The sequence below is a fragment of the Thermoplasmata archaeon genome, assembly GCA_036395115.1.
In the GTDB taxonomy this organism is placed as follows: Archaea; Thermoplasmatota; Thermoplasmata; order RBG-16-68-12; family RBG-16-68-12; genus RBG-16-68-12.
On record DASWDU010000037.1, the window covers coordinates 1 to 57,671 of the forward strand.

A 57,671-nucleotide genomic window follows, 5' to 3' on the forward strand; every position below is an offset into this window, starting at 1 on the left:
AGTGCTTGTGCAATTATGGGTGACGATCCCGGTCAGAGCATAGGTCTGTGTTCCTTCCACCTCGAAGTTCACCACGCTCGTTTCGTCATCAGTCAGTTGCAGCGCACGAACCTGTGAGACCATGAACCGTCCCTGCAGAAGTTCTTTCAGCAGGGGGGATTCCAAGTATTCGTTCAACCGCGCGAGGGTTTGACAGGTTATCCCCCGCGTCGAGTCTTCGTACCTCGTTGAATATTGCATTTTCTTCCAAAGCCGATAGGCTGAGACACCGAGGTTCTGTCTTACAGTCTTGAGATACGGTCCTAGGCCATAGTAGGTTTTCGGCTTGTTACCAAGGTTCAACGATCCTGCATCCTTGGCTTTGATGGACAACTCCGCAACGAGTCGGAACAATCTGGCCTTGTCATCGCTGTACGCAATACTGATGCAGAAACCGTCTGCATGCATCCCGGTGGCTTTCCAGAGTTTCGGTTTGAATCCCATCGCAAGCATCGTGAAGAGGAGATATTCCCTGTTGATGGGGTTGAAGGTCTCGAACTGTATCTGCTCAAGCCTGCCATTCCTGACTGCCAAACACCCATCCCCATCGAGATAGGTAGCGAGAAAGGCGGCAGTGACATGCTCTTCGAGCGGAAGACTCCGCCAGAGATTCGACAGGAGATCAATCAGCGGCTTGGACGGGGCGTGCAAGACCATGGTAGGTCGTTTGCTCTCGAAGGACTGTCTGCTCGTGGGCTGGGCCGCGGTACGCAGCGAGCCACCGTACACTTTCGAAAGGAACGAGTGGACTCGCAGGAGCTTTCGCGTGTCCGAGTTAAAAAAGCGGAGATGTCGATCCCCATCGGACTTCTGAAATCCAAGCAGATAACCCAGCCCGGAATCCACCCAAGGTGGAAACGTGTACTTGGTCTGGGTGGTGCTGAACTCAGTCAGCTTGAGCAGATCTTCATCGCCCAGGATCGGCCTGAGCTCAGCCAGCCTGGTGACCTTTTGTTTGGGATACTTTCTTGGAAGCTCGTAGCCTAACGCCGCAACAGCGGAGTTCTTCACGAACAGATTTGGATAACGAAGCAACGTATGGGTGGCAACCTTTTTTCCCTCCACCTTGCCTACTGCGACCAAGGCGTCCCCGACTTTCAGCTCGCTTGCTGCCTTCCACGTGAAACCATTGGCGCCCAAGCATAGTATCGGATGATTTGGCGTGACTCTGAGCAATCCAAACTCGTGCTTCACCCGGACAAGCCGGGTGGCCGTCCGGGCGAATGTCTTCTTGACTGGTCGGAAGACTGTGCTATACGATTCGGGATCATATGAGAGAACCTCGTCCCCGACCGCTACTTCCTTTGCGGCCTTTACGCCGTGAGAGGTAACTATGGGTTCATCGTGAGGTATGCAAACGAGCCCTTTGATTTCCCGGCCTTTGAAGCCCGCCTCGACCCGCTCCCGCTCCTCTCGCGGCAGGGAACCGTGGTGGACCGCGACGTCTTGGCGGACCATCGACAGGCGGGAGCCGAGGAGCTCGGCGAGAGGACGGGCGTTCACGAAGACGAGCGTCGAGCGGCTCTCGTCGAGGGAGTCGTCGATCGCGGAGAGCCCCGCCGCAGCCTCCGGGGTGATGTAGAAGTCGCGAGCGGTCTCGAAATCCTTGTCGATGGGACGAGGCCATTCGACTCGGTACTCGTATCGCTTCTCGAGAGGTGCGAGGAGGATTTCGAGGGGTTTCTCGCCGCCGAAGAGCGAGGCTATCGCGTCCGGGTGGCCTACGGTGGCGGAAAGGCCGATTCGCTGGAAATCCCGCTCCGCGATTCGACGGAGTCGCTGGAGGCCGACCGAGAGCTGGATCCCCCGTCGGTCCTCCGCAAATTGATGGACCTCATCGACGACGACGTACCGCACCGCCTTCAGGTGACGTTGCATCAATTTCCCGGAGAGGATTGCCTGGAGGGTCTCCGGGGTGGTGATGAGGATGTCAGGTGGATTGGCGGCTTGCTTTCGGCGCTCGGAGGTGGGCGTGTCCCCGTGCCTCACGGCCGCGGTGAGGTGCGTGGAAGCGACGAGGCGCTGGATGCGGTCAATCAGATTCCGATTAAGAGCGCGCAGAGGCGTGACGTAGAGGGCCCGGACGCCGCTTCGATCCGTAGCCCCAAGTGCCTCGAGAATCGGGAACAGGGCGGCCTCTGTCTTGCCAGACCCGGTCGGTGCGACAATGAGAAGGTGCGAACCCGCTCGAATCTCCGATAGCGCCCGTGCCTGCATCTCGTTCATTTTCGAGATCTCGGCGCGATGGAGCAATTGGGTAAGCCCTGTGCCTCCTGCCTTGCCCTGACTCTTCGGGTCCAATAACGCCAGTGACCGAATTCGGACGATAAAAACCGTTCGGAGGGTTGCGCGAACCTACAGGTCCACTCTGGCGCCCCCTGGGGGGTAATGTTCGAAACGGAGCCTACGAAACGTCTACGAAGGATTGGAGTGACTGGTCTGCGAAGCTGGGATTATCGGCTAAATTGCGACTCGATGAGAGTACGTGTCTCCTGATCGGGCCCGTCTGTCTTCCAGATTGTCACTGCATACTGCTTGCCGTCAGTCCCGACGAGACGCAGGTCTATCCAGGACTCGCGTCGATCGAAGCTCCTCTTTTTCACGACGTTGAAATCCCGGGGGCGAATTTCACAGTACTGCCGTGCACCAAGGGACTTTAGCTTCTTGAGCCGAACTTCCTTTGCGGCGGCAGTCGGAACGCCTAAGGGTGTCAGCTCGCCCTTAAGTTCTCTCCAAGGGTCGATGTCGCGGACCAGCACGATTCTCTTGTTTGTCACGAAGAGCTTGCTTGAGGCTCGCCCTGCGAATCCCATGAAGACGAATTTCGGGAGGAACCTCCGCCACGGAGACAGAACGTTCATATCCCATCCGGTCACCGCTTTCAGGATCTCTTCGTTGGTTTCCGTAATGAGCCCGCCCGTATCGGAGTATGTCCTCCTCAGACCGTCTAGGTCGCCTGCGCGGACAGGCCGATACGCCTGATCGTCTAATCCCATTTCAAGGCACCAAGAGAATTGTTGGGTCCGGAGGATCAAGTGAGTTATCAAACCTTGCTGTATCGGCCAGAAAATTCAGAAGTTGGATCAATGCATCCTCTGCGATGTCCGATGGTATCTCGCTGCCGAACACATATTCGAAAAGGAACGTAATCGTGCTGCCGGGCGTGCTTACTATCTTCAGAGCGAGGGGGTCAGGCATAATACCAAGGAGAGCCTCGGCCCCAACAGTTATCGTCAGGCCGAGCTGCCAACCAAGCATCGCAGCGGCTCCATACAGAGGGACGACCGCGATGATCGTGTCGACGACAATGGTCCCCGCACTTTCGTAGTGTGAGAGCCTCTTGATTGGGTTGTCGGTTTGACTGGCCTGGAAGACTTCGTAAGACGCCAAGATCCCACCGACAGCGATTGCTGCGGCAACGCCCAACCTAATCCTGAGGCCCGTCTTGAAGATTTGACCCCTGAAGAGTCCTTCAACAAGCACCTCGTCGGACTTCAATACGCCGAATACCGCGGTTGCGCCAGCGAGGACGTAAACCGTTCCCTTGACGACATCCCCATCCCGGAAAGCCAAGATGGCCTGGCTTCCGAATATCACGAGAGTCGCTCCAACCGCCGCCCCTCGCATTGCCGACCGAAGCTGCGTGTACTTCACGCCCGTCAGCAGGCGCGAGTCGTCTAAGTTGTCGACGATCTCGCCGCGAACCTCCTTCTCAAGGACACGGACCTCCGTGAGTTCGACGCTAGGGATCTCAGGGTGCGGCACTCGCAGCTTCACCGTTACCGCAGCCGTTTCCCCGACCACGTAGTACGGCTGGTCCGTCTCGAGGTTCGTCAGCTTCGTGACCGTGAACGTGGATCGGCCGAAGGACATCTCCTCCCGCGCGCCCGAGGGGACGTTCAGCACCGGGAACAGCATGTTCGCCGTGAGCTGGCTCGTGATGGAGATGCCCTGCCGGATCATCTTGAATACTTTGAGGGCGATGCCGAAGCCGTCCACGGAGTTTCGGACCCACGCGTCTTCGGGGGCCCACGTGATCGTGTCTTGAAAGGATGCGATCTCCTCGGGGGAGTCCCCGAGCAGGTAGATGGCATCGGCGGAAGCCGGGGCCTCTGAATCGAAGGGATCGCCCATCCGGTAGACGTACACGGAGAACGGGTCGAACGAATAGAACCCGGTGACAAGGCCTTCGGTCGAATCGGGCAACGCGGCTTCGAGCGCCTCCATGTCCGTCGAGAGACGTGCGACGACGTACTCCGCCGATTCCTGGACTCGAACGAGGGTGGCCGCGACCGTCACGTCCGTGACGTTCAGCGCGGCTTTCGTGACGGAGAATCCGTCACTCGTGAGCCACACCGGAGTGAGGACGAGCGTGGCCGCCGGCACGCCTCCGACCTGGGTTGTGTTCTCCTCCGTCGCGACCTCCCGGGGGATCCGGAGTTGAAACTCGTACGCGTGGTCGTCGATCGCGGCGCCCACGGCGAGGTTCTGGTAGAACGGAGGCGCCGCGAGGAAGTCAGTCCCCCGGAAGAGGGAGTAGACGAAGGCCGGCACGGTCGTCCCGTCCGCCGTCTCGGTCCCGCGGTCTGCTTCCGGCCGAATCGAGAACTGCACGATGACGCCTTGCGGCTTTCCGAGGCGGATCGGGACATCCATGGAGGCGTGGTAGATTCGCTCGCCCGCATCGTCGCGGACCGGCACCTCCGCGACGTTCACGAAGTCCACGTCCGACGCATGGCTGTCTTCGATGTACTTGAACCGGTACTGACGCGGGCTCCAGACGTCGCAGTCGCCATAGTTGATCGCCCAGGTGCCCCAGCTGTCCTGCCCGAGGTCTTCCGCCTTCCTCGCGGTGAAATTTGTCTCGCCGCCTTCGGCGAGGACGTGGTTGATCGTCGAGAGGACGTCCTCGATCGACTCGTTGCTGCTCCGCGTCGCGTCGTCCGTGTGATCCGACAGGTATACGCAGTCGTCCGCGTCGATGTTGTACGTCCAGATCGTCGCGGAGAGGCCGTGCACGCCAAGCGCGTGGAACCGCTGCGTGAACCGGACGAGGCCGGGTTCGAACGCGCCCCTCCATGGCGGACTCCAGAGTTCCGTCGGCGAGAGGTCGAGTCCGTCGACCACTCCGTCGCCGTCGGTATCGGAGAGGAGGGGATTCGTAGGCCTCCGGTTCAATCCCTCAAGTTCGTCGAAGTCGGAGAGGCCGTCCCGGTCCGTATCGGAATCCGTGGGGTCCGTGAGGAATCCGTATCTCGCTCGCCCGTCCCACTCTTCGTCGTCTCGCAGGCCGTCGCCGTCCGTGTCGGGTGCGATCGGAGATGTGACGAGGGACCGCTCGACCGGGACGCCGTCGATCTCCGTGCGGAACGGCCGCGGGGTCACCTCCTGGTAGTCGGTCAGCGTGTCCACGTCCGTGTCCGAGAGAGTCGGATCGGTCCCGTAAGTCAGGCGCTCCGGACCATCGAGGAGACCATCGACGTCCGTGTCGGGATCGATCGGATCCGTCGGCCTCATGCCCTCGCCCGGGAGCAGCTCGAAGCCGTCCATGAGTCCATCGTCATCCGTGTCGAAATCGAGCGGGTCCGTGCGGATGATCCGATCGTACGCGGCGCCGTCGACGACGAAGCGCAGCGTGCGCGAAGCGATCTCCTCGCCGTCCGCCAGGAAGTCCCCGTCGGTGTCCGGGAGGACGGGGATCGTATGGGTCGTTGAACGTTCCACGGCATCGGAAATCCCGTCACGATCCGTGTCTTTCGACCCCGGGGAGGTCCGGAACGCGAGGAGAATTGATGCGCTCGCGATTCGGCCACTCTCCGCGCCGTGGTTGCGCAGAACGACCTGCCACGACCGGACGCTGGACAGATCCCCTGCGATGAGGTCGGAGCCGACGAGCCCGTCGGATTCGGCGAGGATTCGGGGCCGAAGGAGATCGAGGACGAGATGGACCCCGGTGTCCGTGCGGCTCACCGCGGGACGCCACGGCACCCGGAACGCTTCGGAGATTTCGAGGACGCCCCCTCTGGACAAAGGTACGGTCCGGCGGGAGGGATCGACGGTGAGGGCGGGCAGATCGCCCTGTGCGGTACCGCCCTCCACCCGGCACGCGGGCGAGCAAGGCGGCAGGGAAGCGGCCTCCCTGTTGCTCACGGTCGCCGTCACGGTCTTGAGGGCCTCGTTGCCCGCGCGGTCTCTCGCCCGGACTTCGAACGTGTGGACGCCGTTCGCCAGATCGAGCGTATCGTACACGAACGTATACGGCTCCGCGTCCCGCTCATCGACCGGCGTGCCGTCAATCGAGAACGAGACGGCGGCGAGCCCCTGGTCGTCAGACACGGCCGCCTCGATCACGACGAGGCCGCTCAGCGTCTCGCCGGCCGTCGGCCTAAGCAGCGAGAGCTCCGGAGTCGTCCGGTCGACGAATACCGTGATTTCCCGGGAGAAGCGAGCGACGAACTCCCCGCCCTCATGGGCCTGCGCGATCACGTAGAGGCGGTGCGCCCCTTCAGCCCAGTCGTCGGAGTTCCACGGCAGCGCGAAGGAGCCCGTCGAGTCCCCTTGGGTGCCGTTGACCCAGATATCGTCCACCTGGAACTGGATGAGCGGATCGGGCCGCCACGCCTTCCCGCGGACCTCGACCGCCCCCCGGACGGCAGCCCCGTCGGACGGCACGAGGATCGCCGCGCCGCGGGCGTGGAACCCAGGATCCCAGAGCAGCTGCGCCCTCGGACCGTCGTCGCCGAGGAACGCGAGGCCCACGGACAGATCATTCGACTGGGGATAGTCGATCTGCAAGTCGAGCGCGGCGGATGCAAACACGCCCGCCGCGGGCGGCGCCTCGATGTCGATCGTCGAATTCATCGGACCAAATTCGACGGACCCGAGGCCGGGCGAAACGCGCGCGGCGTAGACCGTCGCCTCTTCCTCGAGGTCCCCAAGGCCGTCTCCATCGCTGTCTTGCGAGCCCGTGTCGATCAGGAAATCATCAAAGTAGAGGGAGTACCAGGCCCCCGTAAGCCCCGCGGCGCAGAGGAAGCCGACGGAGACCTTCACGAATTCCGCGGACGTCCAGGGCGCTGAGGGGAAGTCCGCGATCGGGCTGCGGCGGACGTCGGTCCATGCCGCCAGTCCGACAGGCGGCGAAAGGACCACATCCGAAACGGTCGGTGCACATCGACCCGCGTTCCGACTCGCATGGTAGGCGGTGATGTACCGCACGCTCCCGAGCGGTCGGTAGCTGCCATCGAGGAAATCCAAAGCGACGCCCGCGGCGTACGCGTCCCAGGGGGACGCCACGAGGTCCTGGAGTCGGTCGTACAGAACGGACAGTCGCAGCTCCGTAATCGGCGCGTTGCGAATCGGGAAGATCGCGTATCCGTACGCGGAACCGAAGTCGCGGACGGTCCATCCGCGAATCTCGACGTGAAAGGAGCGGCTCCCAGACCTCGCGAAGCTCGAGGAATAGCCCGCGGACGCCCGGTCGCCGAGGTGGAAGTGGGTGAAGGGCAGCCAGGTGTCGTCCTCGAAGTCGTCGATGAGCGCCGAAGCCGGCGCGGAGCCGACGAGCATGATGCCGACGAAGCCGATCGCTGCGACGAATCTCCAAGAGCCGCGCACGGTCCTACCTCCGAGGCACAAGGACCGCGGCCCCTACGCCCCTCCGCGGCGGGCATCGCGCCCCCTACTATTTGGAGGCACATGTCAAATCCGGCCGTGCGCCCCGGGATGAGAGGTTGGGCGTCCCAGTACGTTACGGCGCGCGGAATCCGGACCATTCTCAAAAGGAATATCGATATGCGCAAGGGATATAACGGCGTAATACTTCGGGTCCAAAAACGAGGGGAATCCGATGACGTACGCGCATCCCGAAGTCTTGGTCGACTCGAGTTGGGTCAAGGGAAACCTGGGGAGCGAGAACCTCCGGATCGCCGAGGTCGACTACGATCCGACGGCGAACTACAACCTCGGGCACATCCCGGGGTCCGTGCTCATCGACTGGAAGAGAGACATCAACGATCCCGTGCGACGGGACATCGTTTCGAAGGAGGACCTCGAGGTGCTCTTCGGCCGTCTCGGGATCTCGAACGACCACCGGCTCGTCCTGTACGGCGACTTCAACAACTGGTTCGCCGCGTTCGCGTTCTGGGTCTTCAAGTATTACGGCGTTGAGAACGTCGTCCTCCTGAACGGCGGCCGGAAGAAGTGGATCGAGGAAGATCTGCCCCTCACGAAGGACGTGCCCTCGGTTCCCACGACCACCTTCGCCGCGAAGGAGCCGGACGAGGACCTGCGCGCCTACCTGCATTACGTCCGGCAGACGTTCCGCGACAAGGACAAGGTCCTCGTCGACGTCCGATCGCCGAAAGAATTCACGGGCGAGATCCTCGCGCCGCCGGAATATCCGACGGAGCACGCGCAGCGCGGCGGGCACATCCCCGGGGCGAAGAACATTCCGTGGGGCCAGGCCGTGAACGAGGACGGGACGTTCAAGACGCCGGAGGAGCTGAAGGCCCTCTACGAGCCGAAAGGCGTGACGCCGGACAAGGAAGTCATCGCGTACTGCCGCATCGGCGAGCGGTCGTCCCACACGTGGTTCGTCCTGAAGTACCTCCTCGGCTACCCGAACGTCCGGAACTACGACGGCTCGTGGACGGAGTGGGGGAACCTCGTGCGGACGCCGATCGAGAAGCCGTGAGATTCGAAAACCGCCGCGCGCGTCCTCGAAGAACGCGATACGAACTGCGGCGGCCTCGAAACCGCCGGCGCTCTAGCCATACGTCGCGTGCAGTCCGGAAGTAACCTCTTGGGGTTCCGCTTAAATATTCGCCTCCAGATGTACTCCGTCGGGGGATCGGAGCTTGGTTTCTGCTAGCCGCTTGCGAGTCGAGGTCTACCGCGACATCCTCCGCTCGATCCACCAGCTCCGGCGCGCGGCCCAGGGGACGAGTGCCTCGCGCGTCGGTCAGCGGGCGAACGTGCCGAACGATCGCATCAAGCACCGCCTCACCGAACTAGCGGCGCGCGGCCTCCTCGACGCGCACGGATCCCTCACGGAGAAGGGCTACGAATATCTGGCCGATTACACGAAACACGTGGAACCGTTCCTCCGGAAATACAGGCTCGACGCAAACGAATGACCAGAGTGTCGCCTCGCGCGGCCGCTTCCGAGGCCTTCGGCGAGGGGGACGCACCGTCCGGACGCTGCGTCCGGACCTACTGTCCGTACCGTGGGTCCCGAACCGCTTTCTCCTCGCGGGTCGATGCGCTCCGCGGCCTACGGAGGAATACTCGTGCACCCCCGAGCGTTCGCGGCGATCACCACTGCCGTCCTGATGTTAGTTTCGGTCAACGCGCTCTCGAAGCAGGCGACTGCCTCGGAGGTGCCGCTGGCAATGGTCGAGCCGCCGATGACGTACGGCCCGGGGTACGCGATCACGAACCTCCCGGACGGCTCCGTGCGGTTCGAATACCTGCCGACGTTCCAGCGCTGGGATGGGGCGTGGCGACCCACGAGCGCCCTCGACCGAGCCTTGGGCGAGTGGCCGTTCCTAGTCGAAGAGAGCTTGACGGACTTCCGGATCACCCGCCTCGGCCAGAGCTTCCGGCAGGTCAAGATGCCCCTCGCGACGTACGAAATCCTCTTGGACGGCGTGAAGGAGACGTTCCCGATCATCCTCATCCCTCCTGAGCCCCTCCTCTCCGTCGTCTTCGAATCGAACTACTCCGTCGAGGTCGACGGCCTCGCGATTCGGCTCCGGGATTCCAGCGGGGCCATCGCCTGGACGACGGCGCAGTTCCACGCGTGGGATTCGGCGGACCCGCCTCGGACGTGGGACCAGCCGATTACGTCCCTTTCTTACTCGACCGGCGTGGTGAGCCTCACCCTCAACGCGACGATGCTCGCGGAGGCCGCCTACCCGATCTTCGTCGACCCGACGTGGGTCACGAGCGCGTCGACGGGGTGGGCGAGCATTTCGACGCGGGACAACGTGACGGAGGACTACGGCGACCACAACTTCCGACTCGGCTGGTTCGCGGACAACTTCAACGACAACACGAAAGACAGCGTTTGGCTCACGGACACCGGCTCGTCGTGGGAGACAGGCGGGGCCGCACAGCTGAACCTTTCGACCCGGATCCGGGCGTCCTCAAGCCGATGGGACACGAAGTTCCAAGGGAAAGTCACGATCACGAGCTCCTTCGCGAGCTTCCAGACCGCGCGGATGCTGTTTCGATGGCAAGACTCGCTCAACTATCACGCTTTGGAGATCGACCAGTTGAACGACATCATGGCTCTGAAGAGGGTGACCGCGGGAGCCGCGACCACGATTTGGTCCACCTCCAAGACGATCGCTCCCGGCGTGCCCTATCTCATCAAGATCGACGCCTTCGGGGGCGCCTTCACCGTCGTATGGGATGGCGCGGTCCTGTGGTCCGGGACGGACCCCGGTTCGCCGAACCCGGGCCCTACGGCGAACGTGGGGCTCGAGACGACAGGGGCCCCGATCACCGTCGACGACGTCCGAGCATGGGCTGCAGCCCTCGGGAGCGTGGAGACGGTCGTCCGAAACGCGGGCGCCAACGGGGCCGTCTCGATGCGAACGGCGCACACGGACTCCCTATTCGACCTCGTCGACCTGCAGGTCCGCTCCTCGCCCGACAACGTCGTCTGGGGCGACCCGCAGTTCGTGAAGGCGGGCGCCAAGTCCGCGACGCTCGACGCCGACGCGTACAACATCCAGGACGACGATCGGAAACCGTACTACCGGAGTGACGTCGTCCTCCGGAGCACGGACGACCTCTCGCCCGCGCTTTCCGAGGTCGCCACGGTCGAGGCGGCCGTCCAGACCGCGTCGTCGGACAATTCCCAGCTCCTCGGGTACGAGCCGTGGCAGTACTACGTCGGCGGCATGGTCAACGTGGTCAACGGGAATCTCCTGCTGCAGGCCACGGACCTGCGGCTCCCTGCGAAGGGATGGAGCCTCGTGTTCACCCGATCATACAACAGCCTCAGCGGCTCGTCCGGACCGCTCGGGCTCGGATGGACGCACTCGTACAACGCTAACTTGGCGTTCCCAGGCGGGGGCGATGTAAACTTCAACGACGGCGACGGATCGACCCACTTCTTCAAGAACTTGGGCGGAGGCCGATTCGGTTCGCCGAGGGGCCTGAGCGGGACGAAGCTCATCCAGAACGGCGACCTGACGTACGCGATGTCCTCGAAGGACGGGACGAAGTGGACGTTCTCCTCGGCGGGCAAGGTGGCCGTGATGGACGATCGGAACGGGAACTCGCTCACGATGACGTACGACGGCAACGGCCGCCTGACGAAGATCGCCGACGAGTCCGGCGTCTTCCTCCTGTTGGCATACGATGCGAACGGCCGGATCATCAAGGTCGGTGACCAAAACGGCACGGTCAGCCAGCAGAGCCCGACGGCCCACACCGGCTCCTGGTCGAACGGCCAGAACGGATTCAGTTCGAACAACTTGTACGCGACCTCCAGCACAGACGGGGCGACGCACCGTTACTCGTCGTACGGTTTCTCGGGGTCAGGGAGCGCGTGGATCACGAAAGTCGAGGCGTGCGTCGAGGCCAAGACAGCCGGAGACGACGATCTCGGCGTGAAGGTCAGCACGGACGCCGGCGTCACGTGGAGCGCGGAGCAAGTCGTGAACCTCCCGACCGCTGATACGTTCACCTGCCTCGACTTCACGTCCCATCGGTCGTCCTGGACGTGGACCGACCTGTCGAACACGAACTTCCGCATCGAGATCCGGTACGTCAAGGTCGGCGGGACCGCGTCGACGGACTCCCTCGACTGGATCCCCGTCAAAGTCACGACGGCGAACCGATTTGTATCGTACGCCTACGACGGTTCGGGCAACCTCGCAAGCGTGACGGATCCGCTAGGTCAATCCGAGCTGTTCCTCTATACCGCCAAGCTCGACAGATTCGTGGATCGGGCTAACAAGAGCCTGCGGTTCGTCCGCGACGGCAGCTCGAAGACCACGGAAGTTTGGACCGGACTGTACAACCGGACGACATCCTCCATCCAGTGGGAGTTCCGGCAGTACCTGATCGCCTACGGCACGTGGCAGACCCGTCAGGCGACGGTGACGGACGCATCGGGCAACGTCACGACGATTACGTACGACCGGCTCGCGGGGCGCCCGACCCTGATCGACGGACCCCTCGCCGCCTCGGGGACCGGATGTTCTTGTTGCGGCTCGAGCGGAAACGAGAAGTGGACGATCCAATGGAACGGGGAGAACAACTGGGTCTACAAGCTGGACGGCCGAGCGAGCCGCACGAAAGCCACCTGGGACGGGCGAGCGAATCCCGTACGGCAGACGGACACCCAGGAGAAGTACACGGAGAACACGTGGCAGAACCGCGACAACGGCACCGTCTTCGATTCACTCGTAATGAAGCAACGGAACCGACGTGGGTTCACGACCTCCAACGCTTTCGACTGGGAGGGCAACCCTACCAAGACGACGGACGCGCTGGGGAATTTCACGCAGTCTGTCTACGACGCCTCCGGATTCGTGACGAAGACGACGGACAGGCGCAACTTCAACACGACATACACGTACGACGTCCACGGGTGGCGGCTCAACACGACTGATGCTCTCGGCCACGTCACGAAGACCGAATACGACACCGTGGGCCGGGTCGTCAAGACCACGACGGCCTTGGGCTTCGTGAGCCGCAAGGCGTACAACGCGAACGACTGGGTTGTCATCGAGACGAATCCGTTGGGCTTCACGACGAAATTCCAGTACAACGCGCGAGGGGACCGCACGGCCGTGGTGGACGCAAACGGGAACCAGACAACGTCCGTTGTCAACGTCACCTGGGGGAAGGTCCAGAAGAATTTCGAGGCGACGGGCGATGTGACGGAGAACACGTACGACAAGCTCGGTCGCCTCGGGCAGGTGAAGGATCCAGACGGCAAACTGTGGACGTACGAATACGACAAGTTCAATCGGAAGACGAAAGAGAAGGACCCGTTCCTGCACCTCACCCAACGGGTATACGACGCCGCGGGAAACGTCGTCACGCGCATCGATGGAAACGCAAAGTACACGAACTCGACGTATGACACCTTGAACCGCCTGACCCAGGTCAGCTACCAAGACGGGAACACGTTGACGTACGCGTACGACGCGAACGGGAACCGCATGACCGAGACCGGCTACGGCTTCACGCGGACGTCCGAGTACGATGCTCTCGACCGTCTCACGAAGATGACGTTCAACTTCGGCTCCTTCTTAAAGATCGTCCAATACACGTACGACCAGAACGGCAACCGGAAGACGATGGTCTATCCGGACGGCTTCACGGTCACGTACGTCTGGGACGCCGACAACCGGCTTGCGAACATCCAAATTACGGGGCAAACGTGGACGTTCACGTACGACGCGGACCACCGCCGCACGTCGGCGACGCATCCGAACGGACTCCAGTTGAACGCGACGTACGACAACGCGGGACGCCTCACGGCGATCCGATCGAAGGACGCTGGGTCGACCGTCGAGGGATTCACGTACACGTACGACAAAGTCGCAAACCGGAAGACGCAGGGACAAGAAGCGAACAGCACGAGTCTATCCTTCGCATACGACAAGGAGTACGAGCTCAATACGACGACATACGAGGCCGGATCGAAGGCGTACTACCAGTACGACGCGAACGACAACCGCCTGTTCCGGAACGAGACGGGGAAGCAGACGAAGTACTTCTACGGCGTGGATTCATCGATCTCCCGGCGGGAGGAGTACGCGGGCGGGAGCCTGCGCGTCACGAACAACTACACGTACGACTCGAACGGCAACCGCGTCCAGAACGTCAAGGCCGTGATCGGGCAAGGCACGACGACGTACAACTACCAGTACGACCTCGAGAACCGACTCGTCAAGGTCCTCTCGGGGAACACAGAGATTACGTCGTACGCGTACTTCTCCGACGGCTCCCGAATCCGGCGAACGGCCTCAGGCGTGGCGACGTACTTCCTTTACGACTTCCGGGACTTCAACGGCTACAACGACATCATCGCGGAGTACGACACCTCCGGGAACATGGTCGCCCGCTACGTCCACGGCCCCGGCGACGACGAGCCCTTGGCGATGTCCCGTGGCGGCTCGTGGTACTACTACCACATCGACGGCCTCGGCAGCGTGACGATGCTCACCCGCGCCGACAAGACGGTCGCGAACCGTTATGTGTACGACGATTTCGGAGGCTTCCGGTCGCGAACCGAGGCGGTCGCGAACCCGTACACTTATACGGGGCGGGAGTACGACTCCGCCGTCGACCTGATCTTCTACCGGGCGAGGTACTACGACCCACTCACTGGGCGGTTCCTGACGAGGGACCCAGCGGGGATCGTGGACGGGGCGAACGTGTACGTGTACACGGGGAACAATCCAGTGAATCGCGTCGACCCAAGCGGCTTGTGCGGCTTCTGGGATATTGGCTGCGTCATCCGTGAAAACTTTTGCATGATCAGCTGCTCGTTCCTGCTCGGGCTGGGCGTCGCCGCTGTTGCAGCCGCCGGGGCAGCGAAGGCATGCTACGGGAACATATACTGCATTTTCGGCATAACGGCCCTCGCGGGGTTCTTCGCTGCTCCCGCGATTGGCGCGGCTTGCGCAGCTTTGTGCCACGCTCCGATAGGCGTCGGATTGCTAACGGGCTTGGTAACCTGGGCGTTCATCATGGCCTGCGTTCCTGCGCTGTGGTGGGACCCTCTAGCACTTGCGATCTGCATTGGTCTGGAACTCTTGATTGGAGCGGTCTATGCCGCAATGCTTGCCAATCTTGCTCCTTACGGGGTCTATCCCTGACACGGCATCTCGATCAGAGCCCGGCGCAACAGGTCGAAGCGGCAAGCGCACTAAAGTGTCCAAGCATCGGCAATGCCCAGATGTTCCCGTCTTTGGTGTGATTCCCGATGACAGATGGCGGCGCGAATCGTTCCAGCATCGGATTCCGCTTGTCCAGACGCATGTGGCGGTCATACGCGCCGCTCACCGTAGTCGCTGCAGCCATCTGCTTCTCGTACTTCGTCCTGCCCTCTCCACGAAGTGAGACGTGGGAAATCTTGTTCGTCGCGCTACGCTTCGGTGCAATTGGCTTCTTCTCCGTCACGCTTGGTTTGTTGGTATTAGGGCTTCGAGTGCGCAAGGTTTCGGTCGACGCGAAAAGTGTGCACTGGGAAGGCCGGTTCGGGGGAATGTTGGACTTGCAATGGGCTGACGTGGGGCGACTCGAATTCGCCGAGCTGCCGAAAGGTCCTCTTGCTCTTCTCACTAGGAGTCCACATATCATCATGATCGGTGTGTTCGGAAAGGCGGGAACGCTCAAGGTGTCGATGAGGCCGCGGGCGGATTTTGGTCGGGTGGATGGAGAGTCGCTCGAGTCTGCCGTGTTCTCCCAGGCACGCGAACATGGAGTTGAAGTGAAAAGAGTGGATTACCGAGATGTTAGACGCTGGAGAGGGTCTAACGAGTAGAAGTGCTGGGCCGATGAGTTGCTAGCGCAGTTTTGCAACGTCCACGACCAAGACGTACGGGCTAGAAGCTTACGGAAGAAAACGATTCTTATTCGGCCTCGTGTCACCTCTTCTTCTTGGCGTACACATCACGGTCGCGGCTATCTTCTGTGGTGCAACCTCAACGTTCTTGGCATTCCCCTCGCACTGAGTATGGACAGCGGCTGTACTTTGCCTTCAGGGCACACGCGAAGAAGCCGTTGAAGCGGAAACCGTGATGAGCGGCGTTCCGCGCACGGTGAACTCCATCAGGAGAAACGCGTGACGCCGAAAACAGAGTGGTCATCGTCTACTGCCACAGCGGTCGTCGCACACGTGGTTCGTCCTGAAGTACCTCCTCGGCTACCCGAACGTCCGGAACTACGACGGCTCCTGGACGGAGTGGGGGAACCTCGTGCGGACGCCAATCGAGAAGCCGTGAGACCCGTCTCTCGGGACCAGCCTGCCCCCATCGGCCGCAGCTTTCACAGGGCGCTCAAGAGCGACTTGACCTCAGCTGTGCCCAGAATCCGGGACCGCGATAACAACCGAGGTTCAGAGAAGTCTTTCGTGTTGAAGGTCCAGATGCCTTCGTTGTCCACGGCGAGGGCGAGCGCGACGACAGGGACGTCATCGGGATCGCGAATCAGACCTGCGGCCTCGTCTTCCTTTTCCTTGTACGCGGACCTCGGGACGACGCTGACGAATTCGTCGGTGAGGAGATCGAGAGCCTCCTTAACGAGGGTCTCCGGAACTTTCTTGCGGTTCCAATCGTCCCGGTTCTCCCACACCTCGCGGACGCACGCCTCCGCAGTCATGAAGACGCCGGGACGGCGGAGAATCAGCTCCCGCACGATGCCACGCTGTATCAGGGCCGCAACGATCACGTTCGTGTCGACGATGATGTTCAACGGCGAGCCTTCTTGGACCGCCACTCCCGGACCATGTCGACGATGTCATCTTCCCGGACGCCCTCGACGGTCAGGCGATCGAGAAGTCCTGCCGCCCGCTTCCGCTTCGCGTCTTCGAGGGCCTTCCGGATTTGCGCCCGGAACCACTCGTTCCTCGTCTTGAATCCCTCGGTCGAGAGGATTCGATCTAGGGCTTGGAGGAGTTCCCTCTCAACGCGGAACAGGACTTGTGTTTCGGCCACGAAAATAGATATCTAGATGATATCATTTAAGCTTTGCGTTTTGCACTCCCACGATGGGGATGTTCCAAGTGGGAGGCGATCTCAACGTCCTCCACGAGCCGAAAGGCGTGACGCCGGACAGAGAAGTCATCGCCTACTGCCGGATCGGCGAGCGCTCCTCGCACACGTGGTTCGTCCTGAAGCACCTCCTCGGCTACCCGGACGTCCGGAACTACGACGGCTCCTGGACGGAGTGGGGGAACCTCGTCGGACGCCGATCGAGAAGTCGTGATCGGTCGGCCAGGCCTGAAAGCCATCCATCGCCTTCGGGTGACCGAACCGGGGAGCCACTAATGCCCTGGTTTCCGCGCCGCCACGACGACGCTCTCCGCCCCGAACGTCTTCGTGATTCGCTTTGTGCTCTCGGAGGACGACCGAGAGAAATAATCGAGTCGCTTCAGGATCCGTACGTCGTGGAACCCTGCCGACCCGATCGTTTCTAGGTACTCCGGCTCCACGGCAGCGCCCCCGATGCAGTCCGCCCAGAGTTGCGGGTTCAGTCCACAGACGTCGCCAACGTCCGACTGCACGACGATGTCCGCAAGTTGCAGGCGCCCGCCGGGTTTCAGGACGCGGTAGATCTCGCGGAACGCGGAGGACTTGTCCGGCACGAGGTTCAGCACCCCGTTGCTCGTCACGACGTCCACGCTGCCATCCGGGAGCGGGATGCGCGTCGCGTCCCCCTCCAGGATTCGGACGTTCTTCACTCCCATCCGCTCGATGTTCGACTGCGCCTTGGCGATCATCGCGGGAGTGATGTCGAGGCCGTACACGTTCCCGGATGACCCGACCTTCAAGGAGGCGAACAGGATGTCCGTCCCGGAGCCAGATCCGATGTCAAGCACGGTGTCGCCTGGCCGCATCGACTCCGCCAGGTGTGGGTACCCCACGCCGGCGAAGGACTCCGTGGCGGTCGGCGGCAGCTTCCGAAGGTTTCCTCCGGATAGCCGAGATACCGGAGCGCGTCGAGGCCCAGCGGAAAGTGGTATGCTTTGTCCGGCCGCGTCGCGACCTCCGTATATAGAGATTGCACAGCCTCCGTGACAATCGGCTTGAGGTCCGACAGACTCTCGACCTGGACCTCGGGAGGCACGTGGGAGACCCTCACGAGCTCCATCGGGAGCTTCTCTACCTTCTTGTCGGCCCAGCGCCAGGCGGCGATCCCGTCGAAGGCATGCGCGGTCAGCAAACCCGCCGCCGCTAGGGTCTCTAGTCGATGTCGCGCGTCCTCGTCGGGAATCCGGAAAACTTCCGCAATCTCGTGAGCGGGGGTGAGGGCCCGGTGATGCTCCACATAGTCCAGGATGTCCGCCGGGCTCCGCTTCGGGAGGCCCGGCGCGAGGTCATCGATGATTGTCTCGAACGGCTTGGCGGTGAAGACCTCGCCTTCGATGACTTGCCGCCCATCGCGGTTCCGGACGAGGAGGGAGAGGAAGTTCACACCGCTCCGGTGCATCTCGTCCCGGTCCACGTCAAGGGCCTTTGCGACCGCCTCGGAGTGGGAATCTTTCCTCACCCGGCGCCCATCCAGGCCAATCTCCTCCGCGAGGCGAATGATCTCGTCGTCGGTTGCGGCTCGGCATTCGAGCCCGAAGGCTTCCATCATGCGACGCAGATATCGAGGCGCGAGTTCCTCGGACTGAAGCTGGGCAGCCTTGAAGGCACGGCATGCGGGATACGAACTCGTCGCACCCGTCCGAAAGTAGTAGTCCGGCCGGATGGGCATCTTCGTCAGCTCGATCGACTCGTGAATCCATTCCACCGTCGAGCGTTGGTCCACATCGTACTCCTCCATCCATCCCTGGAGGCTCTCGAACTGGCCGCCCATCTTGTACGTGACCTTCAGGTTCTCCCCGTAGACCTCCTTCAGTCGGTGGAGGACCGGCTCGAGGCCCCACGACCACCAGCACCACGGATCCGCGAAATGAACGATCTCGACGGGCGATTCCGTTTTCAACTCCTCAACCCCCGCCGAGTGATTCGTGAAGGGTCACGGCGATGCGGGCATGGCGCCGGACCGCCAAAGGTACGCGGAGGAGGCAAACATCCACACCAGCAGGAGGAAGAACCAGCCGATCCCCGCGGCAAGCGTCGCAAGCGAGAAGGGCAGGCCGAAGACCACGAATCCAAGGATGGCGGACAGGATGGCAACGTAGGCGAGCCAGTTCGGAAACCGCCCGCTGTTCCGACTTAGGACACCGAACAGCAGCACCCCGGTCGACAGCGCGATGAGGCCGAGGATCAGGAGGCCGTTCGTCAGGCCCAGAACCGCCTCGGCGGTGACGGCGGCGGCATCCCGACGGGCGCCGGTGTTCTGCGCGTAAATGTCTGCGAGGGTCCGAAGCCCTGCGACTTGGGCGAACAAGGACGCGGCCGTCACTGCAAAGCCGATGACGAGGAACGCAACGGCCGCATTCGCGAACAGCCGGTTCTGGTTCTCGAGGACATCCCGAAGCGTCAAGAAGAACGGGACGGCGAAGAACAGGACGAGGGAGAACACGACGAGGGTGGCCACCGCCGTCGGGCTATAGCTGGAGAATGATTGGAGGGTTTGCTCTCCCGTCATCGTGAACTGCGCCTGAGAAACGGAGAATGCCGCGAAGAACAATACGCCGGACACAAATCCGCAGAACGCCCCGATCCGGTCGTTCCCCCACTTCGCCCGAACGCCGACACTCGCCACGCACGTCCCCCTCTGAGGTCCCGATCTTGATGTCCTGACATTAAAGTTCCGGTCTGATGGGATGACCAGGCACGTAGGCCTCCGCGGGCCGCCGTCGGGCGCGGTTCGAGATGATTGAGGAGACGTCGGCGATCACGCGTCTATTCAACCAATCGTAGGGCCTGTGCCGGTGGAAGCCGCGCAGCCCCCCGGGATGGCGGCACCGTGGCGAGAAGCCCGGCGAGGTAAGCGACGGCGGCGAAGGTGATCAGGTCGCTCCACGGGACCACGAACGGGGTTTCCGGGCCCGTGGGGAACCGCTGGAGCATGAAGTACGCGAACGCGATTCCGAGGAGCATGCCGACCCCGATGCCGAGGAGCGAGACGAAGGAGGTCTCGATCAAAAGATACTTGAAAATCATGGACCGTCGAAAGCCGATCGCGCGCAATGTGCCGATTTCGTTCTTCCGCTCGGCGACGTTTCGCATCGTGACGACCCCGAGTCCTGCGAGCCCGACGACCAGGCCGAGGGCGAGGAACGATTCCAAGATTCGGATGAAGGACAGGTTGACCTGCAGGATTTCTTCAATGAACTCCCGGAACACCGTCGCGTCCATCCCGTAGGCTGTGAAGTCCCGCTCGAGGAGACGATTCACCTCGTCTGGCGATTCGCCGGAAGACACTTTGAACAGGAAACCGAGTGGCGCCTGCGCCGAGAAAGCCTCCGAGGCCACCGCGTCGCTCACGAACATTCCAGTGACGAGGAATTCTCTCAGGACGCCAGCGACCGTGAACGACCGGCATGGACCCGCGGCGTTCACAATGTCGAGGCGATCGCCCGCTACCGGACCGAGGTCTTGGATCCCGCCATCGAAGATGGCCAGGCACGGATCCGCCGCGAGCGCCTCCCAAGCCTCTCTCGGCGTCTCGAATCGTGGCAGGAGGCTGAAGAACGGAAACGCGTTCTGGGCCGCGAAAGCCTCTCGAACGCCGAAGACGGGATAACTCACAAGTTTCCCTGTCGGGAGGGCGATGACCGCGATGGAACCGTTGAAAGCACTATAGTATGCGATCTTTGACGCTGCCGGTGCGGCACGAAAGTCCGCATCGAAGTTCGCCCCGGGCCTCGGAATGTTTGCTCGCGCCACGATGTCGTATCCTCCCGATTGATCCACGATGGCCTGCTCGACGTTCCCTATGAAGAGGGTCGAGAACATCGAAACGAGAGTGATGATGAAGACCACGAGGGCGAAAGTTGCCAGGGTGAGCCCCGTGCGGCCCTTGCGCGCCAGCGGGTACGACACCGCCGTCTTCACGACCGGGCGGAGCGAGCTCCGGCCGCTCGCGAGCCTGGTCAAGCCGGCCAACAGGAAGCGGCTGTTGAGCACGATTACGACGATCGTTGACATCACGAGTAGCGTGCCGGCGGCGACGAAGCCGACATAGGCGCCCCAGTCGTCCGCGGAACCTTGGAGCCACCACGGGCGGACGGTCCAGACACAGACGGCCAGGGCCGCGAAGGTATACGCAGCGCGCGCGCCCACGACCCGCTGGATGAGCCCCGCCGCGCCGTAGGCGAGCAACGACGGCCCGAGCACGGATAGCACCGGGACTTGGGATCGACTCGCCTGCCACGTTGCAACGATTCCGAGGCTTAGGGAGACGGCCGCAAGCAGCCATTGGAGCCGCGTGCCGCGCCGAGCAAGGGGCTCGGGAATGTCTCGGATAGCTCGCACGATGTTGAGCCGGCTCACGCGCCACGAGGCAAGGGCGATTACGATCATCGTGATCAAGAATCCGAGGGAGAACGCGATGACGAGACTCGAAACCTCAAAGGCGAAGACCGGTTCGAGCTCGACACCGGTGCCTCCCCGGAAGAGAGGGGCCAGTCCGAAGAGGCCCATCACGGCGATGAAGAGACCTGCGACGGTCCCGATTGCGCTCGCAGCTAACGCATAAAGCGTCCCTTCGAAGACGAACGTCTCGGTCAAATGGGACCTGCGCATGCCGACGGCGCGGGAGATGCCCATTTCGCCTTTGCGCTCCTCCGCGAGGACGATGAAGATGTTCATGATCAGCAAGACGCCCGAGATCGACGTGAACGTTCCCAAGAGCCCGAAGATCTGGACGACAAAATCGACGTTCGTCTCCCCTTCCTCGATGGCCCGTTGCTTCACTGGGACGATGGTCTGTCCGGGTGGAAGCCACGGTTGGAGCTCCGATATGGCCTCGTCCGTGAAGGCCGAGGAATCGGCCGCTCCGCCCGAATTCGAGACGAAGATTGCGTTGATCTGCCCGGGCGTGTCTAGGAGAGCTTGGGCGTCCGGAAGGCGCACGAACAGATTCGGCTGAACAAATAGCCCCCCCTTCCCAACGTCGTCAACAACGATGTGGACGTTCACGGTCGCGGTGCCGAAGGCGGTGTCGACCTTCAGGGCATCTCCGACGCGGGCGTCGAGTCGATCCGCGAGCTTCGCGTTCAGGGCCGCTTCGCCCGAGAGGATGTCCGTGGCCGCATACGGTCGCCCTCCCACCGAAAAGACGTCGAAGTCACGGATGGGGTCGAAAGCAACGAAGTCCGCTGCGGGCTCGACGTAGCCGGTTGCTTGGTCGGAGATCGCTGCGGGAAGGAGGATCCGAGGCGCGATTCCCTCCACATGCGGCATTTCGCCGAGGCGTCCTTCGACACCAGCGTACACGGACTCATTGAAGAAGGCACCGCCAAGGCCCGGAAAACGCTGGCTGAGATACGTCCCGGAGCCGCCGGGCACCCAAGCGATTTCGTCGACAAGACCCAGCCCGCGAATCGCGAGCTCCCGGAAGGTGGCACGGAAGCTGTCGCCCATCACGAGGGTTCCGGAGATAATCGATGTGGCGATAAACAAACCTGCCACCGCGAGCGCCACCTGGCCCTTCCGTCGGAGGAAGTTTCGAACGCCGATGCGCAGGAGGATTCGACGCCGGAAACCGAGGAGAAGTAAGGCGCCGATGACGACGAGTACGGCCGTCAAGTACGGCGTGAAGTCGATCATTTCAGCCCCCCATCCGCAGTTCGCGCTCGATCCGTCCGTTGCGCATGTGCACGATCCGCCCGGTCGCCCGGCTCACCTCGGGATCGTGGGTGACGATGAGGAATGTGCGGCCCATTTCTCGGTTCAATCGCCGGAGCAAGGCGACGACGTCGGCGCTCGTGTCGCTGTCCAAGTTCCCCGTCGGTTCGTCGGCGAACACGATGTCCGGATCGTTCACCAAGGCTCGAGCGATCGCCACCCGCTGCTGCTGCCCCCCCGACATCTCCATCGGCCGCTTGTCCGCCTCGCCGGTCAGACCGACGGCCTCCAAGGCCCGGAGAGCCCGTTCTCGCGCATCCGCCGGATTCCGTCCAAGGACGAGCAGCGGCAGCTCGACATTCTCGACCGCGGAGAGGACCGGGAGGAGGTTGTACGACTGGAAGACGAACCCAATCCGATTCGCGCGAAAGTCCGTCTTCTCGTTATCGGTCATCCTCCCGAGGGACCGACTGCCGATGAGCACCTCCCCCGAACTTGCGTCGTCGATTCCACTGAGGACGTTGAGCAGCGTCGTCTTGCCGCACCCTGATGGCCCCATTATCGCGACCATCTCCCCCTTCTCGATCGCGAGGTCGATGCCCTGGAGGGCCGACACGCGGATGGCTCCGGTGTCGTACACCTTCGTGAGGCTTCGAGCGACGACGATCGGGCCCCCGTCCTCCCCGGCGGGCGGAGCGAAGGCCTCGGCCTCTGGAACGGGGGCCTGGGATCCCGCCGGCTTCCGGCGGAGGAGGGCGATGACGAGCCCCGCGGTGGGGAGCCAGAGCAGGCCGACCTTCACGCCGTCGGAGAGCTCCGGGAGGACGCGAACGTACAAGCCGGGGACCGTGACCCCCGCGATGACCTTCAATCCGTACAAGATCGTCGCGAGGGAGGTAACGGCGAACAAGACCCAGACCGTCGCGCGAGCGACGCTGTGGCGCCCTCGTGTCGGCGTTCGCCGTTCGCTCGCCATCCTCCCTCGGCCTGTCGAAGACCCCGCACGCGGAGCGTCTCGCGTCCCTACGAGAGAGTGACGGGCAGCTCGCGCGCGTCGCGCGTCCTCTGGCCCCCGAGCCATCATCCGGCGCCTAAATCTAGGTTTCGGCTCGTCCGAATGACCTCGTGTCCCCGGCTTCTCCATCCGTCTCTCGCCTCCCGATCGATCCGTCCCGAGCCCGACTCGGAGCTTCCTCCGTTCATCGGATCGCTCGCGCGCGAGCGAATCGAGCCAGGCCGGGAACGAGGAGGAACTTCGAGGCGACGTTCGCCGCGAGGAATCCGAGCCCCGTAATCGCGAAGCCCGCAAAGATGAGCAGGTGCGGCGCCGCGAACATCGACTCCACCTCGGTCACCTGCTTCACGACCTCATGGACGTAGTAGTCCCAGCCGAGGCCGAGGGTCGTCGTCCCGAGGCCGGTCGCGATCGTCGCCATGGAGGCTTTCAGTCGGCGGAGAGCAGCCTTCGGGATCGACGCGAAAGGCTCCTCCTGCCTCGCCTGGACGACACGTTCTGCGGGCTTGACCCGGCCCGCTCGGGCGATCTCCGCGAGGACGGCCGATGCGTCCCCTCGGTACTCACACCGCACGTACGCTTGGAGTTCCTGGGACAATCCCTTGGAAGCCCAGGCGTCGCGCATCCGGCCCACTCCTTCTATAGTCGCTGTCGGGATCATGGGTCAAGGGCAGGAATCGGTGGGGCAAGACGTCGCCCAAGTAGATACACGGTGTTTACTGTCTCGGAGCCTCCGAGGCAACGGAGACGAGGTCAAGTGCCAAAGATGGACATTCGGTAGGCCTCGTCTCGAGCTCCGTGAACGATTGCCGGTCGACCGGCCGAGCGTCCGCCCCCGGCACTCTTCGATTCAGGCGACCGTCATCTCGCCCGTCATCCCGCTATCCCGATGGGGGATGCACCAGAACGGGATCGTCCCCGCGGCGTCGAAGAAGACGAGGACCCGTGTGGTCGTATACGGCACGAGATCATGGGTGTAGAGTTTTCCGCCGAGTTCATACGTGAACGTGTGTAACGTACCATCGCGGTTCGTGATGACAATCTCCGTCAGGGTTTGGCGCGCAACGGTGAGCGCCGAGGGTGAGAACATGAAGTTTTCCGTGGTGAGCGTGACGGACGCCTGGGGCTCGAAGTCGACCCCTGTGCTCGGATGGCTCGCGGCATAGCTCCAGGCCGCCGCGCTCGTGAGGGCCGCGCCGATTGCGAGGAGGGCTACGCCGACCGAGTAGACGCCCTGCCAGCTGTGCCAACCCTCGCGAGGGGAAAGCTGGGGCCTCCCCTTACGTCCCCGGAGGAACGCGAGGACGCCCGCAGGCAGAGCCCAAGCGACGGAGAGCAGACCCAACACGGTGCCTGCGTATTCGTACGGATTCGAGGGATTCGCCAAGCCCGCGATGACGAACGGGAGGAACAGGATGAACAAGTACGAAATCCCAATCCCGGCGGCGAGATGGGCCCAGGGTCTCGGTCTCCAGAGAAGGATTCCGACGAGGACGATGGGGGGAATGAGGAACGGCCCGACGAAGAGGAAGAGAATCGGGCTGAATGCGCCAGTCACGAGGAGGGCGATGAGCAGCTCGACGAACGCCATCACGATGATCATCCGGTCGAACGTCCAAGGCGTCCGGGCTTCGCTTCCAGGCGTCGCCATGTCCCCGCTCACAACGCTCGCCCCCACAACCAAGGCACCCAAAAATCAGGCGAACCTCTCCCGGACTCCACGGTCTTCCCCCTCGGGGAGGAGACAGTCTGTGCCCATAATATAGCTTCGCTTCCGACCGCGCGCTTCCACCGGTCCCTTTCTGTAGAGGCCGATTTTGAGGAGGCTCGATGGGAGGAATAGGTCTGCGGACGACGAACCTAGATCCGGAACGACGCTCTACCCCGCATGACCGATGGAGCGAACCATTAAGCCCGCGACCCAATTCCGGTCGGCGCGGATCCCATGCGACGAAAGGCGAGTGCCCAGTGGAAGGGCGGGCTGAAAGACGGAAAGGGCGTAGTGTCCACGGCGAGCGGCGCGCTGCGAGACGTCCCCTACACGTTCTCGATGCGGTTCGAGGATGCGCCCTGGACGAACCCGGAGGAACTCGTCGCCGCCGCGCACGCGGGCTGCTTCTCGATGGCCTCGGAGCGTGAACGCGTCCCATCCGAAGCAATCGGGCGCCGTTCGGGAAGAACCATGAAACCAAGCTCCGGACTTCGTGAGACGAGTCCCGCAGGTCTCTGCTGCCATCGATAACCGATCGGGCTAGAAGCTGATGTAGGAAGGCGATTCTCATTCGGCCTCGTGTCACCTCTTCTTGACGTACACATTACGGTCGCGGGCTATCTTCTGTGAAGAAATCCGTGTCCGCGATCATCGGCGAAGTGCGTTGGACCGCTTCCTCGTCGACGCATCGAAATCGCGCCGCATGCGCCGGACCTCGCGCTCGACGTCATCGCCCCCTTCCGCGTCAAGCACCCCGATCAAAGTCTTCGCGGAAGGCCCCCCAAGAACGCGGTTGATGACGTCCGAGAAGGACTCTCCGCTGCGTTTCAAGCGGGCGAGCTTCCGATAGGCGTCCTCGGTTACCGTGATTGTCTTGACCGCCATCGGTCAGTGTACATGCACTTAAACAGATAGCCTTTTCGTCCCAGGTCATGCGCTGCCGGATCGGCGAGCGATCGTCGCACACGTGGTTCGTCCTGAAGTACCTCCTCGGCTACCCGAACGTCCGGAACTACGACGGCTCGTGGACGGAGTGGGGGAACCTCGTGCGGACGCCGATCGAGAAGCCATCAAAGGGGCACATCGAGCGCGAACTGACTCACCGATCAGCTTAGGCGAGGACTGTCCCTACCGAGAGGAGGGTAGCTTCGCATACCCCTCCTCGATACACTTAAGATTCGCCCAGCCCTACTCTCGGAGGTGAAGTACCGGGTCGTCATCGAACACGACACCGAAACGCGGCACTATAGCGCAACGGTCCCCGGCCTGCCTGGCTTGTTCCTAGACGCGAAGAGCGAACGCGAGGTCATCAAGCTCGCGAAGGAAGGGGTCCGGTTCTATCTGCAAGAGCTCGCGGCCCAAGGGGCTCGCGGAGGCCGGCGCGCCAAGCCACTTTCTGCCAAGGTCGTGACGGTGGACGTGTGAATGGCCCGCCTGCCCGGCGAAATCAACGGGCGACGGTTCCTGCGTGCGATGGCCCGCTTCGGCTGGCTCGGGGTGTTGTTCTGAAAACCGTCAAGATGGGCTACGCGTAGGTGCTTGGCATTCTTCCGCAACAAAGACCAAAAAAAGGCGGGATGTGGGTGCCTGAGGTTTCTGGACAAGAATTCACCCAACTCGGGGCCCTCGGCACTGAAGTCGCGCCGAGATGGCCCGGCGTTTTGGATGCCTCTCCAGGCAGACTTGTCATGTTCATGCCAGCGCGCAGATATACTCACCCAGCACTGGTTGCGGGAGTCTCAATCGGCACCGGTTACCTTGTCCTCGCCGCCTATCTGCTTAGTGTGATCGGCCTGAACCAGTACCTTTTGTCAGGTTTGGTAGCAGGCGGGCTCGCCCTGGCGTACATCGTTGGCTACGTGGGAGATGCCGTGTTCAACAACGCGTTCATACGCGCCACCGTCAGGCATCCAAAGGTCGTTCTTTCAATCGACCTGCTCTCGACGAATGGTCAGAGAATCCATGCCTGGTACAAATTTCCAATTCGAGTAGCAGGAGAAGGCTCGTACTCTCGGGAGGCCTCACACCTATGGATTCATGGCTTGAAAGCACGGCGCATCGCCTATGGTGGAATCGAGGAACGATCGTGCACACGCGGTTCGTCCTGACGTACCTCCTCGGCTACCCGAACGTCCGGAACTACGACGGCTCGTGGACGGAATGGGGGAACCTCGTTCGGACGCCAATCGAGAAGTGAGCGGTCCTTCCTCCCCATCCACCCGAGCGGGCCCAATCGGCAGCACTCAAGCGCGCCTCGTCGCCTCCGCCATGGGACGTGAAGGGGAACTTTGGACCGTCGCCTTTAAGTTATCCTCTTCGGATACTCCTGCCGGGGGCGGTCGGCGCGACTGCGAGCGAAAGGCTGACCTTTCAGGTCTACCAAGACATCCTTTGCGAGCTCCATCTCCTCCACAAAGCGGGACAACAGGCCGTCCCGAGCCGCGTCGCGTATCAGGTCCGCCTGCCGAACGGACGCCTGATGGACCGGGTCGCGGAGCTCGTGGAGATGGGCCTCCTCGGCCCGGATTGGGCCGTCACGAAGAGGGGCTACGCATATTACGACGAGTACACGCGGAACGTGGCTCCGTTCCTCCGGAAGTACGGCTTAGGCGGCAAGGGCCGCCCGTGACAGGCTCCCGTCGCGCGCATGAACTTAAGCTTTTGGGAACCACCGTCCGGACGCCGAGTCCGGAACCGCCTTGCTTCCGCCGCCCCCCTCGCGGTGCGGGGGGAACTCGATTTCCGAAACCATCCGACGCGCCCGATCGTCCGAGAGAGCCGAGTCGACGCCTGCATTCGTGCGCCGCTTGCAGCGGCCGTTCGCCGTCTTCGCGGCGATCATCATGGTCCTGCTCGCATTCGGCGTCTTGTCCACGCCCGCGGCCGCCGGACCTTCGGTTACCGCCTCCACCATGAACGGAGGCACAACGGCCCAAGGGAACCAGACCGGTTCGGATACGGCCACTCTCTCGCCCGGCGGTTCGACCGGGGCCACGCCGCTTTCGACATCCTTCCCGGCCGGCGTGATCTCCGGCCAGAACACCTACGTTTACACGTACGACACGTCCGCCGAGAGCTTCGCGGTCGTGAATCCGCAGCCGTACAGCGTCCTCAACTGGGACGCCACGAACAAACGGATCTCCGTTACCGCGGACCGTCGGGATGCGGGGGACGAGATGTTCGTCAGGAATCCCGTCACGCTGGATACGGCCGCGGACTTCACGGTCACCGCGCGATGGCGGGCGACGGTCCAAGGCAACTGGCAGTACGCCTTCCCGCTCTTCCTAATCCCGGCGTCGAATACGCAGGGGGACGCCGCCAGCAGCATCTACTTCCTGTACGCGGGACGGGACAACCATGCCACCCCCAGCTGCAATCCCATCTGCAACACTCCATACTACTACATGTACTACAAGGACGCGGGCGGAGTGCTCAGGATCAACACGTTCTATGAGGGCCAGACGCTGGAGGTAAACAGAGAGTACCACTTCCTGATCAACTACGACTCGTCGATCCAGATGCTCACGATGGAGATCCGGGACGCGAACGACGCGAGCCTGAAGCTCGCGCACTACCGGATCGGCACGAATGCGAACGACGGCTTCACCGTCGGCAGACTCGGCACTGCGTCCGATGGCCGATCGATCCCGTGCTGTGAACCTTACGCGGTCGCCTGGGTCGACGACGTCGTCCTGACGTACGCCACCGGCCTGTTCCGAGACGCGACCCAGGACAAGGGGGACCAGGCCACGAAGATCGGCTGGCTCTCGGACAACTTCAACGACAACCTGAACGAGATTTGGACGAAGGAACTCGGGACGGTCACGTGGCAGTCCGGCGCGATGAAAATGAACCCGAACGCGGCGGTCCACGCGGGGACATCCTGGTACGACCAGCGAGTCGAGACTCGGTTCACCTTCACGGCGGACGGCCCCGCGACCATGTTCACCCGGTACAAGGATGCCTCGAACTACTACGCGATCATCGTGTCGAGCGCGGGCGATTCGGTCACCTTCCAGAAGACCGTTGCCGGTTCCACCACGACGCTGGGCTCCTTCAATCCGACGATCAACCTGAACACCGCGTACCTCCTCAAGTTCGTGGCGAAAGGGAACTCCTTCGAGATGTGGTGGAACGGCATCCGGATGTGGACCGGGACGGACGCAAGTCCGCCCTCCGCGATCACGGGCTACCTGCGGTTCAGCACGGGGAGCACCGCTTCCGTGAACCTGGATGACGTCCGCGTGTGGAACACGGACCGCGGGTTCGAGACGAAGGCGGTCCAGGACGCCGGCACGGTGAACAAGCCCCTCCGGACGCAGATCGCCGGGACGGTCGATTCGTACAACCAGGTCCACCTCCAGGTCCGCAGCTCCGCAAACAACGTCGCCTGGGGGCCGTGGACGAACCTCAAGTCGGACGTCATGGCGGGCCTCTACTACCCCCTCCCGGACCAAGACCGCCAGCGGTACTACCAGATCCGGGCGTGGCTGTCCAGCGGGGTGGAATCCACGCCATCCCTGACGAGCGTGACGACGCAGGTCGGGACGCCGGCGACGAATCCCACCTCGAACACGGGCTTCGAGCCGTGGTATCCCTACGTCGGCGGCATGGTGAACCTCGTGAGCGGCAACCTGTATCACAGGACCACGGACATCGCGTTCCAGGGGAAGGGGTTCACGCTGGCGATCGTGCGTTCCTACAACAGCATGCGAGCCACCGTTCAGGGCGCCTTCGGCCTGGGGTGGACGTTCAACTACGGCCAAAGCCTCACCGTCAACCCGAACGGCAGCGTCACCGGGAACGGGCCCGACGGGTCCACGTTCCTCTTCATGGCGAAGGGCACGACGGGCGGGTTCTCGCCACCCGCAGGCGTGCCGGACCGGCTCGTCAAGAACGCGGACGGCACGTACACCATGTGGACGCCCGACGGCGGGAGCGAGCGCTTCAGCTCCGCGGGGCTCCTCCTCTCCATGGCGGACCGGAACGGCAACACGCTGACGATGACGTACTCCACGGGCTCGCCGCCCCTCCTCCTGCAAGTCGCCGACGCCACCGGCAAGGCGCTGTCGTTCGCCTACGACGCCCACAACCAGATCACGACGGTGACGGACCCCACCGGTCGTACGGTGACGTACGGATACACCTCGACGGTCCTGTTCACGGCGACGGACCCCCTCGGCTTCAAGAAGCAGTACATCTACACGAACGGGAACATCGCCGCCCTCCAGCAGATTATCGACCCGGTCGGGGGGACGACCTTCGTGAACTACCTCGCGAACGGCCAGCAGGTCGCCTCGCTCGATCGGCAGTCCGTGAACGTGAGCACCCTCAGGACGGACTGGCAGTTCCGGGAGTACACGCTCGCATACAATACGTCGACGACGCGGGCCGTGCAGGACGCCCGCGGCTCCTGGACGACCCTCACGTTGGACTCGTTCGGCAACGCGATGTCCGTCAACGGACCGCCGATCGGCTGCGCCTGCGACCCGACGGGCAACTCTTCGTCGTACGTCTGGGACGGGGAGATGAACCAGATCTCCCGAGCAGATGGCGGCGGAGACACCTGGGCGATGAGCTACGGGTTCCGTACCAACGTCGTGGGGACGGCGGACCCCGGAGGGAACGTTTCATGGCGGGCGTGGCTCGAGGCGAACAACGCGACGAACTACTTCGTCGTGCCGTCGGCGGGGACCACATTCCGGGGCTTCACGACGACCTACGCATATGACTCCAAGGGCAACCAGCTCTCGGTGACGGATCCCGGAGGAAACGTCACTCGTACCGGGTACGATGCCTCGGGTTTCCTCAACAAGACCGTGAGCGCCCGCGGCTACACGACCTGGTTCGTCTACAACGCGAGCGGGTGGCTGGTTCGGCAAGTCGATCCGAGGAACGACGTCACGCAGTACGCCTACGATGCGATCGGCCGGCAGACGTCCGTCACGGATCCGATGGCTTTCGTCACCACGAGGACTTACGATGACGACAGCCGCATGACGAAGGTCACGGACCCTCTCAATAACTTTACGAGCTACGTTTACAACGCGCGGGGCGATGTGATCAAGGTCATCGATCCTAACGCATACGCGACGCAGTTCCAGATTAACGTGACGCTTGGCGCCAAGTCCAAGATTATCGAGACGGGCGGCAATTCTACGGTCTTCGGCTACGACACGCGGGGCAACCTCGTCACGGTCACGAATCCTCGCGGCTTCACGACGACGTACGAGTACGATCCGTACAACCGGGAGACGAGCGAGACGACGCCCGGGGGGAACGTCACTCGCGTCACGTACGACCGGAGCGGCAACGTCGCGACCCGGACCGACGCGAACGGCAATCGGACCACGTACGCGTACGACAAGCTGAACCGCGTGACGAAGGTCACGTATCCCGGCTCCGTCGTCGTCACGACGCAGTACGACGAGGACGGAAACGTGGTCCAGTTCGCAGGCTTCGGGTACACCCGCACGGAGACGTGGGACGTCCACGGCCGGGCGACGTCCACGGTCGACAACTACGGGTCCTTCACGAAGACCCAGGGCTACCAATACGACGCGGACTCCGGCCGGACCCGGCTGACGTACTCCGACGGATCCTATGCCACGTACTTCTACAACGCCGCCGGCTGGCAGACGTACGAGAACCAAAGCGAGGGCCTCTCGTGGTCGTTCGGCTACGACATGGACGGGCGCCGCACGACCGAGACGCATCCGAACGGCGCCGTCGCGACGACGAAGTACGACAAGGCGAGCCGCGTCACGAACGTCTGGACGAACCGGAGCGGCAGCGGGATCGAGTCGTTCGCGTACACGTACGACAGGGCGGGCAACCGGCTCAGCATGACGGAGGCCAACGGCTCGTCGGCGAACTACCGGTACGACAACCTGTACCGGCTCCTGAACGAGAGCTATTCGAACGGCCGATCGATCGGCTACACGTACGACGCGGACGGCAACCGGCTGACGTCGCGGGAGATCAAGGTGGGCGGATCCCTCGTCGTCACGACGTACACGTACGGGAAGGAAGACCAGGTTCTGAAGGCCGTGATCGCGGGTGGGGCGACGACGACGTACACGTACGACCGGAACGGCGATGAGAAGACGAGCGTCACCGGCTCGGCCACGACGACGTACGCGTACGACATCGAGAACCGCTTGACGTCGGTGACGACCTCCTCCGGCACGACATCGTACGCATACTCGGCGGATGGCCGACGCCTGAAACGGGTGTCGGGCGGCACGACGACGTACTTCGGCAACGATCCCGTGAGCCGGAGCCGGATGGACGACACGACCGAGGAGTACACGTCGACGGGCACGAAGACGGCGACGTACCTTCATGGAATCGTCGTCGACGAGATCCTCGGTTACAAGACGACCGCTTGGTACGATTACCACCGGGACGCTCTCGGGAGCGTGACGCGGCTCACGGACGCCGCTGGCGCAACGCTGTCAACGTACCGCTACGACGCGTTCGGCGCGATGCGCTCTCAAACAGGATCGAGCAACACGTACGGGTTCACATCTCGAGAACGCGAGGCCACATTGGGTCTGTATTTCAACCGAGCGAGATACCACGATACGTCCCTCGGCCGGTTCATCTCGAAGGACCCTGTTGGACCGTGCGGCGGACAGAACTTATACGTGTATGCGGGCGGGAATCCCGTGAACCGGATTGACCCGTCGGGGATGTACTTTGATGGCGGCGGTGGCGGCGGGGGCAGCAGCTGGACGGGTCCCACCTGGGACGCTTATTGCCAGGACCAGGGCAGAATGCACTGCGGGGAATGGTGGGAGTGGGCCTTCTTGTTTCCGTGGACCTGCCAGCATGTCATAAAGCACGTCGAGTGCGCCGTCCATTCTGGCAGGATGACACAAGCTCAATACAACAGGGTGACTGATTGTGTGTATCTGAATGCCGGCATCGGCGCAGGGGTGTGTATCGCATCAATATTTATTGGAGCTGCCATTGCGGGGATTGGCGTAGTCGGCGGGGTCATCAGCTGCGGGATAGCGCTGATCGCGTCGGCCATTGGAATGTGCGGTTGCTTTAGGGACGCTTGTGTATATGACCTGCATTTGTAGGACACGTTCTCCGGGGTGGTTCGGTGAGAAAGGACGTCAAGGTCCTGAAACTAGATCCTAGGCTTGCCTTGCTTGGACTTGCTTCGGTCCTGCTCTTGGTTCTACTTCTCTTTGCTGCTACCCACGATAGTAGACTGGCGATCTGGCCCCGCTGGTGGACCAACGACTGGTTCATACTGACGGCCGCGTTGATCATCATATCCGGAGTAGTCTTAGCGAGATTCCGGCTGGCTGGTCCCGACGTCGTCTCCAACTTGACACCCACTGTCCGACTCGTGCTCGTCTTCGGACTCACAATGTGGCTTGCCCCGGGCGCTTACCTCGTTTGGGTGTATCCGTTCACTTGGTGGATCTATGGAGTCCATGTCGCAATCGCCCTTACCTTCGCGGGGTATATCCTTCTCCCGAAAGCTAGGAATGCAGACCCCGCCCCGCGCATTACGCGACCTACTTGAGCGAAACGGAATCGATCGGCTACACGTACGACGCGGACGGCAACCGGCTCACGTCGCGGGAGGTCAAGGTGGGCGGATCCCTCGTCGTCACGACGTACACGTACGGGAAGGAAGACCAGCTCCTGAAGGCCGTGATCACGGGCGGCGCGACGACGACGTACACGTACGACAAGGACGGCAACCTGAAAACGAGCGTCACCGGCTCGGCCACGACGACGTACGCGTACGACATCGAGAACCGACTCACGTCGGTGACGACCTCGTCGTCCACGACCAGCTACGCGTACTCCGCGGACAGTCGTCGCCTGAAGCGGGTGTCGGGCGGCACGACGACGTACTTCGGGAACGACCCCATGACCCCGAGCCGGATGGATGACACGATCGAGGAGTACACATCGACCGGAACGAAGACGACGACGTACCTCCACGGCATCGGCGTAGACGAGCTCCTCGGGTACAAGACGAACGTTTGGTATTCCTATCATGGGGATGCGATCGGCAGCGTGACGCGGCTCACGGACTCGGGCGGCGGAACGCCGTCGACGTACCGATACGACGCCTTCGGGGCGATGCGGTCGCAAACGGGACTGGGCAACACTTACGGGTTCGCATCTCGAGAACGCGAGTCGGCCGGCTTATACTTCAGCCGGGCGAGGTATTACGACTCCGGATATGGACGGTTCCTGACACGGGACCCTGCGGGGATGGTCGACGGGACGAACCTATACTCGTATGCGGGGAACAACCCAGTGAACCGGATCGACCCGTCCGGAATGGCGTATCTCAGATTTTGGGTAGACTGCTGGTGGTGGTTCTGTGTCGCCAAGTACAGGCTGACTCTGAACGAACCGGAGACTCAATCGTTCATAGGTATGTATTGGATGTTCTCAGCGGGTCTAGGAGCTACGGCGCTCGCTCTTGCCCTACTCGGCGTAACGGCTCCAGCCGCCGCCATTCCGGCCTTCATGGGGTTTGCGGCCGCGTTTACAGCTGGATACATTCAATGGGTGGACGGGCTGGGGGGGCTCAGGGGCGTATGGATAGAGACATGGCTAATTCCACCAAACAACCCGCATTTCATTTGGCACAACTAACGCGGGCCGATTCGCGGAGTTAACGTATCATGGCCTTGACGCATGGACACCCAATGGTGGAGCTTGGAATGCCGAGCAGAGGGAGTTTAGACTGCTACTCACTCGCGGACGGATTGAGAACGGTCTATGGACGCCCTAATGGAACGCCGAGGACAAGGTTAACTTCATCCTCGCCGCAAAGGCGCAAGCCACAGCGGAGAAATCCTCTTAAGAAGGTCCGAGATTCAAGCACCCTCACCCGCCGGGTAAGGATGGTGATAGTTAGGTGGCTCTTGACTGGGTTACGATGAACCTGATTGGCTCTGTGGTCGTCATGGTGAATGCGGTAATATTTGGGTATAAGAACGTCCGTATCCTCCTTAGTAAACCATTCACGATCCCCGTTTGGGTTTTTTTCTATCTAATCCTCTCTCTCCTTTTCTTACTTTTCTTGGAGACTCTAGGGGCGACTTACTTCGGGATTTCCCAAACCGCTCCTGGCGCGGCGGCGGGCAACGCATTTCTTGTGTCCCTGATCCTCACCGACCCAGCGCAGTGGAGCCAACATGTAAGGGGTCGCGAGTCTTGGCAACGTTTCCTAAGGAAAGAACGAACGAACTAAGGAGAGCCGCATCCGTCCGCCGTCGGACCACAGTTAATGATGCGGGAAGCGACTCCACTCAGGCCTCAGGCTTGCCAAGTCCAGGATCGAAGGCTTCATCGCCCAGGTCGTTGGGTGATTCGAGGAGCCATCTCGCTTACCGTCGTCTCCCGGAATGGGCTTGGCGCCGCGAGAAGCAGCGATCTGGAGTTCATCTTGCCGCCCACCTCCTCGTGATTGCTATCGTCCACCTGGTCACGAGCGACAGGGATAAGCCGATACTCAACAATGAAGGTCTCGAGATGGCCCGCTTCGGGAGAATTGCCGCGACAGTTGCGAAACGGCGCCAGACGGTGCCCCCGTTGTGGATTCAAATTAGGGGTTACAGTACGTTGTTGCTGATTCTCGGGCTGACTAGCGCGCTTGCCCCCCTGTGGATTCGGGGGCTCATCACCATTTTTCCCGGTCTGGTCGTAATGGAAGCCCTTGCTGTCACCTTCGGTCTCTTCGGCATTTTCGGATTGTCCGTCGCTGGCCACGTCCGCAAGGGCGTTACCACCGGCAATAGGTTCGAAAGGGGTTTTGTAAAGCTCTTCCTCCCCGCAAATGACGATGCGATGGCGAAGACGGGTCAGGAATTCTGGACAATCATCCGTGCAAGAAACAGATGATACGCCCGGTTCCGATTTCCGACGGTCGAGGATCAACTCCCGCACGATCCCCGCTGAATCAGGGCCGCAACGATCACGTTCGTGTCGACGATGATGTTCAACGGCGACCCTTCTTCGACCGCCACTCCCGGACCATGTCGACGATGTCGCCTTCGCTGACGCCTTCGACGGTCAAGCGATCGGGGAGCCCCGCCGCCCGCTTCCGTTTCGCGTCGTCGAGGGCCTTTCGAATCTGCGCCCGGAACCACTCGTTCCGCGTCTTGAATCCCTCCGCCGAGAGGATTCGATCCAAGGCCCGAAGGAGTTCCTTCTCCACGCGGAACAGGACCTGCGTTTCGGCCACGGGAATGGATATCTAATTGATATCATTAAGCTTTGGGTTTCGCCATTCGGTCCCCGCTTGGCCGTCGGGGCGCTATCGGAATGCGGGGCGCTCTACGGGCTGAAGGGCGTGACGCCGGACAGAGAGGCCATCGCCTACCGCCACACCGGGAGCGGTCGTCGACGAGCTCCTTGGCAACAAGACGACCGCTTGGTACGACTCCCACGGCGACGCCCTCGGGAGCGTGACGCGGCTCACGGACGCCGCCGGCGCAACGCTGTCAACGTACCGCTACGACGCGTTCGGCGCGATGCGCTCTCAAACAGGATCGAGCAACACCTACGGGTTCACATTTCGAGAACGCGAGGCCGCACTGGGTCTGTATTTCAACCGAGCGAGATACTACGATACGTCCGTCGGCCGGTTCATGACAAAGGACCCGGCGGGGATGATCGATAGTCCGAACCCATACACCTACGCGAGGAACAATCCGGCCAGCTGTATAGACCCCTCTGGGAGTCACGCGTGTTCGTGGTGGGAGTACATCGTCATTGGCTACTGGTGGTGCCGGACCCACCACACGGACTGGGGCTGCGTACTGAACTGCGTGATTACTCTGTCTGGCAATCGACAGTGGATATTCAACTGGTGTTGGTTCATCGCCGGTGCTGTCTGTGCCTTTGGCCGGGAGCCTCGGGCATGTGCGATCGCTCTGGCCGCGTGCGTGGGGATTGAAATAGGCATGTGCATTGACACATGTACCCCACGTTTCTGAGGTGCACGCCGTGAAAAGTGGCCAATGGCGCATCATCTGGTTTGCGACGTTTTTCGCGTTGGTCGTCCTTGCGACCGTAGACCTATTCTGGGGGCAACGACCATCATGGTTCCCGCTTGTGTTTTGGCTCCTAGCGGTGTGGTCTCTATCGCTGGCCGTTGCCGCAGCAAGCGGGAAGATTTCCATAAGGGCGTAGTCCTCCGCTTTTGCGCGTGGTGGTGCTGGGAGGCAGCACGAGCGCGGTTGTGGACATTATGACCGGTCTTCCCATCCCATGGGCCCTCACCGGTTCTTGATGGAGACAGTGCTTGACGGAGAGCCCGTGGTGGGTGCTGCCGGGAGGATTTGCGGGGATCGCAGCGTCGATCCTCTGGCTGGCCTTGTGGTTCTTCCGTGTGAGACACTCGCTCGCTGAAAAGGGTGGGAAGTATACCTCCAAAGTTATGGTAGTTCTGTCGGTTCAACCGTTATCCGGCGGAGTGTACGTGGTGCTGCGAGAGTTGACGGTCATTCAACCAGGCAGCACGGTCGACGCCGCGCTGTCACGCGCCGTTGCAGCCCTGGGTTGGATTGCCCTAGGGACTGTGGCTGCAGGAATAATGCTCGATGCATGGACAAGGACGCGCCAATCAACCTGATGTCGTTGCCCTCGATGGCCTCGGAGCGTGAACGCGTCCCATCCTATCCGAACGGCGCCGTCACGACGACGAGCTACGACAAGGCGAGCCGCGTGACGAACATCTGGACGAACCGGAGCGGGAGCGTCCTCGAGTCGTTCGCGTACACGTTCGACAAGGCGGGCAGCCGGCTCAGCATGACGGAGGCGAACGGCTCGTCCGCGAACTACCGGTACGACAACCTGTACCGGCTCCTGAACGAGAGCTACTCGAACGGCCGGTCGATCGGCTACACGTACGACGCGGACGGCAACCGGCTCACGTCGCGGGAGGTCAGGGTCGGCGGATCCCTCGTCGTCACGACGTACTCGTACGGGAAGGAAGACCAGCTCCTGAAGGCGGTGATCACGGGCGGGGCGACGACGACGTACACGCACGACAGGGACGGGAACCAAAAAACGAGCGTCACCGGCTCGGCCACGACGACGTACGCGTACGACATCGAGAACCGCCTCACGTCGGTCACGACCTCGTCCTCAACGAGCACGTACGGCTACTCGGCGGACGGCCGGCGCCTGAAGCGGGTGTCGGGCGGCACGGCGACGTACTTCGGGAACGACCCCATGAGCCCGAGCGGGTATGATGACACGATCGAGGAATACACGTCGACGGGCACGAAGACCGCCACCTATCTCCACGGGATTGGCGTCGACGAACTCCTCGGCTACAAGACGACCGCGTGGTACTACTATCATGGGGACGCCCTTGGGAGCGTCACGCGAGCGACAGACTCGGCCGGGGCGATGTCGTCGACGTATCGATACGACGCCTTCGGGGCAATCCGGGCCCAGAGCGGAATTTCGAACACGTACGGCTTCACCTCACGGGAAAACGAAGCGTCGCTCCTGTACTACCGAGCTCGCTACTATGACCCATCCCCAGGCCGGTTCACCTCGTCGGACCCGTCGGGCATGGCGGACGGACCGAACCTCTACGCGTACGCGGGCGGGAATCCCGTGAACCGCGTCGATCCGTCCGGACGGTGGTTCGAGGGCTGCAGCGGCTGGGAGTGCCACTATGGGACTGGACAACCGGGTGGCGGAGGAAGCTCGGCTAGTTCGAGCGGTGAAACCGGGACCTACACGTCGGCGTACTGCGACGGATGGGCCGTGGCCCGTGGCCTCTGCATCCCTTCAAACAACGCGCCGGACGCGTCTCTAACCTCGACGAGCAGCAGTGGGAGCGCGCCGAGGGGGACGTGCACGAACTGGGGCGCTGTCGCCGCAGGCGTGGGATTAATCGCGCTTGTTGTTTTTTTCGCAGTTGTGGCCACAATCTTCGCCCCGGAGATTTGGCTCGAACCTCACGTGTGGATTTTTTTCGGCGGGCTGGTCGTGATGGGGCTCCTTGCGATCGGTATCGGCATGAACCAGCAGTGCTCTTAGTGAAGGTCGGGTCTCATGCTGGACGTGCTTGCTGCCGTGCTACTAACCGCGTGGGTGCTGGTTCTCCTATGGCAGGTTATGCGGGGTGCGGTCTCGCCAAAGGTTGTGTCCCGGCTGTCGGGCAATCCCAAGCTGATCGCGGGCTACTTCCGAGTGGCGCAGATTCTAGTATTTGCAGCGATTGGGCTAGGTATCGTTGTGGCCTTCCTGCTAATCCTCGTCCTGGAAAATTTTCCCGGAGTCGGCGTGTTATGGGGAGTAGCCGCCCTGAGCATCGGGGCGTACCTGCTGTCCCGGCGACTGGCCCAGACAGCTTTGGCGGCCGAGAGCGCGGGTGCCCCTCGTCAATCGCAAACGAAATGATCCGGCCGTTCCGAGCGATCAGACCGAAACCGGTCGTCCTTAACACATGACATCCTCCCGGGCCTCCTGCGTCCTGAAGTACCGCCTCAGTACCAGGACATCCGGAACTACGACGGCTCGTGGACGGAGTGGGGGAACCTCGTGCGGACGCCGATCGAGAGGTGAGGATCGGCCTAGTACCCCTCGACGGTCAGGCCCACCGCATGCGAAATCTCCATGAGGTCTCGATCCCTCGTGACGAGCGTGTGCCCTCCTTGGATCACGATCCCCGCGATCATCGTATCGAGGTGGCCTTTCGACCTTCCGAGCCGCATGAGCTCCGCGCGGATCTCCGCGGCCTTGACCGAAGCGCTTTCGTCGAACGGCAGCACGGTGAGGCGGGAGGCGAAGGCGCGGAAAGCAGCGGCCTCCGAACGGGACCGCGCGAAGAGGAGGCCCGCGGTGATCTCGTAGAGGACCGGGGCCGTGAGGAACCGAGTGTCGCCGCGCGTCTCGATCTCTTTCGCCTTTGCGACAGCGAGTCGGTCCGACCGGAGCAGGTCGATGATGAAGTTCGCGTCGAAGGTGATCCCCAGAGCCTCACCGTCGAATTGGGGGCCGGTGCTCCTGCGCCTCGATATCCTCGTCCCGCATTCGAGCAATCGCTGCAGCGAGCTGGTCCACGGACTTGCGGTCGAACAGCCCCCGGAGGTCGAGCAGGGACGGCTCGCGGCCTCCCAAGATACGGTTGATTACGTCGGAGAAACTCTCCCCCGGTCGTTTCGCCGCTTTGAGCTTCACGTACGCGGAGTCTTCGAGGGAAATCGTCTTCGTACCCATGCACCTGTGTATGTGTTTCTGTGTATATAACCGTGTCGTGGACAAGCCTGCACGGGTGACACGGCCGAGGGGACACTATCGCCACCTCCCGGGTCGAAGACCGGTCGTCGTACACGTGGTTCCTCCTGAAGGACTTCCGCGGCTACCCGAACGTCCGGAACTATGACGGCTCGTGGACGGAGTGGGGGAACCTCGTGCGGACGCCGATCGAAAGCCGTGAGGCATCCGCAAAGCGTTTCGCCTCTCGCGAGATGACATCGGCTCGTGGCGGTTCCGGTAGGCCGCGCTTAGTCCGACCGAATCTGCTTGGGCGGTCCTGTGCGAACACTTAAGTACGTGACTACACGTACAATCCACGATGGCCAATCTTACCCTCAGCGTCCCCGACGACCTCTACGAGGAAATGAAGAAACATCCCGAAATCCGCTGGAGCGAGGTCGCCCGCCAAGCACTTGCAAAGAAACTCGAGGACCTGCGCCGGCTCGATGCCTTGCTTAGCGGAAGTAGGCTCACAGAGCGGGACGTCGGGGACGTCGCCGACTCGGTCAAGGAGGGCGTCTGGAAGAAGCATCGGAAGAGGAAGAGCACGGGGTCTAGGTGATGAATCCTGAAGCTCGTGCTCGACGCGAACATCCTCATCGCAGCCTTGCTGCGCGACTCCACGACCCGACGTCTCGTAGTCGTCGGCGGCCACGAGTTGCATGCACCCGACTACTTGTTCGACGAAATCGACGCCCATCGCGACGAGCTGTCGAAGCGTAGCGGCCAGCCTCCGAACGTCTTTGGGAAGCCCTGCGAATCCTTCGGGCGCACGTTGTCGAACACGAAGCGGCGGACTACGACAATTGGCTCGAGAAAGCCCAAAGCCTCCTCCGAGGTCGAGATCCGAAGGACATTCCGTATGTGGCTCTTGCCCTCGCGCTCCAAGCGGATGGGATCTGGACGGAGGATAGAGGGCTCGTCGCTCTGGAAGGCCTCCCTGTATACCGGACCGCGGACCTAGTTCGCCTCGGATCGCGCAGCGGATGAGGATGTGACCTGAGGTGGCCCGGGATTGGACGAGCTGAAGGCGCTATCCGCGCCGAAAGGCGTGACCCCGGACAAAGGAGGTCATCGCCTGTTGCCGGATCGGGGAACGGTCGTCGCACCCGTGGTTCGTCCTGAAGTACCTCCTGGGCTACCCGGACGTCCGGAACTATGACGGCTCGTGGACGGAGTGGGGGGAACCTCGCTCGCACGCCGATCGAGAAGTGAAACGACTTCCAAGCTACGGAACCTACGGCGGCGGCCAGACCCGGAGGAGCCCCGAAACCCGGTCGAACACCCGGTCCTCAGAGAGAATCTCCCTTTCCCCCGCTTCCAGCGCAGCCGCGGCGTGGATTGAATCCCTCGGGCGCATCGGCAACGATCGGTAGAGGTCCGCTGCGCGGCGCAACACGGCGAGGTCCACGCGGAGCCAGGTGAGATTCGGGAACACCAGCAGCTCCGCCCCCTTCGCAATCGAATCTTCGGGCCCGAGCAGACGACGCACGACGTAGACGACCTCGTCCCACGTCAGGGTCGCCGTGGATACTTTTCGGGCCCCGCTCGCAAGGGATTCGAGGAATCGTGCCGCCGCCGGGACCGGGGGGATGCGCTCTGTATGGAGGACGGGCACAAGAAAGAGCCCCGCATCCGCGTACATCAACGGCCCGAGTCCTTGTACTCGTCATCGAGGACCGATTTCCAATTCACCCGCTTCCGGAGCTTCTTCCCTTTGACGGAAAGGAAGCGCGCGACGAACTCCTGAGGGCTCGGCTCCGGTCTCACCACGATCGTGTCGTCCTCGACCTCGAAGTTGAGGATCGCGCCCTCCGTGAGGCTGAGCCTCTCACGGATGTCCTTCGGGATCACAACCTGGCCCTTCGGCCCGAGCTTGCGCTTCATTCCTACCCAGAAGTAGGAATTCCTACTACAAATACCCTCTCCTCCCGACGGCTCGGCCGGAGATCGCATGCCCCTGGCTGAGAGGTCATCGCCTCTTGCCCGCTCGGGGAGCCATGAGCGACCCGCGATGGACCACGATAGGCTCGGTGCCCGAGAATTCAGGTAGCGCTTAAGAGAACGAACCGCATGCCTCGAGACAGCGAGGGCGTATGATCGCGTCGCCGAAGGACGCATCGGGTCGGTTCCTGCGCATCGGCTGGCGAGCGATGGCCGTGTGGGGGATCGGCGTCGCGGCGCTCGGCGTTTCCGTCGCGGTCGTCAACCACATCCTCTCGCCGCAGCTCCTGCTCTACACGACAACCGATGAGCAATTCACGGGCGTGTCGTGGGCACAGATCCAGGGGATGGGCCCGAATTTCCCCCTCTGGCTGAGCCTCTTCTACGACACGACCGCGACGATGATGGCCGCCTACGGATTCCTGACGGCCCTCGTGGCGATGACCGCCTTCCGCTCCGGGGAACGGTGGGCGTGGCTCAGCCTCCTGGCCTCGTTCCTCGTCTCCTCCGGATACCTGGTCGGCACGGCCGCGCCGTTCCTCGGCCGAGGTCTCCTCGGGATCTCCGGAATCTCGATCGGCGTGCCGGGCATCGTGCTCGTGGCCGCCTTTCTGGTCGTCGGCTTAGTCCTCCCCGGACTCGATCTGAGGAACGCGCCCGCTCCGTCCACCCCGCTCCCCACGAAACGCTCGAAGCGGTGGAGCTTCAGCTGGATCTCGCTCGCGGTCGTGGTGGGCGGACTCAACATCCTCTTCGCAATCTTCGTCCCCTTAACGGACCACCTCTCGCTGTCCGGTGCGCCGCCGACGTACATGACGTCCGATGCGGCCCTCAGCGGGGTCCCGTGGGACACGATCGCCGCTTCGAGTCCCGGGCTGTCCCTCTGGATCGTCCTGCAGATGGACAACATGTGCGCGCGGATGATGGGGACGGGCATCCTCGCCGCCGCCGTCGCGGTCAAGGGCTTCCGGGGCTCTCGGCGCTGGGCGTTCGACGGCCTCCTCGTGGCGTCCGTGGCGTACTGGGCGGGCCTCATCGTGGCCTCGATCCCCTCGTACGAAGCGGGCATCGGCGATCCGAGCGCGGTCTCCGTCGGAGCGCTCTGGGATGCGCCGGGCGTGCCGTTCACCGCACTCCTCGTCTTGAACGTCATCCCCCTCGCCCTGTCGTACCCGTACTTCCGAGGGATGTCGCGGGGAGCGTCCCCTGTCGGCTGACGCTTCGGGCTCCAGCCGGCCTCGCTCCGAGGCCCGAAAACCACGAATCGGAGGGGCAACCGCGCCAGAGTCGGATTCCGCGAGCGACGGTGTTTTGTAGCTTCGCCGTATGAAGGGTCACGACGGCTGTGTCGAACGCATCCGAAATTGTGGAAGAACACTCGCGACCCCCGATATTTTGTGAGGGGTGCGGAAGAGACATTCGGCTCGGGTTGCGGGTGCTAATCGGCCGTGGGAGATGCCCTGACTGTGGAAAGGCGATTCCGCGTCCCAGCTTCCGCGTTGTCCCCTGGTGGATCATCCTCCACTTGAGGTCACCGACCGCGCCCGAGCGCCGCTTCAGGGACAGTTGGTAGACCGACCGATCGCAGCCCGCGAGGGCGCAGGAAGGGGCAAGACGCGACTTGCAATACCCTGTTCAAGGTTCCGCGATAGCGGCACGGCACCGCCATCCCGGCGGAAGTATCCCGTCGGGCATGAGGTGTCGGCAGGAAAACAGCTCGCGGCCTCGTACACTATCGACCGGGGACCTTGTACTCGTCATCGAGGACGGATTTCCAGTCCGCGCGCTTTCGCCGCTTCTTCCCTTTCACGGAGCGGAATCGCTCGACGGCGTCGGCGCTTCGGAGCCGCTCGATGTCCGCGAGGTCTTGCAGGGTCCCACGACCGGCCTTCCGCTCGGTGAGGTCCCGTGCCGAGATCACATCGATGACACGATTGCCGAACCGCCGGCGCACCGCGCGCGCGGACAACGCATCGAAGTCCGCGTCGAAGAAGAAGTCGATCAGCCAGCCTGCGAGGTTGAACGAGACGTGACGAGCGTCCTTTCGGATGGCCAGGTCCGCGGTCCGCGGCCCCGGATGTGCCGGGAGGCCCCCGAGACCGTCCATCACCTTGTAGACGGCCCGGACCGTCTGCGGTCCCAAGGGGACGAGGAAATCCACATCCCGCGTCGCCCGCTCATATCCGTACGCGGCCATCGCGAATGCGCCATGCAGGACAATCCGGATGCGCGCCCGCCGGAGCGCGTCGACGACATCGGCGTACGCCTCGAGGAGCGTCCGCTGAACCTTCGGGCGGGGGTTCGCCATCCGGTGGACCCCCTCGACGAGGTCGAAGTACGGTTCGCGGGCCATCGCGAGACCCACGTCCTCGCAGGCTTTCAACCCTTCGGGAAGACCCTGGATCTGGATCGCGTCCAAAGGCGGTTAAGCGCACTTCTCTCACGACGCAGCGTTCAGTACGCAATCGCCGGCATCTCGCGCACGAACTCGTCGGCCGTCAGCTGGCCCATCATGAAGTCGGCGACGTCCGCGCGTGTGATGCGGAAGCCCCATCGCGGAATCCCTTCGACGGCCACTCGGTAGCGGCCTTTCGCGGGCCCTTTCGCGAGGAGGGGCGCCCGCACGACGATCCAATCCAAGCTCCGCCGCCGAATCTCCTCGAGCATCTTGCGGTGCTCCTCGTACACGCTTCGCAAGGCCAGTCGAAAGAAACGGATGCCCAGGTTGCCGACGAGGAATCCCGCAGGCTCCCGGAGCGCGCCGGCCGCGGACAAGACCACGATCCGCTTCACCCGATGTGTCTCCATGGCGTCGAGGATGTGGCGCACGCCCTGCGAAAGGACCGGGGGCGGCTTGTGGGCGGCCGTCCCGAGGACGCTCAAGACGGCATCGCGTCCTGCGACCGCTCCATCGACGGAGGCCGGGTCAAGCACGTCGCCACGCTGTACCCGCAACCGGTCGTCCACCACGGTCACGCGGGCCGGATCCCGCGCGAAGGCGGTGACATCGTGGCCTGCCCGGATGGCTCGCTCCGCCAGGATGCAGCCGGTCCGACCCGAGGCCCCGAAGAGGACGATCTTCACGATCTTGACTTCCGGAGGCTTAATGGGACAGGCCGGCTCAAGAGCCTGCGGCGATTGCGGACCCGCTTACGAGCGTCCGGTCATGGAGCGCCGTGCGGCCTCTCGAACCCGTGAAGACTCCAAGGCGTAGCCCGAGCGGACCTCCCCCCTCTGGGCTCGGCCGTCCGACTCCTCGAGCTCGCCGTTGCGGCCTCAGGGCCACTACACGGGCCGCTCGAGGTCCTCGGCTTTGAATCCGGATAATTCGTTAATGGGCACTCCGAACACCTTTCGTCCCGACATCGCGCCCCCATCCTTCGGCGGAGCGAAACGGTACGACGTGGGACGTCCCAATTGGGTCCGTCGAGTCGCCTCCACACAGCCGTTCTCGATGAGGTACTCCATCATCCGCTCGCGGCCCCCGCCCGACATGTCGGGGAACCGTCCATACGCCAATTTCGATAACACAGGCGTGGAGAGTTCCCTCCCAGCGAGATCCCGGGCGAATTCGAACACGTCGTACGCGTCGTAGGGATCGAAAGGCCGGTCCTCATTTGACAGACGTTCCGCGTCGTTCTCCACGATGAACCCATCGGCTCGATCGACTCTCTCCTGAAGCTCGAGGAACTGCAGTTCGAGCTCCGCGGTCCGCGCCGCATGCTTAGATTGGATAACCCTGTCGAAATCCTTCGGCGAGTACATAGACAAGTCCCTTCCCTTCTAGCACCGGGAAGAGTAGTAGGCCATATTTAATAGTGTCTATGCCCTTGGTGGAGACCGTCTATCCTGTACATGATATACACTATGAAACTTATTTACCTCACCGCAATTCCGGGGCGAGGCGGGTTCCTTTTGCATCGAGTGATCACCGTCTTTGGCAAGCAGGAGTTCAAGGAAGTCGCCACCTATTGTAAGCGCAAGAAGATGAGCCTCTACGCCCTTGCCAAGGCGGCCATCCGAGAATACATCGTACAGCATCCCTGAAGAATTGAGACCCCGCGGGTCCCCGCCTGGCGGCCTCGACGCTGCTCGGATGAATCTCTCGCGGCAGGCGTGCGCAACGTTAAGAGTCGTATGCGATTCCTCCTTCCGGTGATCCGATGGACCGAAAGGCGAGTGCGCAATGGATCGGGGGCCTGAAGGATGGGAAGGGCACGGTGTCGACCACGAGCGGCGCCTTGAAGGCCGTCCCGTACAGCTTCGCGATGCGCTTCGGAGACACGCCGGGGACGAATCCCGAGGAGCTCGTCGCCGCCGCGCACGCGGGCTGCTTTTCGATGGCCCTCTCGGGCGAACTCGAGAAGCTCGGGTACAAGCCGGAGCGAATCGAGACGAAGGCGACCGTGAACTTCGACAAGACCGACGCGGGCTGGACGGTCAAGTCCAGCCACCTCGATGTGACCGCAAAGGTCGCGGGGGCGGACTCCGCGAAGTTCCAGGCCGCCGCGATGGCCGCAGAGAAAGGGTGTCCCATCTCCCGCCTGTTGAGGGCGGACATCACGATGAGCGCGAAGCTCGTCTGAAATCCCGTGCGGCTCAAGCGTCGCCCCGTTCCTCATCCCGCGAGCCGGGCCGTGATCCACCGGAGGACGGCGTCCCAGACCTCGGGGAAGGCGTCCCGCTTCGCCCCGCGTGGCTCGAACGAGTGGCCCGCGTTCGGGATCACGACGAGCTCATGCGGCGCCGGCAATCTCGTCATGTCTTCACGGAGGCGCGCGAGGTCGCAGAACGGATCCCGGTCGCCCTGCACGAACAACGCAGGCTTGAGGAGCATGGGCCACTCCGGCGGGTTGCGGAGCTCCGGACGGAACCGGGGGTGCAGCGGATAGCCGAGCGCGATCACGCCGGAGACGTCGGGATCGCTCGACGCTCGGGCGCACACCCGCGCGCCCATCGACGCCCCCGCGGTGAAAATCGGTGCGGCGGGCAGCTCGCCGCGCAGGAAACGGACCGCGCCACGAAGATCCCCCTCCTCGCGTGACAAGTCCCTGGACGCCATCATGCCCTCGTCCACGTAGCGGAAATTCATCCGCAACGCGAGGAGGCCGGCATCCGACGCGGCGCGTGCGATTCGAATCAACGATGGACCCTTCATGTCGCCCGACCGGCCGTGCGTCACCACGAGTCCTCCGAGGCGTGCCCCGCCGCCTCGATGGACGACGCCGCGGACCTCGCCCGACCCCTCGGCGGAGAGGAACCGCACAGGGACCTCCTCGATTCCCGCCACGGCACGAAGATACGCAACGAATCGCATCAACCTACGCGGATTGAAGCCGGACGGAGAGACCGCACACGGGGGACCGCTCGGTACGGGGGCGAGCGCATCCGAGCGGGCTTCTCCCCGATGGATGGCAGTAGGCCACGCCCACCAGCAGAGATCGGTCTCTAGGCCGGGTGCTTAGAAGCTCCCGGAGGCGGTGACGATGTCCTGTTGGCTGATCGTCGTGGGAACGAACTCGAACCCGAACCACCACGTCACCGACTGCCGGTTGTTCGTGTCCGTCCAGACGGCGTGGAACGCGTTGTCGGAGCCGACCGCCAGGCTCGTGTAGTCCCCGATGAACCCGCCGCCGAATCCGTGGCGCGAGTTGATCGGATTCGTGGTCACGGTCTGCGTGACGTCCGTCGTCAGATCGGTCACGACATAGTCCAGGCGGGCGTTGTGCACGTAGTTCCCGAGCTCGAGACAGTTGATCCGACCGACCGCGGTCGGGGTCGCGGGGGTCTTGCACGTCTGCCACGGCGAGACCACATCGGCCGCGTACGCGGACATGTACACCTTGCCGGACGGCGAGACGCCGACGGCGGGCCAGAACGAGTCGACGCGGCGCGCCGCGGGCGCGTCGAGCGTGCTCCCGTCGGGGTTCGTGACCGGGTAGCCGATCGCCGTGCGGGTCAATCCATCGAGCGCCGAGAGGATCGGCACGGGCGTGCTCCAGGTGGCGCCGCCGTCGGTCGACTGGCTCCACACCGCGGACGAATGGCAGTTCGCGTAGACGGACGGCCTTCCGGCGAGGAAGAACGCGCAGACCCGGTCGGCGCCGTACGTCGTCGCGTCGTTCTTCACCTCGGAGGACCAGGCGGCGTACAGCGTCCCGTCCGGCGCGATGTCGGCCGCCGGGAAGCTGTTCACTCGGAACGCGGTGTTGGAGGGCGGGATGATGTCGGCGAGGGGAGCCACCTCGACGGGACTGCTCCAGGTGACGCCGCCATCCCCGGACTTCACCATCCAGATGCCGTTGAATGTCGCCAAGCGGGTGGAGCCCTCCCAGAAGACGTACACGGTGCCGTCCGCTCCGACCACCACCCGCGACCCCTGGTCGTACAGGACGTCGCCGACGATGAGCTGCGGATCGCTGAACGTCGAGCCCCCGTCGCTGGAGAACGCGAACATGATCGGGCCCTGGACGTATCGGCCGTTGTGCGGATTGAAGAGGAACCGCGTCCAGCTCACGTAGACGCGGTCCAGGAACGGACTCCCGGCATGCGTGTCCACGCCGATCCACTCCTTGTCGTTGAGGATCGCGGGCGCGGTCGTCTGGCCGATGAACGTGGGCGGCCCCCAACTGAGGGCGCCGCTGCCGTCGAACGTCCCCTTGTTCACCGCGATCGTGTTCGGCGGAGCGGTCCGGTCGAATCCCAACCCGGCGAAGTAGACGTGACCCTGGCTGTCAAACGCGAGCGAGGGATCGCCGCCGGCATCGTACGGTCCTCCGGTCAGGCGCTCCACGCCGGGGATGATCGTGCCGAGGTGCGACGGGTCGCTCGACGTGCAGCACCAGGTTGCCCCGCCGTCGTTCGAGTAGTACGTCCCGGAATACGCGTCGCCCAGCTCGCTGCACGGGGTCCCGGCCACGGTGCACGTCCATGTGCGGGACACGTAGTCGTTGGACCCGACGACGATGCGCATGGGATTGTTCGGGTCGACCGCGATCGCCGGCTCATTCTGCGGCGCCCCCGCCGCGTCGACGTTCACGGTGACCGCCGGGGCCGCCACCGACGTCCCGTCGAGCGGACTCGAGAGGACGTACGTGGGCGTGATCGGCGGCGCCAATGGACTCGGAGCGGCAATCGCGTCACTCGCGTCCGCTTCCTCCTCAAGGAACGCCGATGCACGGAGATACAAGCCCTCGGTCGCGCGGATCGACGCCATCTTGCCCGCCAACGTAGTGATGTCGAACGTCGGCGAGGACGAACCCGGCGGCGCGGCGGACACGGGAGTCCCAACGGCCATCAGGGCGAAGCCCACGACGAGGAACACGATCGGAACGGAGTATCTCATCCCCTTCCCCCACGGCTGCGCCCCGTATCGGCGAGGGGTCCTTAACCCTGTCGCGGCCGGACGCTTCCGGGCGAACCTTCAAGCGAGCCCCGTCGATGGCCTCCCGAGGCTCCGCCGTGAGGTACACCTACACGGGCATCGAGGTCAGGGACCTGGACGAGTCGATCGCGTTCTATCGCGACGTCCTCGGGATGGAGTACGTCGGCCGGAGCAAGATCGAGGCGACCGGCGGGGAGGTCGCGGCCCTGAAGAGCAAAGGATCGGAACACGTGCTCGAGCTCAACTGGTATCCGAACGCAACGTACCGGGAGGGGAGCGAGATGGACCACCTCGCCTTCGAGTGCGAGGACGTCGAGCAGGATACGCGCCGCCTCCTGAGCGCGGGCGCGACGCTCGCGCGTCCGGTCGAAGTGCGGCCGAAGTACGTCGTCGCTTTCGTCAAAGATCCGAACGGAATCTGGCTCGAGCTGTATCAGGCGCGGACCTGAGCGCGACGGCCGCCGCGCGCATTAAATAGGCCTCGCTTGTTGGGTGGTACGGAGGAGTTTCGATGCCCCATTACATCAGCCTCGTGAATTGGACGGAGCAGGGAGTCCGGACGGTGAAAGAGTCGCCGAAGCGGGTGGACGCGGTGAACGCCCTCGCGAGCAAGCTCGGCGCGAAGATGGATATCTTCTACACGATGGGCGAGTACGACGTCGTGGCCGTTACGGAGGCGCCGAGCGATGATGTCGCGATGCAGCTGCTCCTCGAGATCGGCAAGATTGGGAACGTGCGGACGAAGACGCTGAAGGCCTGGACCGTCGCCGAGGCCACGAAGGTCCTCTCGAAACTACAATAGGCTTCTCGGGGGCGGACGGAACCGTCGCTTGCTGCAGCAAGCGCGTTGCCTGGCTTGAAGCCGTAGAGACTGCCTAGCTCTTCGGACGATCCGCTTCTCTGGCTCGACTGAGCCCGGGGGCCGCCTACGCGATGCTCCACGTTCTTGTCTGGATCACGCTGCCGTCGCTCCAGAGCAGGTAGAACGTGTAGCTACCCGACGTCAGGGCGACGTTGTTGCCCGACACCCGGAACTGGTCGCCTTCATTGATGGTGTTCCCACCACCGATGTCCGTCCAGTAGATCCGGTAGACGGTGCTACCGACGGTGACGCTGACGTAATTCCCGCCCGTCGTCGGCATCGCAACGGCCGTTCCCGCGCTGGTGCCGATCTGCAGGTTCACCTTGTAGTTCGCTGGGCCGACCGCCTGCGTGACGCCCGCGACCGCGAACGTCGCGTTTCCTGGACTTGCACTCAGGTCCACGCCACTGAACGTCACCTGGGGTCTGCTCACGGGTGGCGGGGGTACCGTGATCGTGCCAACCATTCCGGAAGACTGATGCGGGATACACCAAAACGGGATCACACCCGCGGAATCGAAGAACACGAGGAACCGGGTCGTGCTGCCCGGCAGGAGATCGTGGCTGTACTGCGTTCCTCCAACGACGTACGTGAAGGTGTGAAACGCCGAATCCTTGTTCACCACGACGATCTCGGTGAGCGTCTGCCGCGCGACCGTGAAATTAGCCGGGGAGAACGCGAAGTTTTCGGCGGTGACCGTCACCGACGCCTGAGGCAGGAAGTCGTAGGCGCCCCCCGCGGACTTGCTGGCGGCATAGTTGTAGGCGGCGACGCTCGTGAGGGCCGCGCCGATCGCCAGGAGGGCGACGCCGACCGAGTAGATGCCCTGCCGGCTGTGCCAGCCCTCGCGGGCCGAGAGCTGCGGCCTCCCTTTGCGCGCTTGCATGAAAGCGAGGACGCCCGCGGGGAGGGACCAGGCGATCGAGAGTAGGCCCAAAACGGTGCCGCCGTACGCATACGGATCTGCGGGGTTCGCCAGGGCCGGGATGGTGAACGGGATGAAGACGACGAAGAGGTAGGAAATCGCGATGCCCGCGGCCAGATGGACCCACGGCTTCGGCCGCCACAACAAGATGACGGTGAAGATGACCGCAGGGATGAGGAACAGGCCAACGAAGGCAAAACCGCCCAGCGAAAAGCCGGTCGAGACGGACAAGGCGATGACCAAATCGACGAAAGCCAGCACGATGATCATGCGATTGAACGTCCACGGCGCAGGCCGCGTCGTTCTACCCTCGGTCTCATTCGCTTCCATCGTCGAACCACCATCGGGCTCCGCTGAGCCGGATTTCCAAGTCTCCCTTCCCCCGGCCATCGACGAACCCCTCTTCGCGCGGGAGCCCACAATCCGTCAAGTACATTTCGGTCCGGCCGCGGCGGGGACAAACCCCGACATCGACTCTTCGGAGTCGGCCAAACCGTTTTGTGCCGGGCCCACCTTGGGAGAGGCGTGCGTGCGATCCGGTTCGAGCCGGGCGGAGCCATAAAGCTCGTGCAGGTCCCGAATCCGCAACCGGGACCGGAGGACGTCTTGCTCCAAGTCCTCGCCGCGGGCGTATGTCATACGGACCTGCACCTCCTCGACGGGATGAAATCGGGCGACCGCCCGCCGATCGTCCCGGGCCACGAGATCGTCGGTCGGATTACGAAGGTCGGCGGCGACGTGTACTCGGCGAACGTCGGCGACCGCGTCGTCGTCCACTTCGGACAGCCATGCGGCCGGTGCCGACAGTGCCGGCGCAAGCGCACGAACCTCTGCGAGGAAGGGCACATGCTCGGTTTCGATCAACCCGGCGGGTACGCCGAGTTCGTCGTCGCGAAGCAATCCACCGTCCTGCCGCTTCCTCCCAACGTGCCCCCGGCCGTCGCCGCGCCGCTCGGCTGTAGCGGGGCCACCGCACACCGTGCCGTCGTGACCCAGGGCGAGGCGGACGAAGACGACCTCGTCGTCATCATCGGCGCGGGGGGCGTGGGGCTGTCCGCCGTGCAGATCGCGAAAGTACAGGGGGCGAAAGTCGTCGCAGTCGACACACGGGAGGAGGCGCGCAAGGCGGCCCTGGATTCCGGCGCCGACGAAGCGGTGGCTCCCGCAGAGGCGGCCAAGGCGGTCCGAGGACTCGTGAACGAGGCCGGGGCCGACGTCGTCGTGGACTTCGTCGGAAAGAGGAGCACCTTCGACCTCGGTCGCTCGCTGCTGGGATTCGGCGGACGATTCGTCGCCGTGGCTCCTGGGGACGAAACGACGACGGTGCGGGCGAACGACCTCGTCAATGGCGGCAAGTCGTACCTCGGCGTCTATTCGTCCACGATGGCGGACCTCGCGCGGGTGATCGCGCTCGCGGAGGCGAAGCGGCTCACGCCCGTCGTGACTCGGAAGGAGCCGCTGGCGAGCGCCGAGGGCGTCCTCAAGGACCTCCGAAACGAGCGGATCGTTGGCCGCGCGGTCCTCTTCCCCGGGCCAACGGACCCGGACTAGGTCCCGCCTCCCCCGGAGGCCCAATCGCCGACGTGCGCTCGTCCATACATCACGTGCCACACGCGGAGATCACGCACATCGGGGCTCCCCGCGGCTTCGCGGATCGGATCAACGCGCTCTCCGGACGAGGAAGTGGAACAAGTTCCCCTCCTTTCGCTCGTCGATCACCGGCTGGCTCGTCTGGTCTGACCACCGCACCATTTCAATCGGCGCTGTCGGATCGTCCGTCACGAGGTGGACGACCTCGCCGATCGGAATCTGCGCGAGCAGTTCGTTCAGCTTCACGAGAACCGCGGAGCACTCGACACCGATCTCGAACATCTCGTGATCCGGGAATGCAGCGAAGCACCGAACCCGCAACGCCTTGATGTTCTTCGCGAGTGTGTCCCGCGCGTCCCGCGTCGCCTCCAACGCACTCCGGTCCGCCCGATTCGTCGGATGGAGGCGCGCAAACCATCCGTCACCGTACGGCGCGTCGACGATCGTCCGCGGCTTCGCGAGGACCGCTCCGTTGACTTCCTTCAAGATCCCGCCGACCGGCGCCCGAATCGGGCCGAAGTACTTCGCGCTCTCGACGAGCCCGATCGCCGCGCCAGCCGGATACTCGAGGTCGAGCGGCTTCGCCCTGATTCGCGTAATCAGGCCTGCGACGGCGACGTAAATGCTCGTGATGCCCACGGCGACATCGCCCGAGTCCAAGAGGCGGGCCCAAGTGAGGCCGTCCCGTTCGTACAGGAGGTCGTCCGGGAAATCGCAGTGCTCGATCTCCACCGGAGGTCCCTCAGCGAAGGAAGACATCTGCAAGGAGGAGTTCCGCATCCGAGTCGGCGCGAACGCTCACGGCCGGTTCGCCCACGACCCTCGCCGCGCCGAGCGCTGGAACGGCCTTTCCGTTCACGCGGACCGGGCCGCCGCTCAAGACGTAGAGGTATGCACCCCGGTGATCCTCGAGCGGATGCGAGACCGTCCGGTCCGCCTCCAGGAACGAGGAGAACACGCGCGCATCTGACAGGATCGTCAGCGCGTTCCGGTCGTCGTTCGAGACGAGCGAGAGCAACCGATTCGTGCGGTCCGCCTTCCGGACCACCTTCTGTTCTACGGACGGCTCGAGGCCCGGGGTCGACGGAACGTACCACATCTGGATGAAACGCATTGGGAGGTCCTTCCGATTGTTGATCTCGCTGTGCCACATCCCGCGCCCGACGGTCGTGTGCTGCGCCCATCCCTCCTTCAGTACCCCGCCCTCGCCATTCTCGTCCGCGTGCCGGAACTCGCCGGCCGCGCAGTATGTGACGACCTCGATTTCGCGGTGCGGATGCAACGGCCAGACGGCGCCCGGCGTGAGCGTGTCGTCGTTGAAGACCCGCAACGTGCCGAACCGTACCCACTCCGGGTCGAAGTACCGATCGAACGAGAAGTGCCAACGGCCGTGGGCCGAGCCTCCATCGATGGGCACGTCCGTCTGGAAGATCGACTCGGGGCTCCGGACCGTGATCATGGGGACGATTCGAAGGCGGCGGATGACTTTGAAGGTTTGGCGGCCCCGCCACCGGAACAATCGACCGAAACGCTTTAGCGCCCGCCGACCGCGTACGGGACCGGATCGTATGGCGCGTCACCATCCCCCGCCAGCCGAAGGAGGAGAGCGCGTGACGGCCGTCTACCTGTTTTACCGGACTGGAGAGCCCCTCGTCGCGCTCGCGGCCGGCCGCACCCTCCCGATCGAGGCGGAGCAGCTCGAGAGCCTCCTGTCCGTCGTCGGGGACTTCGTGGAGACGAGCGTCTCCGGGCCCCGCGGATACGCCGCGACGGCGATGCGGTACGAGAACCTCGCGATCGTCGCGGTCCGCGGCGAATTCACGATCGCCGTCGCGGTCTACGACGGACAAGCGTCGGAGGCGTTGCGGGCCGACCTCCTCCGGACCGTGCAGACGTTCGAGGAGCGCCGGTGGCGGGACCTCGGCAGCTGGGAGGACGCGACGAAGGTCGCCGAGGACGCGGCGGCGGAGTTGGGGAACTTCCTCGGCCCCCGGGCGGGGCGGGCGACGACGCGATTCCGGAGAGGGCGTCCCGCGGACGTCCGGCCGTAGGCAGAGACCTTATCCCGCGGACGGACCATGGTCCCGTACGGGCATCATGGAGCGGCGGAACATCGCCTCCGGGGCGAAATGGGAGCCGATCGTCGGGTACTCGCGGGCCGTCCGAGTGGGGCCGTGGGTCTTCGTGTCCGGGACGACCGCGACGGACGCGAACGGCCGGGTCGTCGCCCCGGGAGACGCGTACGGCCAGGCGGCGTACGTCCTCCGCAAGATCGAGGCGGCCCTGGAGAAGGCAGGCGCGCGGTTGGAGCACGTCGTCCGGACGCGCATCTTCGTGACGAACATGGACGACTGGGAGCGGGTCGGCAAGGCGCACGCGGAGTTCTTCGGGGACGTCCGGCCCGCCCTGACGCTCGTCCAGGTGAGCCGACTCGTCGCGCCCGAGCTGCTCGTCGAGATCGAGGCCGACGCCGTGATCCCGGAGGCACCGGCGTGAGTCGCGGGACCGGCGAAGTCGTCTCGATCCACGTCGCCCCGCAGGCGGAGGCCGAGATGCGCTCCCTCCGGACGGTCCGCGCGGTCCCGGGGCGAGGCCTGGAAGGGGACCGCTATTTCATAGCCGCAGGCACCTACTCGAACCAGCCGGGCCCCGGCCGCGAGGTCACTCTCATCGAGCTCGAGGCGATCGAGGCGATGGCCCGCGACAACGAGGTGCGGATCGCCACCGGAGACGCGCGGCGGAACGTCGTGACGCGCGGGGTCGCGTTGAACCACCTGGTCGGTCGCGAGTTTCGGGTGGGCGGGGTTCGGCTGCGCGGCGTGCGACTCTGCGAACCGTGCTCCCATCTGGAGGGCCTGACGCGACGGGGCGTCCTCGGAGGGCTGGTGCACCGCGGCGGGCTCCGCGCGCAGATCCTCTCGGAGGGCGACATCCGCGTCGGGGATCCGATCGAGCCGCTGGAGGGCGCGCCGGTGGGCTTCGGACTCTCCGGCGCCGCCGACCACTGAACGAACCGAATCGTGGGACAACCGCATCCTTATTGTCCCGACGCGCCCTCTGCCATGCCATGCAGGAGCCGCAGACCGAGACGGAGCGCGCGGTGTTCGACCTGTGGACGGAACTCCGGCCCGACGAGGCGTTCATCCAAGGGGTCGAGTCGTGCGCGGGCCGGTTCTTCGTCCCGACGCCCTCGAGGGTCCGACGCATGCTCGATCGGATCGCACGGATCCAGAGGGCCACGGACGACCCGACGGAACGGAAGCTCCTCGCCTCGTTCCGCGCCCGGATCGAACTGCGCGAGCCTGCGCTCCTACCGGAAGCGCTCGTCGAGTCCCTGTTCGGCTACATGGTCAAGGAGGGCGTGAGGCCGGAGCACATTCGCGGCCTCGCGAACGACGGGCGCAAGGCGCTCGACGCGCGGCGGGCCCAGCTGCGGGGACGCACTCCGGCCGGGATGCGGGCGCTCGTGCAGCTCGCCTGCAACGGTCTCTCGCAGATCCTCGAGACCATCGATGCGGAACTCCGCGAGCCGAGCGCCCGGACCGCCGTGAAGGCACTCAAGGCCGCGAACGCTCGATACGCCAAGGCGTTCGATCTCCGGGGCTTCCGACCCGAGGCGACGTTCGACGAGACGTACGCGTTGTTCCGGAAGACCGGGGCGGAGCTCGGCCGATCGCGGTCGTACGGGCGCGCGCTGCGGGACCTCTGGGACTACAACGAGACGCCGGCGCAGGTGGAGGCCGCGGGCCTCCGGATGCTGCGGCGGGAGCTGCCTCACTTCAAGTCGCTCATCCGCCGGTCCGCGAGTGAACTCCGCTGCAAGCCGACCGCGGAGGCGGTGAACGAGAAGCTGAGGGTGCGGCGCGGCCTGCGACCCGATCAGGTCCTCCCGTTCCTGAGACAGGTCCGAGAGCCCGCGATGCGCGTCGCACACCGGCACGTCGTGGCGATTAACCCGGCCTACACGACGGAGATCATCGAGACGCCGCCGTACATGGTGAACGTCACCCCCTCCGGAGCCGCATTCGAGGTCGACGCCCTCACCGACCATTCGAAGGAGATCTTCCTCGCGACGACCGACGAGCGGAGCGCCGCGAGACCGCCGCCGGGGGAGCTCCTGAACCTGCTCGTCCACGAGGAGTACGGCCACTGCGTGCACGGATCCAACTCGGCGCACGCGTTCGCCGCGACGCCGCGCGCCCTCGACATCATCAACTCGACGTTCGTCTGCGTCTCAGAAGGCATCGCCTTCCAGAGGGAGTTGGAATTCCTGCCGGTCCTCCAGGAGATCGCCGCGGGCAAGCTGTCGGGCGAGGCCGAGGACGCGTTCGCGGAGGCGCTCGAGCCGTGGGGCGGGATCACCGCCGCGAGCCGCGAGTACGAGTTCCTCACACAGCTCTGGCGGATGGTGCGGTTCCTGCGGGTGATCGGCGACGCGCGCATCAACTCGGGAAAGCAAGACCTCGTGGGGTTCGTCGAGTGGGCGCAC

49 protein-coding genes and 7 pseudogenes (1 of these 56 running past the window's edge) are annotated in these 57,671 nt (G+C 63.5%); 28 read left to right on the forward strand and 28 right to left on the reverse strand.

Annotated elements, in window-relative coordinates:
* The 3 genes from VF992_08965 to VF992_08975 all read right to left on the reverse strand — a co-directional run.
* On the reverse strand, positions 1-2,265 hold a 2,265-nt coding region (locus VF992_08965), incomplete at its 3' end, for a DEAD/DEAH box helicase (protein ID HEX9341282.1).
* A 227-nt stretch (positions 2,266-2,492) separates the two neighbouring features.
* Complete coding sequence (locus VF992_08970; GenBank protein HEX9341283.1) at positions 2,493-3,074, reverse strand: hypothetical protein; 582 nt, start codon at positions 3,072-3,074, stop codon at positions 2,493-2,495.
* Positions 3,037-7,656: an Ig-like domain-containing protein gene (locus tag VF992_08975; protein HEX9341284.1), complete on the reverse strand. Its 4,620-nt coding sequence runs from the start codon at positions 7,654-7,656 to the stop codon at positions 3,037-3,039. The genes VF992_08970 and VF992_08975 overlap by 38 nt, the downstream gene beginning before the upstream one ends.
* A gap of 232 nt (positions 7,657-7,888) precedes the next feature.
* On the opposite strand from VF992_08975, the gene VF992_08980 reads away from it, so the two are divergent.
* The 3 genes from VF992_08980 (at position 7,889) to VF992_08990 (ending at position 14,891) form a co-directional block, all read left to right on the forward strand.
* Positions 7,889-8,734: a sulfurtransferase gene (locus VF992_08980; GenBank protein HEX9341285.1), complete on the forward strand. Its 846-nt coding sequence runs from the start codon at positions 7,889-7,891 to the stop codon at positions 8,732-8,734.
* Between the two features lie 163 nt (positions 8,735-8,897).
* Positions 8,898-9,176, forward strand: coding sequence for a hypothetical protein (locus VF992_08985; protein HEX9341286.1), 279 nt, complete (start codon positions 8,898-8,900; stop codon positions 9,174-9,176).
* A 153-nt stretch (positions 9,177-9,329) separates the two neighbouring features.
* A complete protein-coding gene (locus VF992_08990; GenBank protein HEX9341287.1) occupies positions 9,330-14,891 on the forward strand; it encodes an RHS repeat-associated core domain-containing protein in 5,562 nt (1,853 codons plus the stop codon).
* Between the two features lie 13 nt (positions 14,892-14,904).
* Here VF992_08990 and VF992_08995 read toward each other — a convergent pair whose 3' ends face one another.
* Positions 14,905-15,195 carry a hypothetical protein gene (locus tag VF992_08995; protein HEX9341288.1) on the reverse strand — a complete coding sequence of 97 codons (291 nt, stop codon included), beginning with the start codon at positions 15,193-15,195 and terminating at the stop codon, positions 14,905-14,907.
* Between the two features lie 695 nt (positions 15,196-15,890).
* Between VF992_08995 and VF992_09000 the strand changes: the two are divergent.
* Positions 15,891-16,019 (forward strand): annotated as a pseudogene (locus tag VF992_09000) (rhodanese-like domain-containing protein).
* Positions 16,020-16,062: 43 nt separating this feature from the next.
* Here VF992_09000 and VF992_09005 read toward each other — a convergent pair.
* Entirely contained in the window at positions 16,063-16,488 is a 426-nt protein-coding gene (locus VF992_09005) for a PIN domain-containing protein (GenBank protein HEX9341289.1), read from the reverse strand.
* Positions 16,485-16,730 carry a hypothetical protein gene (locus tag VF992_09010; protein HEX9341290.1) on the reverse strand — a complete coding sequence of 82 codons (246 nt, stop codon included), beginning with the start codon at positions 16,728-16,730 and terminating at the stop codon, positions 16,485-16,487. The genes VF992_09005 and VF992_09010 overlap by 4 nt, the downstream gene beginning before the upstream one ends.
* 53 nt (positions 16,731-16,783) lie before the next feature.
* Between VF992_09010 and VF992_09015 the strand changes: the two are divergent.
* A pseudogene (locus VF992_09015) lies at positions 16,784-16,981 on the forward strand (rhodanese-like domain-containing protein).
* Positions 16,982-17,059: 78 nt separating this feature from the next.
* On the opposite strand, the gene VF992_09020 reads toward VF992_09015, so the two are convergent.
* From VF992_09020 to VF992_09050, 7 genes are all read right to left on the reverse strand, one after another.
* On the reverse strand, positions 17,060-17,614 hold the full coding sequence (locus VF992_09020) for a methyltransferase domain-containing protein (GenBank protein ID HEX9341291.1): 555 nt from the start codon (positions 17,612-17,614) through the stop codon (positions 17,060-17,062).
* Complete coding sequence (locus VF992_09025; protein ID HEX9341292.1) at positions 17,563-18,726, reverse strand: DsbA family protein; 1,164 nt, start codon at positions 18,724-18,726, stop codon at positions 17,563-17,565. Before VF992_09025 ends, VF992_09020 begins: the two co-directional genes overlap by 52 nt.
* 33 nt (positions 18,727-18,759) lie before the next feature.
* Complete coding sequence (locus VF992_09030; GenBank protein ID HEX9341293.1) at positions 18,760-19,452, reverse strand: DUF4386 family protein; 693 nt, start codon at positions 19,450-19,452, stop codon at positions 18,760-18,762.
* Between the two features lie 140 nt (positions 19,453-19,592).
* Complete coding sequence (locus VF992_09035; GenBank protein ID HEX9341294.1) at positions 19,593-22,463, reverse strand: FtsX-like permease family protein; 2,871 nt, start codon at positions 22,461-22,463, stop codon at positions 19,593-19,595.
* A gap of 1 nt (position 22,464) precedes the next feature.
* On the reverse strand, positions 22,465-23,457 hold the full coding sequence (locus VF992_09040) for an ABC transporter ATP-binding protein (GenBank protein ID HEX9341295.1): 993 nt from the start codon (positions 23,455-23,457) through the stop codon (positions 22,465-22,467).
* Positions 23,458-23,680: 223 nt separating this feature from the next.
* Positions 23,681-24,121 (reverse strand): hypothetical protein, encoded by a 441-nt coding sequence (locus VF992_09045; GenBank protein ID HEX9341296.1) that lies wholly within the window; start codon positions 24,119-24,121, stop codon positions 23,681-23,683.
* Positions 24,122-24,346: 225 nt separating this feature from the next.
* On the reverse strand, positions 24,347-25,147 hold the full coding sequence (locus VF992_09050; GenBank protein ID HEX9341297.1) for a cupredoxin domain-containing protein: 801 nt from the start codon (positions 25,145-25,147) through the stop codon (positions 24,347-24,349).
* Positions 25,148-25,441: 294 nt separating this feature from the next.
* Between VF992_09050 and VF992_09055 the strand changes: the two are divergent.
* Positions 25,442-25,624: pseudogene (locus VF992_09055) on the forward strand (OsmC family peroxiredoxin).
* Positions 25,625-25,855: 231 nt separating this feature from the next.
* On the opposite strand, the gene VF992_09060 reads toward VF992_09055, so the two are convergent.
* A complete protein-coding gene (locus tag VF992_09060) occupies positions 25,856-26,092 on the reverse strand; it encodes an antitoxin VapB family protein (GenBank protein HEX9341298.1) in 237 nt (78 codons plus the stop codon).
* 53 nt (positions 26,093-26,145) lie between these two features.
* Here VF992_09060 and VF992_09065 point away from each other — a divergent pair.
* The 7 genes and pseudogenes from VF992_09065 to VF992_09095 all read left to right on the forward strand — a co-directional run bounded on the left by VF992_09065 (position 26,146) and on the right by VF992_09095 (position 34,846).
* Positions 26,146-26,322, forward strand: a pseudogene (locus VF992_09065) (rhodanese-like domain-containing protein).
* Between the two features lie 85 nt (positions 26,323-26,407).
* The gene (locus VF992_09070) at positions 26,408-26,632 is read left to right on the forward strand and encodes a type II toxin-antitoxin system HicB family antitoxin (GenBank protein ID HEX9341299.1); all 225 of its coding nucleotides are present in this window, start codon (positions 26,408-26,410) and stop codon (positions 26,630-26,632) included.
* A gap of 664 nt (positions 26,633-27,296) precedes the next feature.
* Positions 27,297-27,404: pseudogene (locus VF992_09075) on the forward strand (sulfurtransferase).
* 78 nt (positions 27,405-27,482) lie between these two features.
* Positions 27,483-27,836 (forward strand): hypothetical protein, encoded by a 354-nt coding sequence (locus VF992_09080; GenBank protein ID HEX9341300.1) that lies wholly within the window; start codon positions 27,483-27,485, stop codon positions 27,834-27,836.
* A 169-nt stretch (positions 27,837-28,005) separates the two neighbouring features.
* Positions 28,006-33,297, forward strand: coding sequence for an RHS repeat-associated core domain-containing protein (locus VF992_09085; GenBank protein ID HEX9341301.1), 5,292 nt, complete (start codon positions 28,006-28,008; stop codon positions 33,295-33,297).
* A 23-nt stretch (positions 33,298-33,320) separates the two neighbouring features.
* Positions 33,321-33,752 (forward strand): hypothetical protein, encoded by a 432-nt coding sequence (locus VF992_09090; GenBank protein ID HEX9341302.1) that lies wholly within the window; start codon positions 33,321-33,323, stop codon positions 33,750-33,752.
* Positions 33,749-34,846 carry an RHS repeat-associated core domain-containing protein gene (locus tag VF992_09095; protein ID HEX9341303.1) on the forward strand — a complete coding sequence of 366 codons (1,098 nt, stop codon included), beginning with the start codon at positions 33,749-33,751 and terminating at the stop codon, positions 34,844-34,846. The genes VF992_09090 and VF992_09095 overlap by 4 nt, the downstream gene beginning before the upstream one ends.
* 696 nt (positions 34,847-35,542) lie before the next feature.
* On the opposite strand, the gene VF992_09100 is transcribed toward VF992_09095, so the two are convergent.
* Together VF992_09100 and VF992_09105 are read right to left on the reverse strand one after the other, a co-directional pair.
* Positions 35,543-36,142: a hypothetical protein gene (locus VF992_09100; GenBank protein ID HEX9341304.1), complete on the reverse strand. Its 600-nt coding sequence runs from the start codon at positions 36,140-36,142 to the stop codon at positions 35,543-35,545.
* A gap of 52 nt (positions 36,143-36,194) precedes the next feature.
* The gene (locus tag VF992_09105) at positions 36,195-36,440 is read right to left on the reverse strand and encodes a hypothetical protein (protein ID HEX9341305.1); all 246 of its coding nucleotides are present in this window, start codon (positions 36,438-36,440) and stop codon (positions 36,195-36,197) included.
* A gap of 1,364 nt (positions 36,441-37,804) precedes the next feature.
* Here VF992_09105 and VF992_09110 point away from each other — a divergent pair.
* Both VF992_09110 and VF992_09115 read left to right on the forward strand, forming a co-directional pair.
* Complete coding sequence (locus VF992_09110; GenBank protein HEX9341306.1) at positions 37,805-39,256, forward strand: RHS repeat-associated core domain-containing protein; 1,452 nt, start codon at positions 37,805-37,807, stop codon at positions 39,254-39,256.
* A 15-nt stretch (positions 39,257-39,271) separates the two neighbouring features.
* A complete protein-coding gene (locus tag VF992_09115; GenBank protein HEX9341307.1) occupies positions 39,272-39,619 on the forward strand; it encodes a hypothetical protein in 348 nt (115 codons plus the stop codon).
* 173 nt (positions 39,620-39,792) lie between these two features.
* Here the strand turns inward: VF992_09115 and VF992_09120 are convergent, their stop codons facing one another.
* Together VF992_09120 and VF992_09125 are read right to left on the reverse strand one after the other, a co-directional pair.
* Positions 39,793-40,260 carry a PIN domain-containing protein gene (locus VF992_09120; protein HEX9341308.1) on the reverse strand — a complete coding sequence of 156 codons (468 nt, stop codon included), beginning with the start codon at positions 40,258-40,260 and terminating at the stop codon, positions 39,793-39,795.
* On the reverse strand, positions 40,199-40,438 hold the full coding sequence (locus tag VF992_09125; protein HEX9341309.1) for an antitoxin VapB family protein: 240 nt from the start codon (positions 40,436-40,438) through the stop codon (positions 40,199-40,201). Before VF992_09125 ends, VF992_09120 begins: the two co-directional genes overlap by 62 nt.
* Positions 40,439-40,509: 71 nt before the next feature.
* Here VF992_09125 and VF992_09130 point away from each other — a divergent pair.
* The 3 genes and pseudogenes from VF992_09130 to VF992_09140 all read left to right on the forward strand — a co-directional run bounded on the left by VF992_09130 (position 40,510) and on the right by VF992_09140 (position 41,467).
* Positions 40,510-40,647, forward strand: a pseudogene (locus VF992_09130) (rhodanese-like domain-containing protein).
* Between the two features lie 149 nt (positions 40,648-40,796).
* Positions 40,797-41,039, forward strand: a complete 243-nt coding sequence (locus tag VF992_09135; GenBank protein HEX9341310.1) for a hypothetical protein — start codon at positions 40,797-40,799, stop codon at positions 41,037-41,039.
* Positions 41,040-41,054: 15 nt separating this feature from the next.
* Positions 41,055-41,467 (forward strand): annotated as a pseudogene (locus VF992_09140) (PIN domain-containing protein).
* A 247-nt stretch (positions 41,468-41,714) separates the two neighbouring features.
* On the opposite strand, the gene VF992_09145 reads toward VF992_09140, so the two are convergent.
* Positions 41,715-42,122: a type II toxin-antitoxin system VapC family toxin gene (locus tag VF992_09145; GenBank protein ID HEX9341311.1), complete on the reverse strand. Its 408-nt coding sequence runs from the start codon at positions 42,120-42,122 to the stop codon at positions 41,715-41,717.
* The gene (locus VF992_09150; protein ID HEX9341312.1) at positions 42,122-42,364 is read right to left on the reverse strand and encodes an AbrB/MazE/SpoVT family DNA-binding domain-containing protein; all 243 of its coding nucleotides are present in this window, start codon (positions 42,362-42,364) and stop codon (positions 42,122-42,124) included. Before VF992_09150 ends, VF992_09145 begins: the two co-directional genes overlap by 1 nt.
* 209 nt (positions 42,365-42,573) lie before the next feature.
* On the opposite strand from VF992_09150, the gene VF992_09155 reads away from it, so the two are divergent.
* Positions 42,574-43,638 carry a hypothetical protein gene (locus VF992_09155; protein HEX9341313.1) on the forward strand — a complete coding sequence of 355 codons (1,065 nt, stop codon included), beginning with the start codon at positions 42,574-42,576 and terminating at the stop codon, positions 43,636-43,638.
* Between the two features lie 515 nt (positions 43,639-44,153).
* Here the strand turns inward: VF992_09155 and VF992_09160 are convergent.
* The 3 genes from VF992_09160 to VF992_09170 all read right to left on the reverse strand — a co-directional run bounded on the left by VF992_09160 (position 44,154) and on the right by VF992_09170 (position 46,186).
* The gene (locus tag VF992_09160) at positions 44,154-44,774 is read right to left on the reverse strand and encodes a hypothetical protein (protein HEX9341314.1); all 621 of its coding nucleotides are present in this window, start codon (positions 44,772-44,774) and stop codon (positions 44,154-44,156) included.
* A 101-nt stretch (positions 44,775-44,875) separates the two neighbouring features.
* Positions 44,876-45,505 (reverse strand): SDR family oxidoreductase, encoded by a 630-nt coding sequence (locus VF992_09165; protein HEX9341315.1) that lies wholly within the window; start codon positions 45,503-45,505, stop codon positions 44,876-44,878.
* Between the two features lie 201 nt (positions 45,506-45,706).
* A complete protein-coding gene (locus tag VF992_09170) occupies positions 45,707-46,186 on the reverse strand; it encodes a hypothetical protein (protein ID HEX9341316.1) in 480 nt (159 codons plus the stop codon).
* A 150-nt stretch (positions 46,187-46,336) separates the two neighbouring features.
* Between VF992_09170 and VF992_09175 the strand changes: the two genes are divergently transcribed.
* Both VF992_09175 and VF992_09180 read left to right on the forward strand, forming a co-directional pair.
* The gene (locus tag VF992_09175; protein HEX9341317.1) at positions 46,337-46,468 is read left to right on the forward strand and encodes a hypothetical protein; all 132 of its coding nucleotides are present in this window, start codon (positions 46,337-46,339) and stop codon (positions 46,466-46,468) included.
* 116 nt (positions 46,469-46,584) lie between these two features.
* Positions 46,585-47,007, forward strand: a complete 423-nt coding sequence (locus VF992_09180; GenBank protein ID HEX9341318.1) for an OsmC family protein — start codon at positions 46,585-46,587, stop codon at positions 47,005-47,007.
* A 32-nt stretch (positions 47,008-47,039) separates the two neighbouring features.
* On the opposite strand, the gene VF992_09185 is transcribed toward VF992_09180, so the two are convergent.
* On the reverse strand, positions 47,040-47,711 hold the full coding sequence (locus tag VF992_09185) for an alpha/beta family hydrolase (GenBank protein HEX9341319.1): 672 nt from the start codon (positions 47,709-47,711) through the stop codon (positions 47,040-47,042).
* Between the two features lie 171 nt (positions 47,712-47,882).
* The gene (locus VF992_09190; protein HEX9341320.1) at positions 47,883-49,766 is read right to left on the reverse strand and encodes a sialidase family protein; all 1,884 of its coding nucleotides are present in this window, start codon (positions 49,764-49,766) and stop codon (positions 47,883-47,885) included.
* Between the two features lie 116 nt (positions 49,767-49,882).
* Between VF992_09190 and VF992_09195 the strand changes: the two genes are divergently transcribed.
* Positions 49,883-50,254 (forward strand): VOC family protein, encoded by a 372-nt coding sequence (locus tag VF992_09195; GenBank protein HEX9341321.1) that lies wholly within the window; start codon positions 49,883-49,885, stop codon positions 50,252-50,254.
* A 62-nt stretch (positions 50,255-50,316) separates the two neighbouring features.
* Complete coding sequence (locus VF992_09200; GenBank protein HEX9341322.1) at positions 50,317-50,607, forward strand: GYD domain-containing protein; 291 nt, start codon at positions 50,317-50,319, stop codon at positions 50,605-50,607.
* A 124-nt stretch (positions 50,608-50,731) separates the two neighbouring features.
* Here the strand turns inward: VF992_09200 and VF992_09205 are convergent, their stop codons facing one another.
* The gene (locus VF992_09205; GenBank protein ID HEX9341323.1) at positions 50,732-51,862 is read right to left on the reverse strand and encodes a cupredoxin domain-containing protein; all 1,131 of its coding nucleotides are present in this window, start codon (positions 51,860-51,862) and stop codon (positions 50,732-50,734) included.
* 255 nt (positions 51,863-52,117) lie between these two features.
* On the opposite strand from VF992_09205, the gene VF992_09210 reads away from it, so the two are divergent.
* Entirely contained in the window at positions 52,118-53,143 is a 1,026-nt protein-coding gene (locus VF992_09210; GenBank protein ID HEX9341324.1) for a zinc-binding dehydrogenase, read from the forward strand.
* Between the two features lie 108 nt (positions 53,144-53,251).
* Here the strand turns inward: VF992_09210 and VF992_09215 are convergent, their stop codons facing one another.
* Together VF992_09215 and VF992_09220 are read right to left on the reverse strand one after the other, a co-directional pair.
* A complete protein-coding gene (locus VF992_09215; protein ID HEX9341325.1) occupies positions 53,252-53,914 on the reverse strand; it encodes a sulfurtransferase TusA family protein in 663 nt (220 codons plus the stop codon).
* Positions 53,915-53,924: 10 nt separating this feature from the next.
* Positions 53,925-54,641 carry a pirin family protein gene (locus VF992_09220; protein HEX9341326.1) on the reverse strand — a complete coding sequence of 239 codons (717 nt, stop codon included), beginning with the start codon at positions 54,639-54,641 and terminating at the stop codon, positions 53,925-53,927.
* Positions 54,642-54,792: 151 nt separating this feature from the next.
* Here VF992_09220 and VF992_09225 point away from each other — a divergent pair, with 151 nt between their 5' ends.
* The 4 genes in view from VF992_09225 to VF992_09240 are tightly spaced (at most 59 nt apart) and all read left to right on the forward strand, a layout consistent with a single transcriptional unit that may run on beyond the window.
* The gene (locus tag VF992_09225; GenBank protein ID HEX9341327.1) at positions 54,793-55,233 is read left to right on the forward strand and encodes a hypothetical protein; all 441 of its coding nucleotides are present in this window, start codon (positions 54,793-54,795) and stop codon (positions 55,231-55,233) included.
* A 46-nt stretch (positions 55,234-55,279) separates the two neighbouring features.
* A complete protein-coding gene (locus VF992_09230) occupies positions 55,280-55,678 on the forward strand; it encodes a RidA family protein (protein HEX9341328.1) in 399 nt (132 codons plus the stop codon).
* Entirely contained in the window at positions 55,675-56,190 is a 516-nt protein-coding gene (locus tag VF992_09235) for an MOSC domain-containing protein (protein HEX9341329.1), read from the forward strand. Before VF992_09230 ends, VF992_09235 begins: the two co-directional genes overlap by 4 nt.
* 59 nt (positions 56,191-56,249) lie before the next feature.
* Positions 56,250-57,671, forward strand: the 5' portion of a protein-coding gene (locus VF992_09240) for a hypothetical protein (GenBank protein ID HEX9341330.1). 240 nt of this gene lie beyond the right edge of the window; 1,422 of the gene's 1,662 nt are visible here — the first part of the coding sequence; it begins with the start codon at positions 56,250-56,252; its stop codon lies off the right edge, out of view.

What these genes read in the sequence shown, in the direction of transcription:
- VF992_09205 (HEX9341323.1), bottom strand. Translation starts at nt 51,862, where the DNA reads ATGATCATCGTGCTGGCTTTCGTCGATTTGGTCATCGCCTTGTCCGTC.
- VF992_09040 (HEX9341295.1), bottom strand. Translation starts at nt 23,457, where the DNA reads ATGGCGAGCGAACGGCGAACGCCGACACGAGGGCGCCACAGCGTCGCT.
- VF992_09230 (HEX9341328.1), top strand. Translation starts at nt 55,280, where the DNA reads ATGGAGCGGCGGAACATCGCCTCCGGGGCGAAATGGGAGCCGATCGTC.
- VF992_09160 (HEX9341314.1), bottom strand. Translation starts at nt 44,774, where the DNA reads ATGGCCCGCGAACCGTACTTCGACCTCGTCGAGGGGGTCCACCGGATG.
- VF992_09170 (HEX9341316.1), bottom strand. Translation starts at nt 46,186, where the DNA reads ATGTACTCGCCGAAGGATTTCGACAGGGTTATCCAATCTAAGCATGCG.
- VF992_09045 (HEX9341296.1), bottom strand. Translation starts at nt 24,121, where the DNA reads ATGCGCGACGCCTGGGCTTCCAAGGGATTGTCCCAGGAACTCCAAGCG.
- VF992_09110 (HEX9341306.1), top strand. Translation starts at nt 37,805, where the DNA reads ATGGACAAGGACGCGCCAATCAACCTGATGTCGTTGCCCTCGATGGCC.
- VF992_09190 (HEX9341320.1), bottom strand. Translation starts at nt 49,766, where the DNA reads ATGAGATACTCCGTTCCGATCGTGTTCCTCGTCGTGGGCTTCGCCCTG.
- VF992_09220 (HEX9341326.1), bottom strand. Translation starts at nt 54,641, where the DNA reads ATGATCACGGTCCGGAGCCCCGAGTCGATCTTCCAGACGGACGTGCCC.
- VF992_09155 (HEX9341313.1), top strand. Translation starts at nt 42,574, where the DNA reads ATGATCGCGTCGCCGAAGGACGCATCGGGTCGGTTCCTGCGCATCGGC.
- VF992_09145 (HEX9341311.1), bottom strand. Translation starts at nt 42,122, where the DNA reads ATGTACGCGGATGCGGGGCTCTTTCTTGTGCCCGTCCTCCATACAGAG.
- VF992_09125 (HEX9341309.1), bottom strand. Translation starts at nt 40,438, where the DNA reads ATGGGTACGAAGACGATTTCCCTCGAAGACTCCGCGTACGTGAAGCTC.
- VF992_09150 (HEX9341312.1), bottom strand. Translation starts at nt 42,364, where the DNA reads ATGAAGCGCAAGCTCGGGCCGAAGGGCCAGGTTGTGATCCCGAAGGAC.
- VF992_09115 (HEX9341307.1), top strand. Translation starts at nt 39,272, where the DNA reads ATGCTGGACGTGCTTGCTGCCGTGCTACTAACCGCGTGGGTGCTGGTT.
- VF992_08980 (HEX9341285.1), top strand. Translation starts at nt 7,889, where the DNA reads ATGACGTACGCGCATCCCGAAGTCTTGGTCGACTCGAGTTGGGTCAAG.
- VF992_09180 (HEX9341318.1), top strand. Translation starts at nt 46,585, where the DNA reads ATGGACCGAAAGGCGAGTGCGCAATGGATCGGGGGCCTGAAGGATGGG.
- VF992_09035 (HEX9341294.1), bottom strand. Translation starts at nt 22,463, where the DNA reads ATGATCGACTTCACGCCGTACTTGACGGCCGTACTCGTCGTCATCGGC.
- VF992_09200 (HEX9341322.1), top strand. Translation starts at nt 50,317, where the DNA reads ATGCCCCATTACATCAGCCTCGTGAATTGGACGGAGCAGGGAGTCCGG.
- VF992_09050 (HEX9341297.1), bottom strand. Translation starts at nt 25,147, where the DNA reads ATGGCGACGCCTGGAAGCGAAGCCCGGACGCCTTGGACGTTCGACCGG.
- VF992_09060 (HEX9341298.1), bottom strand. Translation starts at nt 26,092, where the DNA reads ATGGCGGTCAAGACAATCACGGTAACCGAGGACGCCTATCGGAAGCTC.
- VF992_09135 (HEX9341310.1), top strand. Translation starts at nt 40,797, where the DNA reads ATGGCCAATCTTACCCTCAGCGTCCCCGACGACCTCTACGAGGAAATG.